At 60.2% G+C, this 53,626-nt stretch carries 76 protein-coding genes (1 of these 76 cut by a window edge); 74 read left to right on the top strand and 2 right to left on the bottom strand.

What is annotated here, in order from left to right:
* From WC683_05155 to WC683_04935, 45 genes are all read left to right on the top strand, one after another.
* Positions 1-227, top strand: partial view of a radical SAM protein gene (locus tag WC683_05155; protein MFA4971980.1) — the final stretch only. 514 nt of this gene lie to the left of the window's left edge; only the last 227 of its 741 coding nucleotides appear in the window; its start codon lies beyond the left edge, outside the window; its stop codon occupies positions 225-227.
* Complete coding sequence (locus WC683_05150) at positions 224-355, top strand: hypothetical protein (GenBank protein MFA4971979.1); 132 nt, start codon at positions 224-226, stop codon at positions 353-355. The genes WC683_05155 and WC683_05150 overlap by 4 nt, the downstream gene beginning before the upstream one ends.
* Positions 352-693 (top strand): hypothetical protein, encoded by a 342-nt coding sequence (locus WC683_05145; protein MFA4971978.1) that lies wholly within the window; start codon positions 352-354, stop codon positions 691-693. Before WC683_05150 ends, WC683_05145 begins: the two co-directional genes overlap by 4 nt.
* Positions 690-2,198: a DEAD/DEAH box helicase family protein gene (locus tag WC683_05140; GenBank protein MFA4971977.1), complete on the top strand. Its 1,509-nt coding sequence runs from the start codon at positions 690-692 to the stop codon at positions 2,196-2,198. Before WC683_05145 ends, WC683_05140 begins: the two co-directional genes overlap by 4 nt.
* Positions 2,195-2,524, top strand: a complete 330-nt coding sequence (locus WC683_05135; protein ID MFA4971976.1) for a hypothetical protein — start codon at positions 2,195-2,197, stop codon at positions 2,522-2,524. Before WC683_05140 ends, WC683_05135 begins: the two co-directional genes overlap by 4 nt.
* Positions 2,525-2,749: 225 nt before the next feature.
* On the top strand, positions 2,750-3,448 hold the full coding sequence (locus tag WC683_05130; GenBank protein MFA4971975.1) for a hypothetical protein: 699 nt from the start codon (positions 2,750-2,752) through the stop codon (positions 3,446-3,448).
* A complete protein-coding gene (locus WC683_05125) occupies positions 3,445-3,684 on the top strand; it encodes a hypothetical protein (GenBank protein MFA4971974.1) in 240 nt (79 codons plus the stop codon). Before WC683_05130 ends, WC683_05125 begins: the two co-directional genes overlap by 4 nt.
* A 16-nt stretch (positions 3,685-3,700) precedes the next feature.
* Complete coding sequence (locus WC683_05120; GenBank protein MFA4971973.1) at positions 3,701-4,354, top strand: DNA methyltransferase; 654 nt, start codon at positions 3,701-3,703, stop codon at positions 4,352-4,354.
* Entirely contained in the window at positions 4,351-4,662 is a 312-nt protein-coding gene (locus WC683_05115) for a hypothetical protein (protein MFA4971972.1), read from the top strand. Before WC683_05120 ends, WC683_05115 begins: the two co-directional genes overlap by 4 nt.
* A gap of 126 nt (positions 4,663-4,788) precedes the next feature.
* Positions 4,789-5,484, top strand: a complete 696-nt coding sequence (locus WC683_05110; protein MFA4971971.1) for a hypothetical protein — start codon at positions 4,789-4,791, stop codon at positions 5,482-5,484.
* 1 nt (position 5,485) lies between these two features.
* Positions 5,486-5,869, top strand: a complete 384-nt coding sequence (locus WC683_05105) for a hypothetical protein (protein ID MFA4971970.1) — start codon at positions 5,486-5,488, stop codon at positions 5,867-5,869.
* 97 nt (positions 5,870-5,966) lie between these two features.
* A complete protein-coding gene (locus WC683_05100; GenBank protein MFA4971969.1) occupies positions 5,967-6,299 on the top strand; it encodes a hypothetical protein in 333 nt (110 codons plus the stop codon).
* Complete coding sequence (locus tag WC683_05095; GenBank protein MFA4971968.1) at positions 6,299-6,862, top strand: hypothetical protein; 564 nt, start codon at positions 6,299-6,301, stop codon at positions 6,860-6,862. The genes WC683_05100 and WC683_05095 overlap by 1 nt, the downstream gene beginning before the upstream one ends.
* On the top strand, positions 6,859-7,473 hold the full coding sequence (locus tag WC683_05090; protein MFA4971967.1) for a DNA methyltransferase: 615 nt from the start codon (positions 6,859-6,861) through the stop codon (positions 7,471-7,473). Before WC683_05095 ends, WC683_05090 begins: the two co-directional genes overlap by 4 nt.
* A complete protein-coding gene (locus tag WC683_05085; GenBank protein ID MFA4971966.1) occupies positions 7,466-7,927 on the top strand; it encodes a hypothetical protein in 462 nt (153 codons plus the stop codon). Before WC683_05090 ends, WC683_05085 begins: the two co-directional genes overlap by 8 nt.
* A complete protein-coding gene (gene terL, locus WC683_05080; protein ID MFA4971965.1) occupies positions 7,902-9,341 on the top strand; it encodes a phage terminase large subunit in 1,440 nt (479 codons plus the stop codon). The genes WC683_05085 and terL overlap by 26 nt, the downstream gene beginning before the upstream one ends.
* Before the next feature lie 2 nt (positions 9,342-9,343).
* Entirely contained in the window at positions 9,344-10,792 is a 1,449-nt protein-coding gene (locus WC683_05075; GenBank protein ID MFA4971964.1) for a hypothetical protein, read from the top strand.
* Positions 10,789-10,914: a hypothetical protein gene (locus tag WC683_05070; protein ID MFA4971963.1), complete on the top strand. Its 126-nt coding sequence runs from the start codon at positions 10,789-10,791 to the stop codon at positions 10,912-10,914. The genes WC683_05075 and WC683_05070 overlap by 4 nt, the downstream gene beginning before the upstream one ends.
* Positions 10,911-12,506, top strand: coding sequence for a hypothetical protein (locus tag WC683_05065; protein ID MFA4971962.1), 1,596 nt, complete (start codon positions 10,911-10,913; stop codon positions 12,504-12,506). The genes WC683_05070 and WC683_05065 overlap by 4 nt, the downstream gene beginning before the upstream one ends.
* Positions 12,507-12,508: 2 nt before the next feature.
* Positions 12,509-12,862 carry a hypothetical protein gene (locus WC683_05060; protein MFA4971961.1) on the top strand — a complete coding sequence of 118 codons (354 nt, stop codon included), beginning with the start codon at positions 12,509-12,511 and terminating at the stop codon, positions 12,860-12,862.
* Positions 12,859-13,350 (top strand): hypothetical protein, encoded by a 492-nt coding sequence (locus WC683_05055; protein ID MFA4971960.1) that lies wholly within the window; start codon positions 12,859-12,861, stop codon positions 13,348-13,350. Before WC683_05060 ends, WC683_05055 begins: the two co-directional genes overlap by 4 nt.
* A 2-nt stretch (positions 13,351-13,352) precedes the next feature.
* Positions 13,353-13,565 (top strand): hypothetical protein, encoded by a 213-nt coding sequence (locus WC683_05050; protein MFA4971959.1) that lies wholly within the window; start codon positions 13,353-13,355, stop codon positions 13,563-13,565.
* On the top strand, positions 13,562-13,951 hold the full coding sequence (locus tag WC683_05045) for a hypothetical protein (GenBank protein MFA4971958.1): 390 nt from the start codon (positions 13,562-13,564) through the stop codon (positions 13,949-13,951). Before WC683_05050 ends, WC683_05045 begins: the two co-directional genes overlap by 4 nt.
* A gap of 47 nt (positions 13,952-13,998) precedes the next feature.
* Positions 13,999-15,375 (top strand): hypothetical protein, encoded by a 1,377-nt coding sequence (locus WC683_05040; GenBank protein MFA4971957.1) that lies wholly within the window; start codon positions 13,999-14,001, stop codon positions 15,373-15,375.
* A gap of 1 nt (position 15,376) precedes the next feature.
* Positions 15,377-15,994 carry a hypothetical protein gene (locus WC683_05035; protein ID MFA4971956.1) on the top strand — a complete coding sequence of 206 codons (618 nt, stop codon included), beginning with the start codon at positions 15,377-15,379 and terminating at the stop codon, positions 15,992-15,994.
* 12 nt (positions 15,995-16,006) lie between these two features.
* Positions 16,007-16,963: a hypothetical protein gene (locus tag WC683_05030; protein MFA4971955.1), complete on the top strand. Its 957-nt coding sequence runs from the start codon at positions 16,007-16,009 to the stop codon at positions 16,961-16,963.
* Between the two features lie 64 nt (positions 16,964-17,027).
* The gene (locus WC683_05025) at positions 17,028-18,371 is read left to right on the top strand and encodes a hypothetical protein (GenBank protein MFA4971954.1); all 1,344 of its coding nucleotides are present in this window, start codon (positions 17,028-17,030) and stop codon (positions 18,369-18,371) included.
* A 15-nt stretch (positions 18,372-18,386) separates the two neighbouring features.
* The gene (locus WC683_05020; protein MFA4971953.1) at positions 18,387-19,073 is read left to right on the top strand and encodes a hypothetical protein; all 687 of its coding nucleotides are present in this window, start codon (positions 18,387-18,389) and stop codon (positions 19,071-19,073) included.
* Between the two features lies 1 nt (position 19,074).
* Positions 19,075-20,820 carry a LamG-like jellyroll fold domain-containing protein gene (locus WC683_05015; GenBank protein MFA4971952.1) on the top strand — a complete coding sequence of 582 codons (1,746 nt, stop codon included), beginning with the start codon at positions 19,075-19,077 and terminating at the stop codon, positions 20,818-20,820.
* Complete coding sequence (locus WC683_05010; GenBank protein MFA4971951.1) at positions 20,817-21,026, top strand: hypothetical protein; 210 nt, start codon at positions 20,817-20,819, stop codon at positions 21,024-21,026. Before WC683_05015 ends, WC683_05010 begins: the two co-directional genes overlap by 4 nt.
* A complete protein-coding gene (locus WC683_05005) occupies positions 21,026-21,274 on the top strand; it encodes a hypothetical protein (protein MFA4971950.1) in 249 nt (82 codons plus the stop codon). Before WC683_05010 ends, WC683_05005 begins: the two co-directional genes overlap by 1 nt.
* Before the next feature lies 1 nt (position 21,275).
* A complete protein-coding gene (locus WC683_05000; protein MFA4971949.1) occupies positions 21,276-21,713 on the top strand; it encodes a hypothetical protein in 438 nt (145 codons plus the stop codon).
* Complete coding sequence (locus tag WC683_04995; protein ID MFA4971948.1) at positions 21,710-22,027, top strand: hypothetical protein; 318 nt, start codon at positions 21,710-21,712, stop codon at positions 22,025-22,027. The genes WC683_05000 and WC683_04995 overlap by 4 nt, the downstream gene beginning before the upstream one ends.
* A gap of 1 nt (position 22,028) precedes the next feature.
* Positions 22,029-22,379 carry a hypothetical protein gene (locus tag WC683_04990; protein MFA4971947.1) on the top strand — a complete coding sequence of 117 codons (351 nt, stop codon included), beginning with the start codon at positions 22,029-22,031 and terminating at the stop codon, positions 22,377-22,379.
* Positions 22,380-22,781: a hypothetical protein gene (locus tag WC683_04985; GenBank protein ID MFA4971946.1), complete on the top strand. Its 402-nt coding sequence runs from the start codon at positions 22,380-22,382 to the stop codon at positions 22,779-22,781.
* Positions 22,781-23,170, top strand: coding sequence for a hypothetical protein (locus tag WC683_04980; protein MFA4971945.1), 390 nt, complete (start codon positions 22,781-22,783; stop codon positions 23,168-23,170). Before WC683_04985 ends, WC683_04980 begins: the two co-directional genes overlap by 1 nt.
* 4 nt (positions 23,171-23,174) lie before the next feature.
* Positions 23,175-24,116 (top strand): phage tail tube protein, encoded by a 942-nt coding sequence (locus WC683_04975; GenBank protein MFA4971944.1) that lies wholly within the window; start codon positions 23,175-23,177, stop codon positions 24,114-24,116.
* A 14-nt stretch (positions 24,117-24,130) separates the two neighbouring features.
* On the top strand, positions 24,131-24,550 hold the full coding sequence (locus WC683_04970; protein ID MFA4971943.1) for a hypothetical protein: 420 nt from the start codon (positions 24,131-24,133) through the stop codon (positions 24,548-24,550).
* The gene (locus WC683_04965; GenBank protein MFA4971942.1) at positions 24,547-24,840 is read left to right on the top strand and encodes a hypothetical protein; all 294 of its coding nucleotides are present in this window, start codon (positions 24,547-24,549) and stop codon (positions 24,838-24,840) included. The genes WC683_04970 and WC683_04965 overlap by 4 nt, the downstream gene beginning before the upstream one ends.
* Positions 24,827-26,923 (top strand): phage tail tape measure protein, encoded by a 2,097-nt coding sequence (locus tag WC683_04960; protein ID MFA4971941.1) that lies wholly within the window; start codon positions 24,827-24,829, stop codon positions 26,921-26,923. The genes WC683_04965 and WC683_04960 overlap by 14 nt, the downstream gene beginning before the upstream one ends.
* A gap of 1 nt (position 26,924) precedes the next feature.
* Positions 26,925-28,868: a hypothetical protein gene (locus WC683_04955; GenBank protein ID MFA4971940.1), complete on the top strand. Its 1,944-nt coding sequence runs from the start codon at positions 26,925-26,927 to the stop codon at positions 28,866-28,868.
* A 3-nt stretch (positions 28,869-28,871) separates the two neighbouring features.
* Positions 28,872-29,084 carry a hypothetical protein gene (locus tag WC683_04950; protein ID MFA4971939.1) on the top strand — a complete coding sequence of 71 codons (213 nt, stop codon included), beginning with the start codon at positions 28,872-28,874 and terminating at the stop codon, positions 29,082-29,084.
* The gene (locus WC683_04945) at positions 29,081-33,034 is read left to right on the top strand and encodes a hypothetical protein (protein MFA4971938.1); all 3,954 of its coding nucleotides are present in this window, start codon (positions 29,081-29,083) and stop codon (positions 33,032-33,034) included. Before WC683_04950 ends, WC683_04945 begins: the two co-directional genes overlap by 4 nt.
* On the top strand, positions 33,035-35,212 hold the full coding sequence (locus WC683_04940; protein MFA4971937.1) for a PKD domain-containing protein: 2,178 nt from the start codon (positions 33,035-33,037) through the stop codon (positions 35,210-35,212).
* A 28-nt stretch (positions 35,213-35,240) separates the two neighbouring features.
* Complete coding sequence (locus WC683_04935; protein MFA4971936.1) at positions 35,241-35,495, top strand: hypothetical protein; 255 nt, start codon at positions 35,241-35,243, stop codon at positions 35,493-35,495.
* Between the two features lie 257 nt (positions 35,496-35,752).
* Here the strand turns inward: WC683_04935 and WC683_04930 are convergent, their stop codons facing one another.
* The gene (locus tag WC683_04930) at positions 35,753-36,376 is read right to left on the bottom strand and encodes a hypothetical protein (protein MFA4971935.1); all 624 of its coding nucleotides are present in this window, start codon (positions 36,374-36,376) and stop codon (positions 35,753-35,755) included.
* A 49-nt stretch (positions 36,377-36,425) separates the two neighbouring features.
* Between WC683_04930 and WC683_04925 the strand changes: the two genes are divergently transcribed.
* The 17 genes from WC683_04925 (at position 36,426) to WC683_04845 (ending at position 43,281) form a co-directional block, all read left to right on the top strand.
* Positions 36,426-37,529 (top strand): ComEC/Rec2 family competence protein, encoded by a 1,104-nt coding sequence (locus WC683_04925; GenBank protein MFA4971934.1) that lies wholly within the window; start codon positions 36,426-36,428, stop codon positions 37,527-37,529.
* Positions 37,526-37,741 (top strand): DUF3006 domain-containing protein, encoded by a 216-nt coding sequence (locus WC683_04920; protein ID MFA4971933.1) that lies wholly within the window; start codon positions 37,526-37,528, stop codon positions 37,739-37,741. The genes WC683_04925 and WC683_04920 overlap by 4 nt, the downstream gene beginning before the upstream one ends.
* 772 nt (positions 37,742-38,513) lie before the next feature.
* The gene (locus WC683_04915; GenBank protein ID MFA4971932.1) at positions 38,514-38,930 is read left to right on the top strand and encodes a hypothetical protein; all 417 of its coding nucleotides are present in this window, start codon (positions 38,514-38,516) and stop codon (positions 38,928-38,930) included.
* Positions 38,927-39,097 (top strand): hypothetical protein, encoded by a 171-nt coding sequence (locus WC683_04910; GenBank protein ID MFA4971931.1) that lies wholly within the window; start codon positions 38,927-38,929, stop codon positions 39,095-39,097. The genes WC683_04915 and WC683_04910 overlap by 4 nt, the downstream gene beginning before the upstream one ends.
* Positions 39,094-39,237, top strand: a complete 144-nt coding sequence (locus WC683_04905; protein MFA4971930.1) for a hypothetical protein — start codon at positions 39,094-39,096, stop codon at positions 39,235-39,237. The genes WC683_04910 and WC683_04905 overlap by 4 nt, the downstream gene beginning before the upstream one ends.
* Before the next feature lie 59 nt (positions 39,238-39,296).
* Positions 39,297-39,641 carry a hypothetical protein gene (locus WC683_04900; GenBank protein ID MFA4971929.1) on the top strand — a complete coding sequence of 115 codons (345 nt, stop codon included), beginning with the start codon at positions 39,297-39,299 and terminating at the stop codon, positions 39,639-39,641.
* On the top strand, positions 39,641-39,802 hold the full coding sequence (locus tag WC683_04895; protein ID MFA4971928.1) for a hypothetical protein: 162 nt from the start codon (positions 39,641-39,643) through the stop codon (positions 39,800-39,802). Before WC683_04900 ends, WC683_04895 begins: the two co-directional genes overlap by 1 nt.
* Positions 39,803-39,928 carry a hypothetical protein gene (locus WC683_04890; protein ID MFA4971927.1) on the top strand — a complete coding sequence of 42 codons (126 nt, stop codon included), beginning with the start codon at positions 39,803-39,805 and terminating at the stop codon, positions 39,926-39,928.
* 112 nt (positions 39,929-40,040) lie between these two features.
* Positions 40,041-40,187 (top strand): hypothetical protein, encoded by a 147-nt coding sequence (locus tag WC683_04885; protein MFA4971926.1) that lies wholly within the window; start codon positions 40,041-40,043, stop codon positions 40,185-40,187.
* Complete coding sequence (locus WC683_04880) at positions 40,187-41,038, top strand: ParB N-terminal domain-containing protein (GenBank protein MFA4971925.1); 852 nt, start codon at positions 40,187-40,189, stop codon at positions 41,036-41,038. Before WC683_04885 ends, WC683_04880 begins: the two co-directional genes overlap by 1 nt.
* Positions 41,035-41,268, top strand: coding sequence for a hypothetical protein (locus WC683_04875; GenBank protein ID MFA4971924.1), 234 nt, complete (start codon positions 41,035-41,037; stop codon positions 41,266-41,268). The genes WC683_04880 and WC683_04875 overlap by 4 nt, the downstream gene beginning before the upstream one ends.
* Positions 41,268-41,516 (top strand): hypothetical protein, encoded by a 249-nt coding sequence (locus tag WC683_04870; protein MFA4971923.1) that lies wholly within the window; start codon positions 41,268-41,270, stop codon positions 41,514-41,516. Before WC683_04875 ends, WC683_04870 begins: the two co-directional genes overlap by 1 nt.
* A gap of 3 nt (positions 41,517-41,519) precedes the next feature.
* A complete protein-coding gene (locus WC683_04865; protein ID MFA4971922.1) occupies positions 41,520-42,242 on the top strand; it encodes a hypothetical protein in 723 nt (240 codons plus the stop codon).
* A gap of 6 nt (positions 42,243-42,248) precedes the next feature.
* Entirely contained in the window at positions 42,249-42,482 is a 234-nt protein-coding gene (locus WC683_04860) for a hypothetical protein (protein MFA4971921.1), read from the top strand.
* Complete coding sequence (locus WC683_04855; protein MFA4971920.1) at positions 42,483-42,794, top strand: hypothetical protein; 312 nt, start codon at positions 42,483-42,485, stop codon at positions 42,792-42,794. It abuts the gene before it with no gap.
* Positions 42,794-42,994, top strand: a complete 201-nt coding sequence (locus tag WC683_04850; protein ID MFA4971919.1) for a hypothetical protein — start codon at positions 42,794-42,796, stop codon at positions 42,992-42,994. Before WC683_04855 ends, WC683_04850 begins: the two co-directional genes overlap by 1 nt.
* Complete coding sequence (locus WC683_04845; GenBank protein ID MFA4971918.1) at positions 42,994-43,281, top strand: hypothetical protein; 288 nt, start codon at positions 42,994-42,996, stop codon at positions 43,279-43,281. The genes WC683_04850 and WC683_04845 overlap by 1 nt, the downstream gene beginning before the upstream one ends.
* Before the next feature lie 81 nt (positions 43,282-43,362).
* On the opposite strand, the gene WC683_04840 is transcribed toward WC683_04845, so the two are convergent.
* The gene (locus WC683_04840; protein MFA4971917.1) at positions 43,363-43,518 is read right to left on the bottom strand and encodes a hypothetical protein; all 156 of its coding nucleotides are present in this window, start codon (positions 43,516-43,518) and stop codon (positions 43,363-43,365) included.
* A gap of 3 nt (positions 43,519-43,521) precedes the next feature.
* Between WC683_04840 and WC683_04835 the strand changes: the two genes are divergently transcribed.
* The 12 genes from WC683_04835 to WC683_04780 all read left to right on the top strand — a co-directional run bounded on the left by WC683_04835 (position 43,522) and on the right by WC683_04780 (position 53,464).
* Complete coding sequence (locus WC683_04835; protein ID MFA4971916.1) at positions 43,522-44,982, top strand: hypothetical protein; 1,461 nt, start codon at positions 43,522-43,524, stop codon at positions 44,980-44,982.
* 242 nt (positions 44,983-45,224) lie between these two features.
* A complete protein-coding gene (locus tag WC683_04830; protein ID MFA4971915.1) occupies positions 45,225-45,542 on the top strand; it encodes an HNH endonuclease in 318 nt (105 codons plus the stop codon).
* A gap of 252 nt (positions 45,543-45,794) precedes the next feature.
* On the top strand, positions 45,795-46,181 hold the full coding sequence (locus tag WC683_04825) for a hypothetical protein (GenBank protein MFA4971914.1): 387 nt from the start codon (positions 45,795-45,797) through the stop codon (positions 46,179-46,181).
* Positions 46,182-46,601: 420 nt separating this feature from the next.
* Positions 46,602-48,275 (top strand): hypothetical protein, encoded by a 1,674-nt coding sequence (locus WC683_04820; GenBank protein ID MFA4971913.1) that lies wholly within the window; start codon positions 46,602-46,604, stop codon positions 48,273-48,275.
* A complete protein-coding gene (locus WC683_04815; GenBank protein MFA4971912.1) occupies positions 48,275-49,201 on the top strand; it encodes a hypothetical protein in 927 nt (308 codons plus the stop codon). Before WC683_04820 ends, WC683_04815 begins: the two co-directional genes overlap by 1 nt.
* A gap of 47 nt (positions 49,202-49,248) precedes the next feature.
* Positions 49,249-49,926: a hypothetical protein gene (locus tag WC683_04810; protein MFA4971911.1), complete on the top strand. Its 678-nt coding sequence runs from the start codon at positions 49,249-49,251 to the stop codon at positions 49,924-49,926.
* Positions 49,926-50,321 carry a hypothetical protein gene (locus WC683_04805; protein ID MFA4971910.1) on the top strand — a complete coding sequence of 132 codons (396 nt, stop codon included), beginning with the start codon at positions 49,926-49,928 and terminating at the stop codon, positions 50,319-50,321. The genes WC683_04810 and WC683_04805 overlap by 1 nt, the downstream gene beginning before the upstream one ends.
* Positions 50,318-50,530: a hypothetical protein gene (locus WC683_04800; protein ID MFA4971909.1), complete on the top strand. Its 213-nt coding sequence runs from the start codon at positions 50,318-50,320 to the stop codon at positions 50,528-50,530. The genes WC683_04805 and WC683_04800 overlap by 4 nt, the downstream gene beginning before the upstream one ends.
* On the top strand, positions 50,530-50,943 hold the full coding sequence (locus WC683_04795; protein ID MFA4971908.1) for a hypothetical protein: 414 nt from the start codon (positions 50,530-50,532) through the stop codon (positions 50,941-50,943). Before WC683_04800 ends, WC683_04795 begins: the two co-directional genes overlap by 1 nt.
* Complete coding sequence (locus WC683_04790) at positions 50,940-51,890, top strand: hypothetical protein (GenBank protein MFA4971907.1); 951 nt, start codon at positions 50,940-50,942, stop codon at positions 51,888-51,890. Before WC683_04795 ends, WC683_04790 begins: the two co-directional genes overlap by 4 nt.
* A 507-nt stretch (positions 51,891-52,397) precedes the next feature.
* Positions 52,398-52,586: a hypothetical protein gene (locus tag WC683_04785; protein MFA4971906.1), complete on the top strand. Its 189-nt coding sequence runs from the start codon at positions 52,398-52,400 to the stop codon at positions 52,584-52,586.
* Positions 52,587-53,134: 548 nt separating this feature from the next.
* A complete protein-coding gene (locus tag WC683_04780; GenBank protein MFA4971905.1) occupies positions 53,135-53,464 on the top strand; it encodes a hypothetical protein in 330 nt (109 codons plus the stop codon).
* Positions 53,465-53,626 lie beyond the last annotated feature (162 nt).

Below are 53,626 nucleotides of genomic sequence, written 5' to 3'. Positions count from 1 at the left end.
CGACGTGGGTCTCGCTGGAGCCCGTCTTCTCGGCAAAGCAGACGCTCGACCTCATCGACGCCACGCATCTGTTCGTGGACGAATACAAGGTGGGGATGCTCAACCACGAGCGTCCTCCGGTGGCGATCGACTGGCGGGCGTTCGGGGAATCCGTCACGTGCCATCTCCTGAACCTGGGCAAGCGGTTTTACATCAAGGACGACCTGCGGAGGGCGATGCAGGGATGAAGATACGATTCTTTTTCGCATGGTTTGACCTCTGGGTCGGGGCGTACTGGGATTCGAAGAAGCGGATCCTCTACCTCTGCCCCCTGCCGTGCTGCGTCGTCGCTCTTGAGCAGGAGGGAGGGACGTGACCAAGACCTTCGTGCCCTGCGGGACCGCGGCCAAGATGGGCGCCCAAATCAGTCTCAAGCTCGAGCACTGCCGCTACTTCATCGATACGGAGATGCTGCTTGAAGTCATGCACGGCCGACGGGTCGAGACGCATCTCGCGGTCAGGGTGGCGGCCCAGACGGCGCTCTTCGCGGAGGAGACTCCGCAGAGCGTGGGCTCGGTCAGAATGAGCCGATCCGGCAAAGCGATCGTGATCCGCATTCCCCGCCAGCCCGACCGGGTGATCTCGACGAACGAGATGGTTCGGCTCCTCAAGGGCGAGAGCGTCACGGCCTGCATCTCGGAGGTCTCCCGATGAAGCCCTCCGCGGCCCTCTTCGCTGGCGCCGAGATCGAGGGGATCCTCGAGGCAGCCGCCGCCCTCAAGCGCCGTCTCGAGGAGGTCGAGCGCCAGGTCCGGGAGCGCGAGGAGGAGGTCGACCGAACCGTCGCGACGATCGAATCGGTCGGTGGCGTCGACGGCGACGCCCTCCGCCACTTCTTCAAGAAACCGTATGCCATCCTCCCGTTCAAGAAGAACGAGGTCCTCGTCGTCGTCCCGAAGTTCATCGATTTCCAGGTCGGCTGGCTCCACCAGGAGACCGAGACGTACAACGTCTTCCGGTTCAGCCAGTACGCCGGCTGGCTCGGCGAGGCCCCTCAGGACCTCATCGATGCGGTGAACGCGAAACGAGACTTGCATGGCGAGGTCGTGGGCGACCGGCTCGACTTCCCCGTCGAGGAGGAAGAGAAGGTCCGGGAGATTCTCGGACCTCTGCTGAAGGACATCTCCGCCGGGACCGCGACGATCAAGAAGGGCAAAGAGTTTGACGTCATCGCCGAGATGGTCGCGCACGGCTGCCTCCCCTATCGGTCGCGGCCCGTCGCGGAGGAGGATCTCCGCGAACCATCGGGCACGATCCAGCTCCGGCCCTACCAGGTCAGGGCCCGCGAGACGTTCATGCAGACGGGAGCGACGGGGATCTTCTACCCGACCGGCGCCGGCAAGACATACCTCGCGCTCGATATCGCGGATCACCTGAAGGGGAAGATCCTCGTCGTAGTCCCGACGACGACCTTGAAAGAGCAATGGCTTCTCCGGATCAAGCAGCTCCTCGGTTCGCAGTGGGATAGGTTCACCGTCCTCAATTACGCGAGCCGTGCAATCCTCGGGCAGCGGTTCACCCTCGCGATCTTCGATGAGTGCCATAAACTTCCCGCGAACACGTTCTCGCGGCTCGCGCTCGTTTCGACGAAGTATCGGATCGGTCTTTCTGCGAGTCCCTTCAGGGAGGACGGCCGCGAGAACTACATCTTCGCCCTGACTGGGATTCCCGTCGGCATCAACTGGAAAGAGTACATGGTCGAGACGGGACGGACGTATCACCGGGTTTTCGTCTATGTCGTGAAGAATGCCGATGCGAAGATGCGGGAGGTCAAGAACCTCCTCGAGCCCGGGAGAAAGACACTGATCTTTTGCGACTCACTCGAGCTCGGGGAGAAGATCGCGAAGCGACTGAAGGTCCCGTTCATCTACGGCGATACCACGAACCGCCTCAAGGTCATCGCCGAGAACGAGGTCATCGTAGCCTCGAGAGTTGCCGACCTCGGCGTCTCGATCGCGGATCTCGACCGCATCATCGAGGTCGACTTCCTCTACGGATCGCGGCAGCAGGAACTCCAGCGCACGGGCCGCCTCATGCACGCCGATGGCGAGGACCTCCGTCATGATATCGTGATGACGAAAGAAGAGCTCGGCAAATACGGCAAACGGCTCTGGGGTCTCAGGGAAAAGGGATTCGAGATCGAGGTGATCGAGCGATGACTCCACCTCTCTCGACGTACATCGCGCTGCGGCTCGCGGAATCCCCACATATCATCAACGCGATCCCCGTCTGGGGAAAGAAAGACTTCTATGGGATCCTCCGCTGGGCGAAGGTCTGGGAGGAGGAGAACCGGACGAAGATCACGTGGCTCTGGATTTCGAACGAGGGCCAGTGGAAGATGCTCGATCAGCTTGAGTATCAGGAGGACCGGAAGGCGGTCGAGAGCAGGGATCCGACAGCGACACCCTCTCGGGGACTCTGTACGTTCGTGGGAGAAGAAGAACAGACAATTCTTGATTCGCTGAAAGGGGGCGTATCGCCATGATTTTTCTCTGTAGCTACAAAGTTGTAGCTACAAATCTGCCGGTACATTTCCGTTGTACACCGAAAAACCGTGCGACGAACCATAGCGTTCCAGTGGAAATATACCTAGTACCTAGTACTCGAGAACGAGAGCTAGAGAGAGAGAGACAGTACAACGGAAATGTAGCTACACAAATGCAGCTACACTCGTGTAGCTACACGGCCGGTGGATCGGAGGTGGTCGCCCATGTATGACGGAAACCTCCTGCAAGTTCGTTTCCCAAAACGTCTCCATAAAGCCCTTCAGGGGATGCAGGTCAACGCCTCGAAGGTCTGCCGCGATGCCCTCCTCGACCTCCTCTGCCAGTCGATACTTTCGGCAACAAAGCCCGTCGACGATCGAGTTCTCGAGCTAGTTCGAGAGGAAATCAAGGTCGGTGCACCCTATGCGATACGCCTCTATGAAGCACTTTTAGTGCACGATCAGCGGTTCGGGCAGAAGGTCGTATATAAAGGAGACCTCGGATCGCCGGGAAAAATACCGGTTGTGAAGTCGAAAACGGCGATCGCCAAGCCTGAGGAGTATATAAAACCAGCTGCTCGGGGCGAGGGGAAATACGCAGAAAACGATCTGAAAATCCCCCTTTCACCTGAAATAGCAGGTGGTATACTCAAAAAAGCACATATCGAGAATGCAAAAACGCTCTGCCGGACCTACCTCACCACGAAGGAGCTGCAGGACCTGTATGCTCGTCTGAACGCCGGAGGGTCCGATGAGGTCGAGGAGATCGTGAAGGTGGAGGTGCTGGGGCAGATGGAGCAGCGAGCCACCCTCGACCATATCCGGATGATCGTCGATCTCCGCGAGGACGGGAACGGTGTCATCTGCGGGGCCATCATGCACCTTGGTAAGTTCGGCACCACGCGAGGAGGTGCGACGTCATGATTTGCGGATCCTGCGGATTTCCCATCGAGGGCGAGGAGCACTACGAGCCAGCGTATGAACGGTCTTTCTGCGACCGCTGCTGGAAGATGCCCTTCCTCTTCTTCCCCTCGAGGAAGCTCGGTCAGCAGAATCTCGACGGGGCATTCGTGGGGCTTGTCCGGAAGCATCCCCGTATCGGGATGCAGCATCATGCATTCGCGCTGGGCAAGAGGGTCAGGAAGGAGGCGCGATCGTGACGGTCGCGGAGAAGGTATGAAGATCCTCTGCCAGGACTGCGATAGCGGCATGGCCGATCTCCCCGCGAACTCCATCGACCTCATCTTCACCGACCCCCCCTACGTCAAGGACCTCTACCGCGAGGCCTATGCGCTCCTCGGCACGCACGCGCCACGCCTGCTCAAACCGAGCGGCTTCCTCATCACGTATGCCCCGCAGTACCACCTCCACGAGATCATGCAGATCCTCGGCAAGAGGCTCGAATGGTACTGGATCTGCATGCAGATCAACCGGCGGGAGAGCATCCTCGTGCACCAGAAGAACGCGATCGCCAAGCACAAGCCCATCGTCATCTACCAGAAAGCCCCGAAGAAACCGAACAAGCGCATCTTCGTCGACGTCATCGCGGGCATGAAGCAGAAGCGCTACCACCCCTGGGAGCAGTCCATCCACGACGCCCTGCACCTGCTCTCGCGGTTCGCCGCTCCGGGCGACGTGGTCCTCGATCCCTTCATGGGATCGGGCACCACCATTCTCGCGGGCAACCTCCTCGGCCTCGAGTGCATCGCACCCATCCTCGCGGAGGAGGCGAATCCCCGCCTCGATGAGGCCGCGAAGCATGCCGATCTGGCCGTGAAAGAGTACGATATCGCGCTCGCCCGGCTCCTTGAGGCGATGGAGCGGGCATGAGCCGGCCCCTCGCACCCCCCATCCCTCGCCGCACCATCGAGAAGATCACGAAGGAAGCCCTCACGTTGCATGACCGCATCACCACCCTCTACGAGTACGGTTACGAGTTCAACCAGATCTGCCGTGCCCTGAACGCTGCTCCTCGGACGGTCAACCGGGCCATCCGTGCCCACAAGATCGCCCGTATCCGGGTGATGCTCGAACAGGGCGAGACCGTGCTCGATATCCAGAGCGAGGTGAACATTGATACGCCACAACTCCTCGATATCATCCAGCGAATCCGTAATGGCGAAGATATAGCAGTCTGATTGTATCGTTTTAACTCATATCCCCCTCCCTCGCCCTCCTTTTCTCCATAGCATGCCCTGATCGGACGCCTTTTCCTGACTGCACGGACCCTCGCGCCCGGCCAAGGCATGCTTGGAGCTCCAGGTATGTCAGTAACGCCATTTGATCCGGTATCGTTCTTCAGCCCTGGCGGGATCCTCGCGGTCGCGATCACGGTCTTCATCGCCTGGCTCAAGAACCGGGACAAGAACAACGAGCTAAAGGAAAAGGAAAAGACTGCAGAGGATGCGAAGGCCGAGGCCACGAAATCCACCCTCGAGAAGAAGGAGATGGCCGCCACCTTCGATCCCACCAAGACCAAGACGCTGCCCATCTCGGTCGTGGACGTGGTCTCGGAAGCCTCCTGGCAGATGGGCGAGGATACCCTGCTCAAGCTGAAGCAGCGCGCCTACCCCTACGGGGAGATGGTCGCGCAGCAGGTCGCGAACGCCCAGGCGCAGCGCAAGATCCTCTACCGCATCGAGACGCCCGTCATGTGGGCCGATATCAACGCGGGCCTCGTGGCGAACTGGGGCCACCTCATGCTGCAGAGCCACCTCGACGCCATGACGACCAACCTCACCGCGGTCCAGAAGGATGAGGTGCGGAGACAGATCGTCGACGCGCAAAAGAACGACCTCGACGAGTACCACGTGACGTGGCCCGACGGGACCGTGAAGATTGTTATCAATGGACACTTCATCGGCGACCTCGGCAAGTACGCCCCAGCGGACGCGAGCATCGGCAACAGAGGCGAGAAGGTCATCCCCACGATCGGGGATCTCCCTCAGGCGGTGAAGTAGGATGGTTCTCGAGCTGCTGGGCGCTCTCTACGCCCAGATCCTGATCTTCCTCGCGCCGTATGCATTCCTGGCCCCCGTGGTGGCAGGCATCGTCTACGCCTACGGCGGCTACTACAAGCAGCAGGAGAAGTCCTTCGAGTGGGACATCGCCATCCTCTCGGTCCTCATAGGCACAGTGATCGGGATCCTCCTATGGCTCGCGGATCTCCAGCCTTCGGATCCTAACTTCGCCTTCATCATGGCGTCGTATATCGGGGGCCTCTCGACCTTCGAGGACTACGTGAAGGGATACATCCGGCGCCACGGCTGGAGCGCCTGGCTCGACGAGCACTTCGGCTGGTTCAAGGACGCCATCAACAGCATCATGGGAAAGGGATCCTCATGATCCCCCCGCATCTTTCTCGCGCCTCCGCCTTCAGGGACTCCACGAGTGCGACGGGTCCGCTGCACCATGCGCGTTCACCCGCGCCGGAGGCATCTCGATGACCCGCGACGAGCTCCTCCAGCAGGTCGCGGCCATCATCGTTGCCGTCAATCCCTGCTGTCATGAAGAGGTCGAGGAGGCAGCCCGCACCATCCTCCAGACGTGCATGCCCGTACATTCCTTCCTCACGCGGATGGACCTCGAGCGCATCATCGCGGTCGCGGCCGAGGAGAACTACCGCCTCCGCACGGGCATCACCCGCGAGCAGGTCCACGAGATCTTCTCTCACCCGCACGGCACCGGCGGGAAGGCCATGTTCCTTGCCGAGCAGGGTCGCATGGTGCCTTTCATCCTCGAGAAGGCGGGCTACGCGATCGCGGGGGGACCCTGATGCCCGATATCCAGGTGGGCGATCAGGTCTCCTTCCATTACTGGGGAAAACGGCGGGAAGGGGTCGTCGTGGACCTGAACCGCTTCCTCTTCATCGAATACCGAAACGACGCGGGAAAAAAGAAGCACATCAAGGCATCCGCGGTCGGCGAGCGTATTACGGTGATCGCAAAGGCTACAACGTCAGAACCGACGAGCGAGGCGACGACCGACGCGCAGACGCTGATCCGGGAACAGAGCGTCCCGCCCGGTATGTCGGGAACCCTCGAGGCTGCAACAGTGCACAACGATGCATCGACCCGGACGGGTCCCGTGCAGCCAACGGAAAATGCGCCCGAAGGGATTAAAGTCGACGCAAAGATTGAAGTCCCGAAGCCATCGCCCGAACTCGTAGCCGCCCTCGAGACGTCGCTCGCCCAGCTCGGCGCCACCTCGGCACAGACACTCCCCCCTCTCGCGCTCGATATGGACGGCATGGTCGCGGACTCCCTGCGGCCCGCGCTGGAGATCTTCTGCACGAAGGTGACGGCTGCAATCACCCGCAGTCCTGGGAACGCCGCATGAGCGGCAGGAATGGTAACAAGGACTGGTCGGCCTCGTATGGCGATGTCAACTGGGACGAGTCGGGGCAGTCCGATACCCTCTATCGGGGCTTCATCACGCAGGCCGTCGAGCTCGCGCTCGAATCGAACGCCGCCTGGTACTGCTGGCATGCCTCGCGCCGGCAGGCTCTCCTCGAGGCGATCTGGAACGAGCACGGCGCCTTCGTGCATGAGCAGATCATCTGGGCCAAGGATCGGCCCGTGCTAACGAGGTCTTGGTACATGTGGCAGCACGAGCCCTGTTTCTTCGGCTGGATCAAGGGCAACAAACCTCCTCGCGTAGCCACGGACTATCCCGCGACCGTCTGGACCATCCCGACGATAAAACCCGGCACCAAGACCCGCCACCCCACATCGAAACCCGTCGAGGTCTTCGCGATTCCCATGCAGCAGCATACGAGAGAGGGAGAGATCTGTTACGAACCCTTCTGCGGATCGGGAAGCCAGATCGTCGCGGGCGAGCAGCTGGGTCGCCGGGTGTTCGCGATCGAGATCGAGCCCCGTTACTGCGAGGTCATCTGCCAGCGCTGGGAAGCCCTGACGGGACGGGTCCGCGAGGTGCAGCATGGCTAAGCACCCCGGCGGGAGGCCGACAAAACTCACGCCGGCGATCCAGAAGTCCATCACGGACATGATCTCGCTGGGCAATTACATCGAAACCGCGTCCGCACTGGCGGGGATCAGCAAGAACACCCTCTATGACTGGTTGCGGCGCGGAGCACGCGAGAAACAGCGATTGCACGATAATCCACGGGCAAGGATGAAGAAGAAAGAGGCCCCTTTCGTAGAGTTTTCGGACTCAGTAGAAAGAGCCCTCGCGGAATCCGAGAGCGTCGACATCGGCTACATCGCCACCGCGGCCAAGACGCAGTGGCAGGCTGCGGCCTGGCGGCTGGAGCGACGGTTCCCCGATCGCTGGGGACGGAAGGATCACTCGAAGATCGAGATGACCGGGAAAGACGGACAGCCACTCGAACGCATCGTCATCTACCTCCCCGACAATGGCCGCGACACTCCGAGAAATTAAACCGCAGAAGGGGCCGCAAGAAGCGTTTCTCTCATGTCCAGCGGATATTATCATTTTTGGAGGCAGTGCAGGAGGAGGAAAGACGTTCGGACTCCTCCTCGACGCGCTTCGCCACGTTCACACGTGCAAAGGCTACGGCGCGGTGATCTTTCGGAGAGAAACCCCGCAAATCACGAACGAAGGCGGACTTCTCGATGAATCCCGCGAACTCTATGCCTCCCAGGGAGGCATCCTTCGGGAGTCGCCGAAGATCGACTGGACCTTCCCGCCCTTCGGGAACCAGATCCATTTCGACCACCTGCAATACGAGAAAACGTGCATCGGCTTCGATGGAGCGCAGATCTGCTATATCGGCTTCGATCAACTGGAGCATTTCACGGAATACCAGTTCTTCTACATGATTTCTCGTAACCGCTCGACGTGCGGCATCCGTCCCTGCATCCGGGCCACCGCCAACCCCGACGCGGACTCTTGGCTTGCGAAATTCATCGGTTGGTGGATCGATCAGGAGACCGGCTACCCTCTCGAGGACCGGGCGGGGACGATCCGCTGGTTCGTCCGGGACGGCAACCAGATCGTCTGGGCCGACACGAGGGACGAGCTCGAGGAGCGCTACCAGCGGGCCCCGAAGAGCGTTACCTTCATCCCCTCGCTGCTTTCGGATAACCCGATTCTCGAACGCATCAATCCCGAATACCGAGCCAACCTCCAGGCGCTCTCCTTCGTCGAGCAGGAACGGCTCCTCAAGGGGAATTGGAAGATCCGCGCCATCGCGGGCAACGTCTTTCGAAGGGACTGGTTCGAGGTCGTTGATTGCGCTCCAGAGGCTCGAAACATCGTCCGATTCTGGGACATGGCCGCGACCAAGAAGAAGAAGAATGGCAAGGATCCCGACTGGACCGCGGGCGTCAAGATGGCCGAGGCGGGGGGTCTCTACTACGTGCTGGACCTCGTGCGCCTGCAGGGCAATCCCGGCGAGGTAGAGAAGAAGCGGAAAACCGTCACCGCCCAGGACGGTCCGACGGTCCGGGTCCGGGAGGAGCAGGAGGGCGGGGCGAGCGGCAAGACCGTCATCTACCTCGCGGCCCGCGATCAGTTCAAGGGCGCGGACTACATGGGCGTGCCCGCAAGCGGCTCCAAGGAGGCACGGGCTACGCCTGCCGCCCGGGCCGCCTTCAACTTTCTCATCTACCTCGTGCGGGCGCCCTGGAACGACGTCTTCCTCGCAGAGGTCGAGGCCTTCCCGGACGGTCCGCACGACGACGTCGTGGATGCCTTCGCGGGGGCCTTCAACGAACTCGCGGGGAATCGACGGACACCGCTGCCCGACAACTTCCGCCAGGACGATGCGCCTGAATTACCGACCATCGGCGGGGGATTCGCCGACACCGACGATATCGAGGAGTACCTGTAACCATGCCCAAAAAGATGACAGCCAAACCGACCAAACCCGTTGGCGACTACTGGATCAGTTCGCTGGACGGCCAGATCTACAAAGACCAGAAGGTCGACGCGACCGTCATCCAGAACGCCCGCGAGAATCCTTACCTCGCGAGCGTGCTCTGGCAGCAGCAGACGATGATTTTCCAGAAGAATCCCCGTATCGAGGTCTACGATGTCGAGGGCGATACCGGCGATACCTCGATCGGGCGTGCGCTGGAGCGTCACAACAAGACGATCAAGCGCATGGCGGAGAAGGTCGACTACAAGAACGCCATGGTGCTCGGGTGGCAGGATCAGGCCACCTGGGGCCCGCACATCGTCAATGATTACTGGGATTATAATGGGTCGAGCGAGATCGTGCTCAAAGCTCTCACGCGCCTCGACCCCTACAGCTTCCGCGGTCGCGGCGCAACGTTCTCCACCGTCTACAATCCCATCCTTCCCGGCATCCTCGTCAACAAGGATAAGGAGCTCGAGTTCTGGCAGACGCAGAGCGATCACATGGTCCGCGAGCTTGATGCCGAGAGCATCACGATGCTCACGAACCCGCTCACCCCCGAGCTCGGAGGGCGGCCCCTCATCAAGCCCCTCATCCCGATTACCCGGATGATCTCAACGGCATGGTCAGCGCAGATGCAGCAGAACAGCATCCTGGGTGCGGGCGGCGTCTTCTTCGCGCACGTCGAAGATGGGTCGGAGGCCGACTACGATCTCGCCAAGAAAGCCCTCAAGAACGCGAACCGCGGGGTAAAATACGTGCTCCCAAAGAATATCACGATCGAAAACCTCGGCATCTCCACCACGGCTACGGCCCTCGAGACCATCAACGCCCTCGACCGGTTCCTCACGCAGTTCTGGAGCCCCTCGAAGTTCATCTCCAAGGACGGTACGCTGATCGGCGGCTCATCAGGTCCGGAGTTCGACCTCTACGTCTCCTACATCAGCGCCATGCAGGCCCCGATCGAGACCGGCTACGCGGCGATCTTCCAGAAGTACGGCGACAAGAACGGCTGGGACGACCGGTACCGCGTCCGCATCGTTATCCCCGAACCCGAGCCGAACAAGAGCGACCTCTTCCTCAAGGCAGCCGAGCTCGGGAGCAAGGAACGCCGCATCGGCACGAACGAGTTCCGCGCCATCCTCGTGCGGGCAGGTGTGCCCCAGGATCTCCTCCCGGCGCTGGACGAGAAGGGGATGGTGGCGCTCGCCGAGGAGAACGCGCGGCTTCCGCAGCCAGCCTCTCCCTTCTCCGCCGCCGCCCCTCTGCAGGCGCAGGCCTTGACGGCGGCCGCCCGGCCTCGCGTGCAGTCCATCGACGATATCACGGAGGCCACGACGGCGGAGCTCGAGAAGAACTCCGAGAAGGCCATGAAGGGCATCATCAAGGCGCTCCGGAACGAGCGCGGGGAGGACGAGGAATGATCGAGGTCCTCATGGTGGGGGCGGCGATCGCGGTCGCGTTCATCGTCGGTGCAATCGTGGGCTTCCTCGTCGGTTGCTGGGGCTCACGGCTCTACTATGAGGGGAACGGAGGGGGCCCGTGAAGGCCGCGACGAAGAAAGCGATCGACGCCGTCCTCGAGGAGCTCGAGGAGGATGATATCCAGACCCTCACGAAGCACGCCTCCGCCGCCCACCTCGCGGGAGACCTCGATGCCACGCAGGCGCTCCGCCTCGAGATCGATATCGATCAGGCGAGCAAGGAGGCCCTCGCGTATGCCCGCGAGTATCGAGTCGAACTCACGAAGCAGGGCGGCACAACAATCAACGGGACCTTCACGCCCTGGCTCTCCGACCGGAACGAGGAGACCCGGAACCAGATCGCCGCTCTCATCGAGAAGGGTCTCCGGGACGGCACGCCGACCGGCGTCAAGGAATCGGGGAAGAGCACCTACCCGAAGGACTCGATCGCCCAGCAGCTCCATGACTTCTTCGGAGCACGGAAATCCCATGCCACCACGGTCGCGAGGAGCGAGATCGCCCGCATCCAGAACCAGGGATCCCTGAACCGCTACGAGGAGTCCGAGGTCGAGGAGGTGGACGTGCTCGACGGCGACGGCTGCGAGGCTTGCGTCAAGGCGAACGGGCAGCGGTGGACCGTGGCCTACGCGAGGGAGCACGAGATCGAGCATCCGAACTGCGTCCTCCCGGAGACCCGATGCGAAACGGCGGAGGATCTTGTCTCAGGATTCAGAGCCCTGTATGACGGCCCGACCGTGGAGCTTGTCTGCGCCAATGCGGGACGGGTGACCGTTTCCCCGAATCATATGATCCTCACACCGCACGGCTTCGCCGCGGCGAATCTGCTCCGCAAGGGCGACCACGTATTCTATTGCCCCGACCTCAAGCGGGTAGTCCCGGACGACCCAGATCACGACGAGATGCCACCCACTATCGAGGAGATATTCGGTACGCTTCTGGTAGCGTGCGGCGGCTCGGCCCGACGTGTGCCACTGGCCCCCGAAGATCTCCACGGCGATGCGATCTTCACACAGGGCGACATCGACATTATACGGGCCGATCGCCTTCTGTGGGACCCCTTCATACCCTCGATCGGCCAGCATCTTAGCACAGATCCTCTCGATCCTTGTGATACCGATCCCCTGAACCTCCCTCGTTTGAGCTCGCTGGCACAACTCTTCCATCGGGCGGCGCGTGCCCTTGACAGCCGCGTGGGCGGCCTCCGCACGTCGAGCCCGTTCTTCAGGAGCCGTATGGGCGTTGATGAGCAGGGCAATTTTTCGCCGATCCCGCAGAACGACCCCAGATCCCGTAAGACACCTCTTGATGGCACGGCGGTTGGCACCGAACCGGTTTTGCAGATCGAGGATAGTCTGCCCCGCCTCATAGAGGGGGACGAGGACGGCAGGATCGAGGACATGGCGCTTATATCGAATCTCGACGCCCGCGGAGGTGAGAAGGTCGCGGATAGAGGTGGTTCGACACCCGTACTGCCGCGCCAGATCCAAGAGGGTCTTTCCACCGTTGTACAGGTTGACGAGATTTTGGAGGTCAATGTCAGCACGTACCATGGATATGTGTATGATCTTCAAACTTTAAGTACATTGACCGTATGCAATTCGTATCTGTGCAGCAACTGCGAACGGGCATTCATCCCGGTCGTCAAGGAGGCCTGACCGTGGCCGGCATCCGCTACTCCACAGAGGAGATCGCGTATATGAAGCAGCACGAACCGACCTTCGAGAACCACGAGAAAGGCGAGGACCTCTCGTATGCCCAGATCGCGCTCGACCTCAATGCGAAGTATCATATGCACAATCTCGGCACGCGAACGCGGGACGGCGTGATCACCTACCTCCAGGAACGCCGCCAGGAGTTCGTGCGCCGGCAGGTTCTCATCTCCCAGACGCTGCTGACCGGGGCCGAGACGATCGGGCTCGAGCTCTCGCAGGAGACGCTCTCCCGGGCCTGTGCGCTGGGACTGGAATCGATGATGAAACCCCTCATCACTACCACGGGAAAACCACTATGAGACGATCCGTCCTCCTCTGCATCACCCTCTGTATCGCGATCCTGACCGCCCCTGCAGCGGCCTGCTGGTGTCCCTGCCCTCTCCCGATCGCGAGTGGCGGGTCCTCGGGCAGTATCGGCACGTGGCTCTGCGGCGAGTGGGCCCGGAACGGCTGGCAGGTCCACGGCGAGCACGCCACGATCGACGCGGCCGCCGGTTCGACCCCGCTCTGGCTCGTCGTCACGTACCCGAACGGCGGCCGGCTCGCATCGGTCCAGACCGCCTATGCCGCCGGGACGATCGAACCATCGGGATTCATTATCCGAAGGGCGCTCGCGGGCTCGTGGCCGCTCCAGAATCCCACGGGCAGGATCTATCTGCGGATCGAGAAACGCGAGCCCTCCCCGACCCCCTGCAGGGTGCAGCTGATCCGCGGGGATGGCGTGGTCCTCTTCGACCGCGAGACTGCCGAGACGGTCGCCGAGTATACGGTCGATCTGGTGAGGTAGTCATGGCCTATCGCCATTACAACCGATGCCCGGTTTACCAATGCGGCGCACGACTGCACGAGGTTGTGCGAGATCCCCCAACGGGCACCGCTGATGATTGGCCGGATGGATATCCAGGCGACGAGCAGAGACCCGATCTCGTCTGCAATGACTGCCGTGCGGTCTATCGGATGATCGGCTGGGATCGGGGCAATGGGAAGATCATGCCACGATGACGCCCGATATCGAGAACCTCGTCTCGATACGCATCACGGCCCTCGCACAGTGGCGGTGCCCGAAGGGCGGGCAGTATAGCATCGTCCTCAATCCCGCGGGGTCGTGGACCGAAGCAGCGGAGATCGTCGAGCGGTATCGGGGCTATCCCTCGCCCGATCCCTCAGAAGGGTGGTGGCCCTGCCACGACCTCATCATCGACTGCTTCGCGGAATCCCTCGCGATGTCCTACCTCATCGAACGGATCTGCGTCGAACGCCGGCTCAACCGGATCCGATTCCGCCGCGACCATTGTAAACCCTGCTGCGTGATGCCCGTCGCGATCGCGATGTGGAACCATATCAGCGAAGGGGTCCGGTTCACCACCTCCAACGAGAGCGAATCCTGACCTTTTTCTCTACCCCCATATAAGCCAGAGCCGCGCTAATATATTCAATGCCTTCACCGAGTCCCTCTTCTTCGAGTCTCACGGGTAGGCAGCCCGGCGCAGAGGCCGCGTGCGCTCTCCTCTCCGAGCCGGGAACTTTCACCGGCCACGCGCACGAAGCCATCATCCATCTTCTCGACCGGTACGTGAACGGCAAGTTCTACGCCAAGGAGCCCTTCCAGGCCACGGTAGAGAGCTGGAACACCGGCGAGGTCCCCGTGATCTTCGCGGTCGAGCACCCTGACTTCGAGGCCTTCAACACCGACCCCGAGACGGAGCTCGCGAGGATCGCGACCAAGACGGGTAAGCCCGCGAGGGTCGTGGGCACGACCGCGAACGTCCGCGTTGAGATCGCCGGCCACCCCAAGCTGATCGGCGATCTCCTCTGGGAGGACGCCGATGTGGACGCGCTCCACGCCCAGGGCAAGCTCTCGCCTTCGGCTGGCGTCTGGTGCCCGAAGGACAGCCAGAACCGCCTCTACGGCGAAGTCACCCCCCATCACGTCCTCATTTTCGAAGAGACCCCGACCAGCCAGCCCGGCGACCGCGGGGCCGTCATCCTCTCCCAGAAAGAGCCGGAGGCAGCAATGCCCGACGAGAAACCGAACCGACTGAAGAAACTCATCCAGGACATCAAGACGGTCATCGCGGGCGCCGAGGATCCCCCTCAGGGCGGGACCCCCGTCACCGCCCAGGCTCCGCCCGCCGAGTCGCTCGAGGGCCGGATCGAGATCGTGAGAAAGGCGCTCGGTGCGTCCCTCGGGCTCCTCTGGCCCGATGGAACCCCGCGCATGCCCTGGACCATCATCACCCTGCCCGATGCCGTGATCTGGGAACACCCGGATTCCGGCAAACTCTTCTCGACCCCCTATACGCTGGCGGATAACGTCGCCACGCTGGGGGAGACCGCGGAGGTCGAGCAGGTCTACGTGGAGAAGAAAACCAGCGCCGCAGGTCTCGCGCCCGAGGCCCTCGCGGCCCTCCTGAAGAGAAAGGAGCATCCCATGCCAGAACCCCCGAAGACCGAACCCAAGCCCGCAGCGGCGCTCACTGCACAGGATCAGGAGATCGCAGAGCTTCGGGCCCAGAACGAACAGCTGAAAACCGAGCGAGCCGCGGCCGAGAAGGCGAAGAAGGATCAGGCCTGGACCGCGCTCAAGACCAAGGAGGGCGGCATCCCGCCGGGCCTCATCGACACGCCCGAGAAGGAGGCCAGCCTCCGCCAGCTCGCGGAGACGGATCCCCTTGCCTTCACGGCGCAGCTCCTCGACGCGAGGAAGAGCGGCCCCAGCAAGAAGGAAGGAGAACCGCATCAGAACCAGGAGGCGGCCGACGCCCTCTCGATCAGCCGCGAACTCCGTCAGAGCACCGGGAGGATGAGATAACATGGTAGTTTCGACCATTGCAGGAGGCCTTCAGGGCGGATCTGAATACACCTGTATCCTCTACGAAGGCGCCCCGACCGTGACCGCGAAAACCCTCGGTCCCGACGGGTATTACGACACGGGCATCGTCCCGGCATCGCCGCTCCAGAAGGACGATATTGTCGTTCTGGACATCCAGAGCGAGAACACGTACGAGGCCACTGGGGGGTTGCCCGTCGTCAAGGCCGTCACGAACGGCACGCTCATTCTCGGGAAGATCCTCACCGAGCCCAAGACGATTGGGACTGCTCCGACGACCGCAGCCGGCGATACGTGGGCGAAGATCCTCGCGGGCAAGTACTACCGCATCGCGAAGGTGAAGTTCTTCGGCGTTACGGATATTGAAAAAGCCATCCTCGTCGGTGCGAGTACCGCGAATATCGTCCCGGGCGTGCCCGACACGCTCAAGGTCGATGTCTCGGGTACGGTCGCCGTCTCGGGCGGCGTCGTCACGCTCTCCTGCGCGGATGCCGCGAACGGTGGGTCGGGCATCTTCTCGTTCCACTACGTCGCGAACGGCGCCGTCACGGTGAGCATCCTCGCTGGATTCACAGGCGGACCGGTGGTCATCCAGGGATGAGGTGAAGAAGACATGTCGATACAGATTTCCGGTACCAATGCACGGTTCCTCCAGACGCCCGTCGTGCTCTCCGAGATTCGGCGGGTCATGGAACCCTACCTGAAGTTCACCGAGATGGTGCCCTTCGTGGACTCGGGCGGCCTGCCCGTCGTGTACGGCATCAAGAACTCGAAGAGCGCCGATGCGATGAAGCAGAAGCCCCGCATGACCGCGCCCTCCTCGCACTTCCCCGAGGTGCAGATCACCCGGATGACGAAGGCCACCGCCATCACCACGGTCGAGGGGCTCTCGATACGCCTCGACGAGTCCGCGCTCCGCCTCCCCGCGGGCCGCGACATGATCATGGACGGCTTCAATTCCGCCGCCTACTGGATCGCGGAGAACCTCAATACCACGATCTACGCGACCCTCGATGCGGGCTCCACCGATGCCGGCATGACCCCGACCGGCCAGTGGAGCGCCGCCGGCGCCACGCCGATCAAGGACGCGCTCGCGTTCAAGAACGGCTTCATCCGCGAGGGCTACCCCTATAGGCTCACGGACGCCTTCATCGACTCGACGAACTTCGGCGAGCTCGAGGGCTTCCTCGTGGGGAGCGAGATCCCCTCGTACCGCGAGGCCGCGCTCAACACGCCCCTCCAGGACGCGATCGTGCTGCCCATCGAGGGCAAGCCCATCTTCCATCGCCTGCTCTCGGGCATCACGCACGGCGACATCATGGGCCTCGACCGCCGGAACCCCGGCTACGCCGTCTACTACCACAACGACCCCAACTTCGGCACCCCGCAGAGCATCTCCTACGAGACCGTCGAGAAGGGCGTCACCACGGTCAAGACCGTGCCGAACTTCGGTCTCTCGACGCACCAGTACGTCGAGGACGACACCCACGATACCATCGTGCAGATCTGGGTGGACGTGGTCGCGAAGGTCAAGGACGCGTACAGCGTGATCACCGACAACGGGCTCTAAGGCCCGTGATTCCTCTTTTTTGAAAGGGGACTGCTCCAGTACCTGACATCAGGAGACACACATCATGGTCTATACAGCTAAATCGGCACAGCAGCTCCGCGAAGAAGGCGGAACGCAGACAGAGAAGATCGCAGGAGAAAACACCCTCATCGCGACCGATATCGCAGCCGTGCGGGCAGAACTCGCAGCCGCCGTGCTCGGGCAGGTCCCGGTCGCGGACGGGCATATCCTCGTCGGGGACGCCGGCGGCGCAGCGGCGGATGTCGCGATGAGCGGCGACACCACCATCGACAACACGGGCGCCGTCACGATCGGTGCGAAGAAGGTCACCGCGGCGAAGATCGCCGTCGCGCAGGGCAAGGTGCTCATCGGCCAGGTGGGCGGCGCTGCGGGCGAAAAGACGCTCTCGGGCGCCCTCACCGTCGACGTGGACGGGGTCGTGACGCTCGAGGCGGGCGCGATTCCCGTGAACAAGCTCGAGCTCGCGGACGGCAGCATCATCGTGGGGGACGCCGGGGGCGGGGCCGCGGCGGTCGCGCTCTCCGGGGACGCGACCATCCTCAATACCGGCGCCATGACGATCGGCGCGAAGAAGGTCGGGGCCGCGAAGATCGCCCTCACGGAGGGCACGGTCCTCATCGGTGCCGCGGGCGGTGCAGCGGCGGAACAGACGCTCTCCGGGGACGTCACCGTGAGCGCCGGCGGCGTGACCGCGATCGGGGCCAAGAAAGTCACGGCGGCCCAGATCGCGCTCGCCGAGGGGAAGGTCCTCGTCGGGGCGGTCGGCGATGCGGCCGCGGCCCAGACCGTGGGCGGCGACGCGACGCTTGGCGTCGACGGAACCCTCACGATCGGTGCGAAGAAGGTGACGGCGGCCAAGACCGCGCTCGCCGACGGCAAGATCCTGATCGGCGGCGCCGACGGCGCAGCGGCCGAGCAGACCCTGACCGGCGACGTGACCACCACGAACGGCGGCGTCACCGCGATCGGCGCGAACAAGGTCCTCGAAGGCATGCTCGCTACGAGCGCGGTGTGCGGGTCCTCGGCGAAAAACGTCGCGGATGCCAACGTCTACGGCGGCATGGCCCAGATCTTCCGCATCGACGTCGCCGATGCCTCAGCGAACACCGACGTCGAGATGAGCCGGAAAGTCCGGGTCATCGACTTCTGGTTCGTCAATACCGGCGACGCCGCCCACGCGGCGAACGACACGATCCAGCTCCTCAACGGCGTCAACGCGATCACGGACGTCATTGCCAAGACGGCGGCGGTGAACGCGATCAAGCGGGCCTCGACGATCAACCCCGCCAACGCGGAGATCGCCCAGGGCGGCACCCTGCGGATCGCGGCCGTCAAGGACACGAACGCGGCGGTCACGGCCTACGTGCTGGCGCTATCGGTCGCCTGAGGGGGGTGAGCAAGCATGGTCAAGTATGCCGCTGACGCCTACCTCACGGGGGCCGCGCTCGAGGCGGCGCTCGAGGCCATCGACAACACCACGGGCGTCGAGATCATCCCGTACAGGGAGGACGGCCACCTCAAGTTCCTGCTCGTGAACCGGGGCGCTGCGGGCACGCAGGCCCTCGAGGCGGGCAACCTCCTCTCCATCAAGACGGCGGTCGAGAAGATCGACGACCTCCAGGACGCCACGGTCGCGGAGGCCGGCACACCCACGAAGGGCGTGCAGGTCCTCCTCGATAACGGATCGAGCGGGATCTTCGCGCAGGGCAACGCCACGGGCGCGCTCAAGGTGACGGGCGATCCTGCCGAACTCACCGCGACCATCGCCCAGGACGCGAGCCTCTCCGGGGCGATTGCCGTCATGGGCCGGGCCCTTAAGGGCATGGTCACGCCGGCCGCGCTCGAGGCCGGCGCGACGGTCTGCACGTTCCAGACGAGCACCGATAACTCGACCTTCCAGGAGCTCGTGGACGATGCCGGGAACGCAGTCTCGGTCACGCTGCCCGCGACCTATACGAGCATCAATATCAGCTTCGATACCATCTTCGGCAAGCTCTTCGGCTGGCCCTATGTGAAGGTGCGGTTCGATACGGTAGCCTCCCCGAAGGTGCAGACCGCAGCGAGGACGCTGAAATTCGCGGTGGTGTAGGATGAGCTGCCTCGTCGCGGGGCATCCCTCCCTCCTCTTCGACCAGCAGGGCCTCGTCCCCGGAGCCAGTGCGATCTACCTCTTCGATGACCAGGCCCGCAACCTGCTCAAGTATAGCCAGCAATTCGACAATGCAGCGTGGGTAAAAGACGATTCCGTCGTCACCCCTAATGCGACGACGGCCCAGGACGGCACGACGACGATGGATCTCCTGAAGGAGGGATCGAGCGTCGATACCTATCATAGGGTTCTTCAAAACGTCAATTTGGCAGCATTCGCAGCGAATCAAGTGGTTACATTCTCAGTTTTTGTGAAGGCGAAAGAGCGAACCAAGTTAGAAATGTGGGCCTATGATAAATCGAAGTCTGTACAGCGGTCTAACTTCGACCTCGTGACGGGGGCCGCAGCGCTCGAGGTGGGCGGAGTAACCGCTACCATGCAGGAGACCCATACGGGGTCAGGTATTTATCGGTGCATTTTCACGTATAGCGTCGGAACGGGGGCCAATACAACCGGATTGGTTTATATTCTTCTGCACAATGGCGATTCTGAGTACTACACGGGCGATGGCGCAAGCGGCCTCTACCTCTGGGGAGCCCAGCTCGAACCCGGCACCGTTGCCACGACGTACTACCCGACCACCGATAAGCAGATGTTGATGGACACCAGCAAACCGCGAAAGAACCTGCTGCTGCCGAATCAGGCAAATGGGAGTGAGGATGGGTCGGTGGGGGTCTGGCAGAGTGATGGAGCCACCATCACCTCCTCCACGGAACAGGCCCGGAGCGGATTGCGGTCGCTCAAGTTTGTCACTGATAATGCTGCCAACTATGAAGGGGCGTATCTTGCCCGGCCCATTGGGTCGTTAGAGCCCTCAAAATCCTACACGGTCTCAGGGTATATCCTCGGCGTGGCTGGCACGGTTCGATTGAGAATCGAAGAACAAACCGATGCCGGGGAGTATGTCAGTGCCGCCAACTCTGCAACCCTGACATTAGATGGGACGTTTCAGCGGATATCCGTATCCAGAGCCTTTGGAGCCACCGGGAGAATGGCCCAGATCTACATTCAGACGGTAGGCCGGCAGGGCATCATCTTCTATGTCGATGACCTGCAGTTCGAAGAAGGATCAGCAGCTACCGCCTGGGAAGCCCCGCCGAACATCGGCATCCTCGGTTCGGGCACCGGCGCCGACACCAACGACCCGACCCCGACGGGGAAGGGGCTCTCGTTCACGGCGGACGATTATGTTATGCTGGGCAAACCGACCCTGTATAGCCCGAATGGATTCACAATGGAGTATGTTTTTTACCTCGGGGCGGCTGGAGCAGATGATTCTTACGCGGCTTTGGGTTCGAGATATATCGCGAACGGATATGCACTTTTAATATATTTCAATGGTGGCGGCGTGCGCGATTTGGAATTTTATATACATTCCGTGGGAGATATCACCTTCAATGCGGCAACAGTGCCCCTTCAAGAATGGCATTTGGTGACTGTCACCTATGACGGTTCGACGGTTAGAATGTACTGGGACGGAGGTCTATTGCCAAAAACCCTCTCATTGGATCACGCCGATATCAACGTTGCTACGGGAGATACTATTGGAGGTGCATGGGGTGGAGAAAACGGCTTGCAGATTGCCTATAGTGGGAAATATGCGCGAGGTCTCACGCAGGCCGAGATCACCCGCAATTACAATTTCCTGAAATCCTACCTCGCCCCGCGGGGGGTGGCGCTCTCATGATCCCCGACCCCGCCGCCGCCCACCTCAGCAAAGAGCAGAAGAAAGCCGTCCGTCTCGTCGAGTGGAACCGCCCGAAGGCGAAGAAGGACGTCGAGGCCCTGCTGGACGCACGGATCGCGGACTACGAAGCCGCAGGAGGGCGCGTCCCGGACGAGAAGAAGGCGAAGGCAAAGGACCAGATCGCGAAGCAGAAGGAGGTGCGCTGATGGTCGTCGTCATCGCGGCGAACCGGGCCGTCTTCGACGAGATATGCTGTCTCCCGAGCATCGAGGGCGGCGTCGGCGCAGTCCTGATCGGCGATCTCCTGGAGGCCGAGGACGGGCGGGTCGCGTTCGCCCACCCGCTCGCGGAGGTAGACCGGGACTGGCTCGCCGCCTACACGAGCGGGGAGAATCCCCCGCTCCGGATCGTCGATGCCCTCCCCGCGGACTTCATCCCGAAGGGGGCGATCTGAGGTGGCCGTCACGGAAGCCATGATCGCCCAGGTCTCGGAGTTCACGGTCGGCGCATCGGGCTCCTTCAGCTCCGCGGACTTCACCTTCTATAAGACCGTCGCGGGGAAGATGCTTGACGATCTGGATCCCGGTCTCGACGACGACCGCTACGACCTCGCGCATGCCTATATGATCTGCCATATCTTCGCGACGAAAGGCACCGATACCTCGCTCAGTGGCGAGAAGATCGGGAACTCCTCCCTGCAGCGGAGCGCGATCGGCAAGACCCGCTACCTCCTCATGGTGGAGCAGCTCGTCGCGGACGTCACGGCGAAGAAAGCGAAGGACGCCAAGCCCACGCAGGGCGTGCAGCGCCTCGATGCGGATATCAAGGAGTTCCGCCTCGACGGCAACACCCCCCCGAGCACCTTCGACGCCGACGACGTGGAGGCGCTGTGAACGGCGATTCCTGCGTCACGGTCGACCAGTGCGACCGCCGGATGAAGGACCTCTCTGATAAGAGCCGCGAGGACGATCAGATCATCTTTGGCCGGCTCGATACCCTCGAGGGGAAGGTCGAGGCCTACCGAAAAGAGATCCCCAAGGAGGCCGCAGCGGCCGTCGCGGCCTTCTGCGCGAAGGCCACCCAGACGACCACGGCAAAGACGCCGGTCGAGCTGATCAAGGATTACCGCGACACCCTCCTCCTGCTGGCGGTCATCCTCCTGCTCGGCGGCGAAAAAGCGGTCGTGCTCCTGCAGGCGGTGACGTGAGATGATCGACCGCCACCTCATCCACACCTGCACGATCCAGACGAGGACCGCCGGCTCGGATGCCTACAACTCCGCCACGCCCTCGTGGGCGACGGAGGTCGGATCTGTCCCCTGCCTCTTCGTGCCCGTGACGAAACGCTCCTACTCGACCGAACAGGGCGAGGTCGTGACGTGCGAACTGCTCTGCTTCTTCAGGGGCACGCAAATCCTCACGGAGCACTCGCGACGCATCACGACCACGCAGGCGGGATTCTCTGGTACCTACGATATCCTCGCGGTCGTGCCGGCCTCGGCGGTCGGATCGAAGGTCATCCACCACTACGAGGTGGCCCTGCAGAAGGTGGTGGTGTAGATGGCGAAATCCGTCGAGGTCCGGGTCGAGGGGCTCGAGGAGGTGCAGCAGCAGCTCACCGTCGACAACGTCGCGAAAGGGATAAAGAAGAACTTCAAGGGCGAGTTCCTCAAGCTCTTCCGCGAGATCATGGAATCTTCCCCCGTCAGGACGGGGCAGTACCGGCGCGGGTGGGCCTACGACATCTCGAAGATCGAGGCCTACGGGGTCACGCACTGGGAGGGCACGATCACCAACAACGTCGCCTACGCCCGGAACCTCATCTTCGGCATCGGCCGTCCGCTGCGCTACCCAGGGAGGTACATCTACCCGGATGAGGAACGCGGTATCGCGCACGACGTCCGGCGCATCCTGCACGAGTGGCAGCAGAACCTCGGGGGACGCCTGCGGGGTGAGGACTGATGGGCATCGAGACAGCGCTCGCGGAGCTCATCGCCTTCATTCCCGCGCAGGTGCCGGCCCTCGTGGGCAAGGTCTCCGCGACCTTCCCCGAGAAGCCCGTCGCGGTTCCCCTCGTCGTGCTGGACGTGGTCTCGCCCACCTACGCGAGGATGCTCTCCGGGCAGGTGGGCCGCCACCTCGTCCGGCTCAGCGTCCTCGAGGACGATCCCGTCTCGGCGGATCTGAGGGTGGACGCGATCCTCGCGGCGCTGGATGCCGCCACCACCCTCACGACCTGCCACTATGCAGGCGTCCGGGGCGGGAGCGGTCTCCGGCGCTACGAGAAAGTACCGAACGCCATCGGGCGAGACATCGACATCGAGATCGTGACCATCACGGTCAGGAGTTGAATCTATGGCATTTCACGGAAAATATGTCGCGAACATCGATTATATCGAGGAAGGCACGTACGGCAGCACGCCCTCGAACCCGGCCCTGGTCTGGCCCGGGCGCGTGTACAGCGTACGGCCTCTGAACAAGGTGAAGAACGTCGTCAAGCGGTATCTCCCTCCGGCGAGCGTCACCGATAACAAGGCGCTCTCCCTGACAGCGTTCAAGGTCGGCGAAGAGATCGGCCTCGATATCGGCATGGTGCCGCAGACGGGCTCGCTCCTCGCGTGGCTCATCTACTGGCTCGGCGGCACCACGGCGGCGCCGGTCTCGGATACCCAGAAGTCCGTCTCGATGGTGCTCACGGACCCCGCCGCCGCGACGAACAAGTACCACACCTACGCGGGCATGACGGGATCCGAACTCACGCTCGACGCCCAGGAGGACCGCGAGATCGACATCAAGTGCAAGATGCTCGGGGCGGAGCTCACCGTGGGCAACACGGACCCGAAGGGCAGCGGCTCGCATCCGTCCGCGTCCGCGGGAGCCGAGCTGACGTTCGAGGACATCTCCGCGGCGCAGCTCAAGTATACGGCCTCGGGATCCTACGCGAACCTCACCGATGCCCTGCACGGGCTCACGTTCTCGATCAAGAACAAGCTCGTGCTCGTCAAGGACATCAACAACACGAAGTCCACGAAGATCCAGGCGATCGTGGTCGCGGCCCGCGAGCTCGGGCTCACGCTGGATATCGACTATACCGATATCGGCACGGGCTCCGCGACGAACTTCGGCATCACGGATATCCGCAGCCTCACGGACTTCTCGTTCAAGTTCACGCTCGATTCGAAGACCTACACCTTCACGGGCGTGAAGTTCCCCGAGCTCCCCTACGAGTTCGGTCCGGACGACATCTTCGGCGACAAGCTGACGAGCCTCCCCATCACCTCCCTCAGTATCGCATAACACGAGGAAACACCATGAAAATCGATATTGCTGGCACAGAGTTCGAGCTGGTGACGGAACCGACCCATGGATCCGTCAGAGCACTCCGACTCGCGCAGAAACGAATCCTGATGGACGTCCTTGAGAAGTACAAGGATAAACTCCTGATGACCGATCTCACCCAGTCCGTCCAGGCGGCGTTCGGGGAGATCTTCAAGTTCGATCCGATGGGCCTCCTCCGCGAGGTCTCGGAGGCGCAGGCGAAGCAGGAGGACTTCAACATCGTCGCGACCTTCACCCTCGCGACGAACCACGCCTTCTCGCTCGAGGACCTCGACGCGATCCCGGAAGCGAAGATCTGGGAGATCATGGCCGCCTGCACGAAGGCCATCGGGGGCGATGCGAACGATTTTTTCAGGCGATACGCACCGAGTTCTCCTTCCCCGACGAAGTGAGGCAGCAGGAAAAGATCGGTGCGTACCTGCATGAACCCGATGCGAAGACCCACGTCCGGGCCTGGAAGAAGGTCATGGAACGGGGCGGCGCGGACGAGTACTACTCCGAGTACGCGATCTGCCGGACCCTGGGGTGGACGTGGCCCGATCTCATGCAGACGCCCGAACGCACGTACCAGGCATTCCAGCGCATTACCATGTTAGAGACGAAGCGACAGCTCCGCCTGAAGTCCGAGGCGGAGGCTGCAGTGAAGGCACGGCAGGAGGGAACGGGCAATGGGACTGCTTGACGGTTTCTCGGATATCGTCATACGGATCCTCGGCGACACCTCGGGCCTCGAGGCCGCGCTCGAGGAGGCGAAGGGCCAGCTCGCGGACCTCGATGTCACGGCGAAGGACCTCGTCAAGATCGGGGCCGTCTTCACGACGATCGGGGTCGCGGTCACGGCGCTCACCGATGACGCGAAGAAGATGAACGCCGAGCTCGGCATGACGGCCGCGAACCTCGGCATCACGACGGACGAGATGCGAGGGCTTGCGATCGAGACGGCCGATGCCGGGTTCTCCCTCTCGGAGGTCCAGAAGACCTTCGACCTCCTCGCGAGATCGGGCGTGAAGTCCACCGACGACCTCACCGCTATCGCGAAATCGATGGATCAGCTCGGCGGCGCGACCGGGAACGCCGCGGAGGCCACGACGGCCATCATGATCCCCGCGCTCCGGGCCTTCGATATCCCGCTCCAGGACGTGGGCAAGCACAGCGATGCTCTCACGTACATGGTGAGAAACTCCACCGTGGGCCTCGATGATTTCTCGGCGACGATGAACAAGCTCGCGCCCGACCTGCAGGAAGCGGGGCTCTCCATGGAGGACGTGATCGCGATCCTCATGGGCATGAACGAGCAGGGCATCCAGGGCAAGACCGCGCTCTCGCTCTTCGCGCAGGGCCTCAAGGAGGGCGGCGCGGACCTCGAGCAGTACAAGGTCCCGCTCGGCGAGGTCACGGGCCTCACGGAGAAGTACGATACCATCTCGGATTCCGCACTCGGCACGATGGATCAGCTTACATCCATGTGGTCGGAGTTCTCGTTCTCCGTGGGATCCGCGCTCGAACCGCTCTCCGGCGTGGGTGCCGCCATGGCCGTGATCGGTCCCGTCATCGGCGGGATCGGTGGGCTCTCTGAACTTTCCTCTCTCCTTGGCGGCCTTGGGGGAGCGGCAGGAGGTGCGGGCGGGATCCTCGGGGCGGGCGGCATCGCGGGTCTCGCGGGCACGCTGCTCCCGCTGCTGCCCATCATCGCGGCCGTCGCGGCGGGTGCGGCGCTCCTCTACGTGGCCTGGACGCAGGACTGGGGCGGCATCCAGGAGAAGGCCGGTGCCGCGTTCGAATGGCTGCAAGGTGCATTCCAGGTCCTCCAGGAGGCGCTCCTCGCGGCTTGGGAAGCGATGCAGCCCGTCCTCGCGGACCTCAAGGCGATCCTCGAGGATATCGCCGGCGCCATCGCGTACTTCGTCGACTGGGTCGGGCAGTTCTGGGACGCGCTCTCGACCGGAGATACCGCGAAGGTGAAGGCGCTCCTCGTGGATCTCGTCAAGGCCTTCGCGGCCGGCTTCCTCGATATTTCGAAGGATATGGCGCAGTTCGCCATCGACCTCACGAACGCCTTCAACCAGCTCGCGCTCGACGCGCTCAAGTGGGGCGCGGAGGTCGTGATCCAGCTCATTTTCGGTATCGGGAACATGACGCTCGACCTCATGAAGACCCTGACGAACATCAACAACGTCTTCTTTGAGATCCTTGCCGGGCTGCCCGGCGATGCGCTCGCGTGGGGCAAGGACATCATCCTCAAGCTCATCGACGGCATCGGGGCGTCGCTCGGCCTCGATATCAAGCTCTCCGATCTCGTCAGGCAGTTCGAGGACTGGATCGGCGGGCTCCCGGCGATGGCCTTCGACTGGGGCATCAATATCATCCAGAGCCTCCTCGACGGGATCGCCTCGAAGGCCCGCGAGCTCGAAGACTCCCTCATCAACGGGCCCGCGAAGGTGGTCTCGGATATCCTCGGCGTCCACTCGCCGACCGAGAAGGGGCCGCTCCGGGATATCGATACCTGGGGAGGGAACATCGTCTCGACGATCGCGCAGGGTATCCAGACGAACGCCGGCCTCCTCACCGGGATCGGCTGGACCGCGATCTCCCAGGCCTCGATCTCCCCGCAGCCCGCGGCGCCCTCGATGGGGGGCGGCATCTTCCAGCCCATTCTCAATTTCACGGGAGATATGATTGTCCGGACGGAGTCCGATATCGACGCGATCGCGGATGCCATCGCGGAGAAGCTGAACAAATCGCTCGTCTCGGGGTTCATGTGGTAACATGACGGATGCACGACTCGTCGGGATCCTCACCTACTACCTGACGGCGGACGACTGGCAGTATACGGAGGAGCGGGGGGGCCTCCCCCTCTTCACGGCAAAGCTGGACCGCGACCTGCTCGATGCGCTCGAGCACGAGGACGTGCTGGATCTCCAGGTCGAGGGGAGGAGCCTCCACTCGTTCATCGTCGACGAGATCGGGATCGAGGACGATTCCCTGAAGGTCTCGTTCCGCTCCTACCTCTATAAGCTCTTCACGGACTACGACAACTTCTCCCTCGCGGGCGACTTCCGCGTCGAGTACGACGCAGAGACCCCGAACACCATCCTCACGGCGGTCCTCGCGGGCACGGCCTTCTCGGTGGGATTCGCGCCCTCGAACCAGACCATCGACGCGCAGCGGGGCGAGTACGAGAGCCTGCTCGCGTGGGCGATGGCGACCGCGAACGCATCCGTCGTGGCGAGGGACTCTTCGGAGGTCCTCACGACCGCCCAGGCCGATTTCGATCACGACTACGAGGAGTGCGATCTCTGGGTGGATGCCGCGTACAACGTCTTCATCGGCGTCAAGGGGGCGAAACGGGTCGGCGACGTCTGGACCTTCACGCCCTTCAACCTCACCGAGGAGGAGGCGATCGGCGAAGGGGAACTCTCGGAGATCAAGCGCCAGTATATCCGCTACGGGAAGATCGTCGTGCTCGGCTACGGGGACGGTATCAACCAGGTCGTCGGCACCTACGGGAGCGGGACCCCGGTCGGGGTGTTCACGGACCGCCGCATCCTCCTCCAGGAGACCGCCGATACGAAGGCGAAGCAGCTCTATACGGTGCAGAACTCTCATATCAGCCTCGAGATCAAGACCGATCCCGATCTCTTCTGGCGGGGCGTCATCGAGGTCGGGGGCCAGGTCTCGCTCGGCGCCCCCCCGGAGGCGGCGGGCACGTACCGGATCGAGAAGATCACCGCCACCCCGTCGCTGCTCCGGATCCGCATCGCGACCGGCTCGACCACGCTCTCGAGCGTCGTGGACTCCATCAAGGAGCTCACGGATATCAGCGGCATCTACATGCAGGGCTCCACGGTCGCCTTCCCCCTGCCGGGGGTGGCGCAGAACATCGAGAAGACCGCGGGCTCGAGCTTCTACGCGTACTCGCAGGTCAAGCTCCCGCACAACCTCGTGGATATCAACCACTGCACGCTCTTCTGGTACCTCGATCAGTTCAGGAGCCCGATCAGCGTCTCGGCCTCCGAGAACCTCGGCACCAAGACCTCCGCGAACTCGATGAGCTATCTCGGGCAGATCGGCTTCATGCTCGCGCAGTGCGGGCAGGACTGGAGCGAGCCCGTCTACATGACGACCACGATCCCGAACGTCGCGGGCACCTTCCACTCGCACATCTATTACTGGGGCATCTACAACCAGAGCGGCGGCAGCCGTTCCTATACGTGGGCGCTCACGGACGAGACGAGTTCGGCGACCCTCGACGACGATACGACGTCCATCGGGGACGGGGAGTTCTATGCGTGGTTCATGGCCGAGACCACCGACCGCCGCGGCCACACGCTCAAGCTCGAGCATGACCAGACCTGGAACGCAAGCGGCTACGACGAGATCGAGCTCTTCGCGGTCACGGCGATCCAGCACACGCACGACGTCGCGATCGGCAGCCACTCGCACACGCTCTCCTACGGCACCATGGAGGACGCCGCGTATGGGGGATCCGTCGCGGTCGAGATCAAGGTCGGGTCCTCCGCCTGGACGGCCGTCACGGGCTCGCCCTTCACGGGAGACCAGACGAGCGTCGATATCCGCCCGCAGATCGTGACGCTCGGCGCGGGAACGCTCTCGGACCAGATCGTGCAGGTCCGCTTCCTACCGAACGCGAACGGGCGGGCGTGGATCCGGGGCGGCGGCGACTTTCAGGGATTCGTGAAATCGAGGTAGATCATGGACATTGCAGACATTCTCGCGAAGGCAGACGGGCCGGAGGTGGACACGGTCATCGTGAAGTTCTCGGATGGAACGACGCAGAAGGGCCGGAACCTCCGCGAGGTCGAGGCGAAGCTCGGGAAGAGCGTCGCCTCGCAGTTCGGGAAGGAGATCACCCAGATACGGGTCGGGGTCCGGCACCGCGGCCCCGTCATCAGGAGAAAGGAGTGAGTATGTACATCGGCGATATCTTGGTACAGGCCGTGGGGGAACTCTCCCCGGACAAGGCCTCGAAGATCGGGCGGCAGATCAAGGGGCTGGCGACGCGACGCCCCGCGGCCCGCGACGGCTCGATCAATCTGGACGGCGTGACGATCAAGGGCTTCACCTACAACGCGAGCCCGAAGGGAGCGGGCGACTTCATCCAGGACCTCAAGGCCCTCGTCGGACGAGAGTACGCCTTCAATCACCTGAACTACGCGGGGCATGACGGCTTCCTCCAGGCGCTCGACATCGATTCGCCCGATCAGGCCGAGGTCGCGAACCTCCGCGAGTATACGATATCGGGGAAGTTCATGCCCCGCTCGCTCTACGAGCGGGCCATCATCCTGGATACCGAGACCGTGGTAAACGACTTCGGCCTCGGCTTTCCGCCGACGGTCCCGCTGCCCGTCGCGGCCTATAACGTGAAGGTGCGGTCGGCGTGGCAGAGCGTCCCGCTCTCGGCCTGGGTGAACCTCACGGGCTGGGACGGGAGTACGCCTGCGGCCGTCACGGTCCCGCTCTACCGGGCCTTCCCGGTCTTCTCCTTCCCCGACGGCGCCGTCTCGGGCGCGACGGAGGTCGTCGACGAGGAATGTTATCGGCTCAGCAAGACCCGCCTCAACGCCCAGAACGAGTACATCGCGTTCCCGACCACGGTCGGGGTGACGATCCCGCGGGGCAAGTACAAGGTCCGGGCCCGCATCAAGAAGCAGACCGCCGGGGAATCCATCGCCATCAAGGTCGGAACGTCCGCGGACGGCTCGACGATCCTCAACGATACCGACGCAACGAGCTCGACGGCCTGGCAGCTCATCGAGTCCGACGAGTGGGAGTCATTCACCGACCAGACGGTCTGGATCACGATCAAGAAGACCGCTGCGGGCACGGATACTGTCGATATCGATTATGTCTTCATCGTCCCGACGACGACCTGCTGGCTCACGTACGATGTGGATTCCGAACGGGATGCGGGGGAAGTGAAGGTCTATGATGCGCCGAGCCATACAACAACCGTCACGAACTGGCTTCGCGTTCATACACCGGAGCATGCCCTTATTGAAACCTCGGATTACCTGTACCAGAATTCCTTAATGAGGCGGAAAATCCGGATGGGGAACTCGGATGTCTATGCTACAATATGCCCCCTCTTCGATATTTCAAAGGCGGCCGTTATCGGGGCCTACGTATCTTACACCGATTCCATGTCGCGGGCGAAATTAATTATCGAAGAAATTTCCCCGAACAAGTTCTCTCTGATGAAGACCTACTCAAGCGGAACGTCCAGTGGATCGTCTGTCGGGGATCTCTTGAGAATTCGGGAAACCCTCTATCCGCACTTCTTGGGATTCGACGTCGATAAAATCGGAGCCCAGAAGTACCCCATTTACTTGACTCACTTCACGTCCCACATCCTTACCGTGACCGATAACACGGTGAGGAGCTTGAAGGAGATATCATCGTCGAACACTCCTGCGAACGGGCTTCTCACCAGGATGTCGACCGCCGGAATATTGGACGGTACCATCGTCACTAAGAGCCTCGCACATTACTTATTTGGGAATTCCAGCGATGCGGGAGACTACTATCCGACGAATACAGAAGATACGATAGATTTCAGGGCGAATCATTTTCTCATTCCTTATGCAACCACCTTCCTCTACAAGGGGGCCGCTGACCTCACGAGGACGACGTGTGAGCCCGTTAACCTCAGCTTCGCGAGCGGGGCCGTGGCGGACTCCTTCGATACCTCGCTCCTCGGATCCACGGTGACGTGGGCCATCAGTGGAGGGATGCTCGTCGCGACGGTTGGGGCCTCCTCGGTGAATCGCCCGCTTCGGCTCAAGGGGAAATCCTTCGAGAGCGCGGATTACGAGTTCGACGTCAAGTTCTCTGCTGTAGATGCGAACAAACGGTTCGCTGACCTGATCTTCGATGCCGCCTATCCCATTTATTTAACTACGTATTTCCCCAAGAATTGCTATTTCGTCGAGGTCGGGGCGGCAACGGGCGGGAATACACTGAAACTCTACAAGAACGTGAACGGCTCCTCGTCGCAGCTCGGGTCTACGTTCACTATCCCGGCCTTCGTCGCCGACACCCTCTATCACGTCAAGGTGACGCACAACGCGAAGACTGGGGCGATCGCGGTCCAGTGGAACAACAGCGGCACGGATGACGTCTCTGCAACGGATGCCACCTATACGTCCGGATTCTGCCACCTCTCGACGTATTATTATGTCGCCGCCTCAACGGGCACGACCTCCTTCGACAATCTCGTCATCACCCCGAAGGTCGCTTTCGTCGACGCTTTTGGCTCTGACTCCTCCGCGAGGTACTTCCTCGAGTCGGGCTTCTCGATCGCTGGCGGCGTGCTCACCTGCAGCACGGCGAATAAATGCGCCCTGCTCCGTTCCTACCGCTACCGCGAAGGGACGTATGTCGTGAAGTTCAAGACCATCACGTCGGACTCGAAGCCGCGGATCTACTTCCAGCGGAGCGAGCCGGGGTTCCAGATCGGAACGGGCTACTTCATCGAGTTCGATACCGACGCGGATACGATGACCTTCTACAAGTTCGCCGGCGCCGTCGAGACCGCCCTCGCGACCGCGAACAGCGCCCTAACCCTCGATCCTGATACTCAGTATACCGCGACCCTGACGATCGACGCATCCGGCAACATGATCTGCACGGTTGGGGCCGTCACGGCGACCGCGACCGATACCACCTACACGAACTTCGGGTATATCGGCGTCGGGACCGGGAATGCCGCCGTGGAGAACCAGTTCGATGACTTCTCCTTCATCGGCATCGAGCACCCCTGCGCGAATACCGCGGCTTATCGGGGGGCGCAGCTCACCGTCTTCCTCGACGACTTCACCTTCGACACGAACGCCGAATGGACCGAAGCATCGGGGACGTGGGCCGAGGATACCGCGAATGCCCAGGTCACCGCGACGAGCACCCTCTCGTATGCCGTCCGGCAGCTGAAGGCCCTCTCCTTCTCGTATGGAACGTACGAGGTGAAGGTGCGATGCGACGACGCGACGGCCGAGGCGAAGCGGCAGGGAATGGCTATCGGATGGGACGGAACCGCAGGGGTAAGCGGCAACCCGAACAACTGTTATGGGGTCTGGATAGATCCGCATAATAACCTCGTCCGAGTCTTCGTCATCGTCGCCGGGAGCATCACGTATCTCGATGGCGGAGGATATGCCGCGACCATCAACGACGATACCCTCTATACCCTGAAGGCGGTCTGGAACTCGAACGGCACGATCTCCGTCTACCTCGACGGCACGCTCCTCGGAACCTCCTCTGTGAACACTACTTATACATACGGGTATTTCGGGCTCCTGGCGAACCAGACAACGCCGGCGAACATGGATGCGGATTTCAAGGACATCTCTATCTCTGCCCTCGAGTATCAGAGCAATAATACGAATACCGTCATCCTCATCGGGGGCGTTCCCCACGGGGCCCGGTTCGATTTCACAGAATCGGCGAACCACCACTTCCGCGAGGACGACGTTCCGCAGGGGGAGTATACCGCCCTCGTCCGGAGCAAGACGACGAACATCGCCGGCGATGCCACCGATCTCCACCACGACAACCTCACGGATGCCGCGACGCTGATGATCGGCGGGACGGACCTCTATACCGCGATGGCGAACGCCGCGACGTATGGGTATACCAGGGTACCGGTCCGCATCAACAGCGACGACGATGCCGACTACCTCGAGGCCGCGGTGAAGCGCAACACCCCGACCACGGATAACCAGCCCGCCGTGGCGGTGGACCTGCTCGCACTCATGCCCGCCTCGGGAGCGGCCTCCGCAACCTGCTTCCCGCAGGATATCGCGTTTGCCTCGATGTGCGAGTTCAGCGACAAACGGCGGGTCGTCGTGCGGGGGGTCTAGATGACGATCTTCTACGTCAGGGCCGTCGACGGTCCCGCGGCCTGGCACGCCGGGGACCCGAACCTCCGCACCTGCGACGGGACCGCGGACCAGACCGAGATCAACGCCGCCATCGATGCCGCGAAGGCCGCGGGCGGCGGGAGCTCCGTCGAGTGCTCCGAGGGGACCTTCTGGTGCAGCGGAGCCGTCGTGCATAAGGGCGTCGCGCTCCTCAAGGGGCAGGGCAAGAGCGGTGCCGGAGGTACGTTCTTCCGCTTCTCGAGCCCGAGCGGCCAGAACTCCATCGCGATGAACGTCGCTGGCGGCAACCTCGAGGACATCTGCCTCACCACGTACGGCCGCGTCTACATCCTCACGAGCAACCACACCTTCACGAACGTCCGCTGCTTCGAGACCGGACCGACGTCGGGCGAGATGGCGTGCTTCGTCGTCTATGCGGAGAACGAGACCATCCAGGACCTCACCTTCGATAGCTGCGACTGCATCGATCCGCAGCGCTACGGCTTCTGGATGGGCGGCGTCGAGCCCTGCAAGGTCAAGGACATCCACTACCTCGACTGTCTCGCGCAGAACTGCGGTAGGTACGGCCGTGCCCTCTCGCCGGACTGGCAGAACGGGTTCGACATCATGGAGAATCCCGCGGGCATCGCGGAGAACGTCACCTATGAGAACTGCACCTGCACGGGATCCTGGGAGAGCGGCTGGTACTCCGAGGGGGGCGCGACCCTCATCAACGTCCAGCTCATCAACTGCGCCGCCCGGGACTGCGGACAGGTCGAGTGGAGCGGCGCCGGCTCGGCCGCGCAGGGTGCGGGCTACCTCATCCAGGGGTCCGCGACCTTGACGAACTGCCTCGCGAGCGGCAACATCCGGGACGTTCTCCTCTATTATGCCGGTGCCGTGACGGGCGTCGCGACGAACTTCCAGAGCGAGGGCGGGAGCAAGGTCGGGATCGCGACCTACCGGCGGAGCACCTACACGGGAGGCTGGACCTTCAACGGCGGCACCTTCCTGGACTGCACCGATCCCGTGATCCCCGTGAACACGACCTGCACGCTCGCCCTCAACGACGTCGCCTTCACGAGCTCCTCGCCGACCGCGCACGACGCCATCACGACGAGCGCGGGCGCGACGACCCTCATATGTACCCGCTGCGCCTTCACGAACTACCGGTACGGCGTGCGGAACCCGGCCTCGCCCTGCTCGTCGTCGAAACCGACGCTCGTCGACTGCGCCTTCTATGGCACCTACACCGCCCCCGGCTACATCTGCTGCACCGTCTCGGGCTCCTACCCCTCGAACCCCGATCTCGTCGTCACGGATATCTCGCTCTCCCCCTCAAGCCCCACGGTCGGGCAGGCCGTGACGTTCTCGGCCGTCGTGAAGAACAACGGGAACGCCGCCACCCCGGCGGGCGTCGTCCATGGCGTCCGCTTCACCGTGGACGATGATGCGGGGATCGTCCGGACCGCGACCGCCCATACGGCCTCGATCGCGGCCGGCGCCTCGGTGGTGATCGCGGCATCCTCGACCTGGGCCGCTACCACGGGGGCGCATCACGTCGACGCCGAGGTCGACTATGCCGAGCTCATCGACGAGCAGAACGAGGACAACAACGCCTTCGCCAAGTCCTTCTCCGTGGGGAGTGCTCCTCCCGTGACGCCCCCCGTGGCGAACTTCACGTACTCCGTCGCCGGGAAGACCGTCACCTTCCACGATACCTCCACCAACACCCCGACCTCCTGGGACTACGACTGCGACGACGGGACCGCGCACGAGACGACGCAGAACCCCGTCCACGTCTACGCCGCCTATGGCACGTACGACGTCCACCTGCACGCGACGAACGCCGGCGGCACCGGGCAGGTCACGAAGACCATTATCCTGACGGCTCCGCCGCTCGCGCCCGCCGCGGCCTTCTCGCACAGCATCCTCGAGCATACGACGGTCGGCTTCGAGGACACCTCGACCGAGACCCCGAGCAGCTGGTTCTGGAACTTCGGCGACGGCCACTCCAGCAACCAGCAGGACCCGACGCACGTCTACGCGAGCTCCGGCACCTATACCGTGACCTTGACCGCGACGAACGCGAACGGCTCGGACACGCATTCGATGGAGATCTCCATCCCCACCGAGGTCGTGCCGAAACGCCTCAGGCGGTCCGCGACCGTGCAGTGAGGCGAAAACCCTATAGCCTGAGAGCGCCATGGGATCCACCATGCATCCCCTCCTTCCGCGGGTCCTGCTCTGGGCGGGCCTCGGGACGATGTTCGCGGAAGCGGTGCTGCTCGCGATCACCTTCTTCCGGGCCTACCTCCGGCCCGAGAAGGCCATCACGATCTACGTCGACGCGATGGGCGAGGGGGACTTCGAAGTTGTGCTCATCACGGCGATGCTCTTCCTCTGGGCCTATACGCTCATCCGACTGTACCGGCGGTTTCCCCTGAAATTAAAGACATGAAAAAAGAGCCTGGGGATACTATCAAATCCCTCTATTTTTGCGAGGAAAAGAAAACGAGGACGCAAAGAATGAGTAATACAATCCATATCACGTATGCAAGACTACCCATGAAGATCGGTAAGAGCAGAAGACATATCAGTGAGATTATGACGATTGCCGAGAGAAATGCCAGGAACTCTTTCATATGAAAAAAGATAGCGATTTCAAATGATTATTTTATGGGTAGTCCATCCTTCGTTTGAGGGGATTATCGAACTTTACCGCTTCTTCTCTTCCAGTACCGGAAGGAGCCCGTTGATCTGCCGATTGATCCCATTGAGCACCTCGGCCAGCTGGTCGAGATCCGCCTTGCGTTCGTCGTGATAATCCTTCTGCATCTTCGCGAGATCGCTGATATCTTGGTAGAGCGCCATCAAAGGCTGAGCGATCGCGGCAGGGAAGGTCACGATATCGCGCAAGAACTCCTGGTAGACTCCGCTCGTGGTGAAATCGAGGCTCCTTTCAATGAGGATATCGAACGCACGTTCATCGCTGTACGGGGTATCGGATCGAATGATGTCGCGGATGCGCGCCAGATCGTAAAACAGTCCAGCCGAGACGTTTCGGATTCGCTCTTCCCGATCGGCCAGCGCCGTCATCGCTGAACTGTACAGCCCAAAGAGGGCTGCTACGAATGCACCGAAGAGGATTGCAAGGACTTCTTTGAATCCCTCGATCGACATCATCACTGCGGGAATGACGGGGAGGTTCATCCATAAGCCAATACCAATAGCCGCGAGGACGATACCAATGACGATTGTAATTGATGCAAGAAGGATTTCTGGAAACCGTTCGAATACGGGGTATAGTCGCATGGATAGATTTTCGTCGTAGGATCCCATAAGCAGATGTCAGGATAACATTTTTTTCCTCTATTCGCTCAGGATCGCTATGGATACTCGAGCTGTTGCCCTTCTTCTGATCCTCCTCTGCATCCTCGCGGCAGGCTGCACGTCGACGAAGCCTGGAGGGGTGAACGCCTCGACCACGACGGTCGTCGCGACCCCCTCGACCACCGTTCCCGCTGTATCGGGATCGCTCGTCGTCCGGATCCTCAACGTCGGGCAGGGCGACGCGATCCTGCTGCAATCGAATGGGAAGACGATGCTCGTCGACGCGGGCCCGACCTCCGCGGGGTCCTCGGTCGTCTCGACCCTGCGAGGCCTCGGCATCAGCTCGCTCGATATCGTGGTCGCGACGCATCCCCACGAGGACCATATCGGCGGCATGCAGGCCGTCCTTGCCGCCTTCCCCGTGAAGGCCTTCGTGGATCCGGGCTACCCGCACACGACGTCGACGTATGAGAAGATGCTCGAGACGATCGACGCGAAGAATATCCCCTTCCGGACCGTGACGGCTGGCGACACGATCGCCTGGGATCCGTCCGTCGCGATCGCCGTCTATAACCCGCAGGCATCGTTCGTCGACGACATCAACGAGAACTCGATCGTGCTCAAGGTCGTGCACGGCTCGACGGTCCTCCTCCTCGAGGGCGATGCCGGGACAGTCGCCGAGTCCGTGATGGCGAGGCAGGACCTCGATGCGGATATCCTGAAAGTGGGACACCATGGGAGCAGCTCTGCCTCTAGTGCCGCCTTCCTCGCGAAGGTCTCGCCGGAGACGAGCGTGATCTCGGTCGGGGCCGGCAACTCCTACGGCCACCCGACCGCGGTCACGCTGCAGCGGCTCGTGCAGGCGGGATCGACGGTCTACCGGACCGACCAGGACGGCACGGTCACCATCACGTCGACGGGCTCGGGCTACACGGTGACGACCGCGAAGACCCCGGCCGCCTCTGCCACGGTGTCCGCGACGATGACGGTCCCCTCGAGTGCCGTCTGTTCGTGCACCGGCAACCTCTACAACTGCGGGGACTTCGCGACGAAGGCGGCAGCCCAGGCCTGTTATGACTACTGTATCACCCGGGGGAAAGGAGACGTGCACCGGCTTGATGGGACGGATGGCGACGGCCAGGTCTGCGAGGCGCTACCATGAAGTTCACAGTCGATAGAATCGAAGACGGGATTATCGTCCTGCTCCTAAGGGTAGACGAGAGCGTGAAGGTGGAGCTACCGAAAGTGGTCGCGCCAACCCTCCGCGAGGGCGATGTCGTCGACCTCACGATCACGAAGGATGAGCTGGAGACGAATGCCGCGAAGCAGCGGGTTTCATCGCTCATCGAGAAGCTGAAGAATAAGCAGAAGTGACACTTTCACCCCGCTCGCCCCTGGTTGTTATCTGCCGTTCCGGCGAGGATGTAGCTGTGCGGCGGACGGTGCGACGGCAGCCCTTCCGCGAGCCGCGCAATCGTGCGGAACAATGGCTCCGAGAGGATGCTTTAACAGATCGGGATTCCCGAGATGCCCCCGGGAGGCGTCTCGCGATACCAACCGGCGCCCCGCGGGCTGCCGGGACGCACTACACTTCTGATTCTATCGTACATGGGAGAGTACATTCGATACTATCAACCGTGAGGCAATCGGGGATGTATATTGATATAAACAGTTATAGACCCCATAGCGAATTATGGAGCATATTCTTGACGTTGTCCACGGATGGTTTATTGGATATACCTTTGTTATACGAATTCCCCCAGAATACAGGGAGAGAATGAAGATTACTGGTAATTCAAAATTCCTCGCGAAGCAGGATGACACCGGGCGGCTCATCTACGAGCCGATGTAAACCTGTTATGATCTTCTGAGAATGATTGTCGCAGAAGTCGATGTCGTTATACTGCATGTCCCCTCTTTCTTTATATCTGCCCGCCTCTGGCCCCGATAGGGTCGTCGCCTTCTGTGCGGCTACCACGAGATGGTCCCGCCCAACATGGGAACGACCATCTTTTTCAGATCTGCCGATCCAGGGTGCCCGAGGAGGAAATTGTGAGAGGAGAATATTGTCGAGGAGAATATTGTGGGGGGAGGAAATTGTGAGAGGAGAATATTGTCGAGGAGAATATTGTGGGGGGAGGAAATTGTGAAAGACATCCTGCAGGTGATCGCGGACTATCTGCCGACCTCGGATCTCTCGGCAGCAGAAGGGGAACTGGTGACAGGGTATTTTCTCGTACTCAAGGCCACCAAATCCCCTTCGCAGACGTACATGAAGACCCGGTTCTATGCCCTGATCGTGGCGATGGGCTTCCTGCACCGCGTAGGGGGGAGGCTCGATACCGTCACGACGATGCAGGCCCTTCTTGCCCTGGACGCCATCCGGGAGTCCAAAGCCACATACAGCCAGAACTATCGCCGGGTCGTGATGCATATCTTCAAGCAGGTCCTCGACGGGATCGATTCGCTCATTCTTGACAAGGCCAAGATCCAGAAAATAAAACAGAAAAGTATATCACATGGCATGATATTGTTATACATATGGGATACGAAGCCCAAGTGAATAGCAGACTGACGACTCGCCAGATCGAGACTCTGCAGAAGATGGTCGATCTTGGGTATGCCTCCGATGTCAGCGGCGCGATCCGCTACCTCATCGATCGCCAGGCCGATGCGCTGGGGACCACGGTGCCGACGCATGCCAATGCCAAAGGGGGCGAGACGTCATGAAAGAGATCACGCGCCAGGAGCTCGCGAGGATGGAATCCGTGGATATCCTTGCGTATGCCGTCTGGATGCGCCGTATCGACGCAGGAACAGCGAGAATCATCGAGGAGGAATCGAATTGTCAGCAAAAAGCACCAGCATAGGGGTAGCCGCCTCTCACGGCCTAGGAAACTGCGAGGGCACCGCTACACCCCGTCAATCATTGGTACTGAAAGATAATACCTTCGCCGCTCTGGCGGCGGATGCGGCTCCGCATACCGAGACCGAGCGAGGCCTCTGGAGCCGTCCGGATGCCGTGCCCACGAAGGGTATCGTCCGGCGCATCGTCGAGGTTCAGGACATATACGCGAAGACAGGCAAGCCGTTCGAGCCGCACTGCGATACCTGCGGGATCTGCCTGTTCCTCGAGAGGGTGAAGGCCCGGAGGAAGCACGCGGTCAATTTCTGCGGGGAGAGTGGGAAAGCGTGCTATGCCGTCCACGAGTGCAAGTTCGGCGGACCCGTGCTGGCGATCGTCCAGGAGCTCGCGCCCATGGAGGGATGCTGATGGTCCGGTGCGAATGCTGCGGGCAGATCGTCCCTGATGGATGCATCGAAGTCAAGGTCGAGTGCGAGGAAGAGGATGTCCGGCCGCTCTTCATCGTTACGGGGTATTCCTGTCCGGGATGCGGTCATGAGGTTCATTATCCGGCTGAGGAGGTGGCCTAGATGGCGGACCGCTTCGAGGGCCGCAATGATTGCCGGTGCGCGAACTGCACCTGCACCGACGACGATACCTGCGATCGCTGCGAGTCCGAGGCGAAGGCCGTCGAGGAACTCCGGGGGTATGACTGATGCCGGACCTCATTGACGGCTGCCCGGAGTGCGAGGAGATCGCCCTCTGCCTCGAGTGCGAGGAGACGGACGAGCTCGCGTGCGCCCGGTGCTCTGTCGGGAGGGATGCCTGATGGCGATATTCTTTTGCCAAGGCGAAGAGTGCAACCGCCCGTGTCTTCTGTCGACCGACGACGATATCCAAGATGTTCGAACGCCAGATACCTGCCCGTGGGGAGAGGTCAAACCGGCGTGGAAGTCGCTCGACGAGGTGATCTGATGGTCGCCATCCCCTTAGGCAAGATCATCCAGCACAAGGAGACGCAGCCCCGCGTCACCATCGATGAAGCGATCGTGGACGAGTACAGCGAGGATATGAAGCAGGGCGCGGTCTTCCCCGCTATTGACGTCTTCCAGATCGACGGCCATTACGTCATCGTCGATGGCTACCACCGCTATCATGCAGCCTTGAAGGCGGGCCTGACCGGGCTCGACTGCACGGTCTTCCAGGGCACGATCCGCGATGCCATTCTCTATGCGCTGGGGGCGAATGCGAATCACGGGTTCCGCCGGACGAACGAGGACAAGCGGATCGCGGTCGAGAAGATGTTGAAAGACCCGGAATGGAGTACCTGGTCTGATGGCATGATCGCGACGAAGTGTCACGTCTCTGACGTACTTGTGAGGAAGCTCCGCAGTGAAAGCTTGCCAAAATTACCTAGCTTTTCACCCTCCGGTGAACGGAAGTATGTCACCAAGAACGGGCATGTCGCCACCATGAAAACCGCCAATATTGGCAAAGAACAGAAGAAGAGCCCGTTCCAAACAGGAAAACAGATCTTCGATCACAAGTTCGACGACCATGCGATCGCTGAAGAGAAGGCCGCCGAGATTCCAGCAGTGAAGCGGGAGGAACCCCCTACCCCGGTACCAGCTCCGGTACGGAGGGATCCGCCGAAACCCATGCCGGTCATCACCCGTGCCGGGACGACCTGCCGAATCGTGGCCGATAGCATGGATCAGAAGATCCTTCAGGCAATCATCCGGGAAGGGCTCGCCGACACGCTCGACGAAGCCGCGCAGTTCGTCTTCGATTCTGGTATTGAATCGGTGCAGGAGCGGTTCTCATGAACAACGCACCGATCATCTCACTCAGTGCCGATGCGACGGTCTGGTGGCGGGACCCAAAGGGCAGGCGGATCGCGGCCTGGGTGACGAGCGTGAACCGCAAGACCGGCACGGCCATCATCGAGTACATGGACGCGACCCGTCAGACCTTCCGGCAGCTCGTCAACGCTGCGGATCTCGATCCCCGGCCCCTGCCGGTGTCGGCGACGCCATCGCGCCGCCGAGGGCGGTGATGGCGATGCATGAAGGATGGCAGAAGCCACCAACGGATCTCATGCAGGCACTCCACTACTTCCCCCGGGGCCGTTCAACGAGCCTCTGCGGGCTCCACAAACGGGCACCCGGCGAGGTCATCGATGCCGATGGCGATCTCCTGTGCGACGAGTGCGAGCGCCTGTTCGCGTGGACGCGGCCGAACGCGACCCACGGCCGGTATCGCGCCGATCCCAGCTCGGGCCTCATCGTGCCGCAGGGGGCCTAGAGGATGGCAAAGATTGCCCTGGAGGCGCCGATGTTCAAGAAGATGGTCGCGGCGCTCAAGGACACGATCGGCGAAGGCCGCCTCCACTACGAGGATAATCGCCTCTGGCTGCGGAGCGTCGATGCCAGCAACTCCGCCATGATCGCCGTCACGTGCGAGAAGGAGGCGTTCCTCTCCGCGGACGGCAAGCCCGCGACGTGGTGCATGAACCTCAAGCAGCTCCACGAAGCTCTCTCGAAATGCAGCATCGCCGAGAACGACGACGCTGTGATCGAGGTCACGAAGGCCCGGACACAGATCACGATCGGCCAGGTCGAGATGACGTTCGCGAACCTCGACGAGAAGACCGTGCGCCAGGATCCGAACGAGCCGAGAGCCGATCTCGCCACGAAGGCCCTGATCGGTGCAGCTGCACTCCAGGAGTCGCTCAAGGTGGCGCAGGCCTTCAACGACAAGGTGAAGGTGATGATCCACGGCGATGTCGTCTGTTTCGAGAGCGGAGACGAGGATATCGGAACACGGGTCTTCGTCAAGCTCACCGCGGATGGTGTGCAGGGTGATGCCTTCGGCCTCTACTCGCTTGAGTACCTGAAGGCCATCATCAAGCATCTCGACGGTGAGGTCGGGATCGCGATGGCAGACAAGCAGCCGATCCTGCTCACGTGGAGCATCGGTGGCGGGATAGGGTTCACGTACCTCCTCGCGCCCAGAATCGAGCAGGAGTGAGGGGTCATGCTACCAGTTGTCGAAGGCCATTACGTGAGTCACCGTCCCGATCCGGCGGTGCGAGCCCGCATCCACGCGGAGATACGCGATCAGTGGATGCCGACGCATGCCCGTTACAACGAGCAGGGGTGGAGGAGCCCGAATGTCCGCGATCTTCGGGGCCTGCATAAGCAGCCCTTGAGGGCGTTCATGGTGCGTCTGCGCTACGTCGTGCGGAGCCTCTTCAGGGGGTCGAGGTAGATGGGGCGGGGTACGTGTAGGGACTGCGGCTCCGATGTCCGTTACTTCGCGGGGAAGGGCACGTCGATCAAGAATGTGCGATGTTCGAAGTGCGGCGGTGAGGTGGTGGGGAAGACCGTCGGGAAGACGGGCGCGAACAAGGGAAAAAAAGCCGAGCGATGCGTCCTCTGTGGTCGGAGGATCTTCAAGGCCGAGCACCCTCCCCACCCATTCCGTGGCCGCTGGATCAGCGATGAGAACACCGTCCATCCGGCGGGTAGTGCGGTCTGCTGTTTCCATGATATCGTGGATGTCTCCATGGAGGTGCAGTGATGTCCTGCCCGATGTCAGGGGCCGATAACGGAACCCACTATGAAAAGGGTGAGGAGTGCGATCCCGTCGAAGGGAAACCGATCCTTCAGGCGATCTACGATATGAGCTCCGAGATCAAGCACGGCATCCAGGAGTACGGGAATATCTGCGGCTATGTCCGGACCGAAGCCAAGCAGGTCATCGCAGGAAAGGGATGCTGATGCCGCCGATTCTCGCGCGGCTCGTCTGTCAGGCGTGCGGAGCCTGCGGACTCCCCATCGAAGGGGAAGCGCACTATGAGCCGTCCTACGATCGGCACTTCTGCCATCGATGCTACATGATGGATTGCCTCTTCATGCCGTCCCGAAAGAGCGGACAACAGAACCTCGACGGCATACAGATCGGGCTCGTGAGGAAGCATCCATCCCATCGGCATCAGGCACGCGGCTTCTCGCATGGAAAGCCCGGCAAAACCACTGCACGAACCTCACCAGCCGAGACCATCTGATCTCTGCGAGGGTATCGGATGGTCTCTCTCCTCTCGACGGAGGGGGAGACCGCATCTCCCCCATCGGCCTCGCGTCTAGCCTCAGCGCATCCCCACTATCTCGCGGACCTTCTGACCTTCCATCACGACGGGAAAGATCACGATCTGAAGAGGCTCCTGATCCCCGATGGTGCAAAGCTTTCTATCATGGTCAGTCAGATCGCGCCCGCGAGTAAGACCGGCGATCGGACCTATCACCGGGTGCGGAGAAGGATTCTTCGGCTGAAATCTCTCGGATTAGTGTCTCTATTCTTCGGAGTGTCCGGCATCCAGTATGATGAGAAACCGGGATACTACTGCGCCCCGACCGTACAGTTACTAGACTTGATTAGGCAAGTGCAAAATTCAAACCTAGTGCAAACAGCCCCGGATAAGGAAAATATCGATCCGCTGTACAGAATCCCGCAACGATGCCGGCCCGAGAGAATCGAGGCGGCGAAACGCCTGATGCGGATCTCCGATCATGATCTCTTTGTCCGTAAACCAAAGCCCGGCATCGAGAAGCCGGATAAGAAAAACCCAGATCACTGGCAGATCGATCCCTCATTGCGATCAAAGCTCTGGGATGTGAACACCTGGTATGATGATTACACGGCCGATGTCAAGGACCGGAAGATCCTCTTCCGGACACGCGACCCGGCAAAAAACGACGTACTGACATTACCCTATCGCACGCGCTTTACGGACGACCATCGCAAGATCGACGCCCTCACGGAATTTGAAACCGCGTTCACCATAGCAAGCAAGGCGTATCAGTCCGGCGTCTTCCTCACCCTCACGACCGCACCGCCTCAAGGCGGCTGGCATCCGTCACTCTGGCACGCGAACCGGCACTTCGGGAAAGCATGGAACCGCTACACGTCCCTGCTCGCGAGGCGTAAGTATCGAAACGAACTGAAGATCCTAAAAGATGCCGATTACTCTCCCGAAGAACTCGAAGCGCTCCTCACAGAAGACGAATCAAAACTCCCTCCCTCGAAGCCCCGAAAGAAGAAGACGCCCGGCCCGGATATCGACCTCTCGAAACCCGGTGCCTCGCGATGGAAGAGGCGTCTAGAAGAAATCTCCTCGGGAGAAACTTCCGCGGGAGAAAATTCCTCGGGAGAAAATTCCTCCGAGACAATTTCCTCATCGAAGCGAAAAAAATCATCGGCAGGGATGCGGCCGATCTATCTCGCCGTCTATGAATTTCAGGAAAACGGGCTCCTGCATTCCCACATTATCATATTCGGGATCCGGTATCTTGAACAGCAAAACAAAATCTCGAAGGACTGGGAGCGGTGCGGACAGGGCTCTATTGTAAAACCGATTTCAATCAAGAACGATAACGGCGTGTGGAATTGGAGACGTGAACAGCCGGCCGACTGCAAAGGACAGAAGCCGGAAGCTTATCTGAAAAAATATCTCAAGAAAGCCCTTTTCGGGGAATCAGGTTTCTCTCTCTATTGGTCCGTGAATAAACGCTTCTCCTCGATGAGCCGCCGGCTCCAGGTCAAGAAAAACAAGCCGGCCCCTACGGGATTTTGGAAATGCCTCGGCTCCTGGAAAGAGAACGAAATACCGCTCTGGGTGTACGAAGCGAACCGGGGCGCGCCGGTCCTCGCGAATTGGGGAGGATGGGAGATCATGAAACGACACTCGCCGGGGGAACCGGCCTTCTAGTCCGCTCCCTCGACGAGCGGCGCGGAATCTGTAAAGCCATCAGAACTCATAACGGAGGGTAAAGAAATGTTAGCCTCGACAGTATCAACGAATCTAGAAAATCACCTTGAGATCCGGACCCGGGATGGGAAGAGGTACTTCCGGTCGAAGACAACCTCCCAGGAGATCGGGATCTCTCCGAAGGAATTCGGACAGCATATGAAACTTCTGGCGGAAACATCAGATCGCTTCGATATCCGGATATGGTCCCGGAGATCGCACACCTGGTATGTCTGTCCGAAGGGCCGATCATGAGCTCCCGGAGATCCCGACCTCCCCGGCAGGTATGGCTAGCGCTCCGGACCATGATCCTAGAGCGGGACGGCTTCACCTGTCAGGAGTGCGGCACATGGCGCGACCTCACCATCCATCATATACGTACTCGAGAAGCCGGCGGACCCGACAGCCCGGAGAACCTGATCACTCTCTGCCGGGACTGCCATACAAGACTGCATCAGCCTCGCGGCGTCCGGGTGGCGACCGTCGATACAGGGGACTCTCCCGCGCGGTCGGCCCCCTGACCCCCCGGCCTCCCCCTCTGGCGGCGCGTGCCGGCGGCGCGGCGCGGCGTGCGTTAGATACTTATGTACCAGATACTTCTCCCCCCTACATTTCGCACAGATACGAACATTCGAGATCATACTAACAGTCCGCAACCACGCGAACAGTATGAAAATATCTCGATGCTGCTTTCTCATTACAGTATTTTAAACCCTCTGGTGATTCCGTTCCCATAACAAGAGGTTTATATGAGGAATTGAAACGCTGTATCTATGGCTATAATGCCTCTCGCCCACGAGAACACCGCGCACCCCGAAGCGGTCGCGGTCGTCGAACGCATCGAATCAGTCGAACACCAGATCGAGAAGGCCATCACGCCGGACAACCGCGCGACCCTCACGCCGATCCTGCAGAAGCTCCAGGAGATGAAGTACAAGATCACAGCCGCCGGCGTCGCAGGTCTTGCACTCGCGCAGGGTGCGGCAGCTGAGATGTGCTGGACCTCGATCACGGACATCCTCGACGGCATCACAAGCTACATGCTTCCGAGCTTCCTCGGGCTGGTAACGGGCGCGGTCCCGCTGCTCATCGTGCTCGCGGTCGTCGGCTTCGTGATGAAGTTCCTGGATCGCATCCTCGAAATGCTGTCCCTCCGGTAAGAGAAGGATTCAATATCGGGACCACGTACACATCTCCATGCAGAGGAAAGGGCACACTACCACGGCCCCCCTCTCTCTATTCGTTCTCGTTTTCGGACTCATCTTCCTGCTCCTCGTCGTTTCGCCGGCGTCAGCGCATACCGTGACGATATCCGATCTGGGACTCGTCGATGCACAGGAAATTTATATCTATAACTCATCGAGCGGATTCAACAGCGTGGAAGCCGTGGTCAATTCGTCGGGGGGGACAGTCAGCCTCGACGCGAATTATTCTTATATGTTCGTAATTCGGCCGACAGCCGTTAAATCGTGGATGTCTCCCCAAGGACTCCTCGATAACACGATCAACTTCATCAACGCCTATGGGTTTCAGGTAATCGTAATCTGCTTCCTGGGCGCTCTGATTCTCCGGGGGCGCAAATGATCATGAAACGGATCTATGTGGTTTCCATCCTCGCGATCCTTCTGCTGCTCGCTCTGGCAGGCCCGGCAGCGGCCAATGGCGACGATTACGGCATCGCACTCAAAAACGGGACCGTGGAATATTCCGGGACCGTCACGGAAGATCACACCTATTACGTTGCGATGAATCAGTACTGGAGTGGCGATCCGTATCCTCTCGGACTCAAATACAACGCCACGACCGATAAAACGCCGTACCAAATCAATTATCCAAATTCACCCCTTAAAAATGCGAGTTATAAAATATTTTCTCAAATACCTCTAACAATCGTTGATACACTATACTTCCGCGATCCAACCTCGCAAGTACCTGTAGTCAATGTCACGCTGACGATATACAAACAGTCGGTAAAGGATAACGATGAGCATTATGTGAATATATACGGTCTATTCAGCAATTTTAACACGACCTATGCAGCAAGCAAGACGGGCGAAGTATCTCTCCAATCCGTCCCCCTATCCATCCATAGCGCGGCATATTACAATTTTTCGACCGGCAGCGGCTCGACAGGCTCGTTCATGGCTCTGAATCACTCATTTTATTTTTATCGATATAGTGACGGAAAAACGATGCCCGCACAGGATCAGGCATTATCGACAGTAATAGGCGGATTTAAAAACACATATGAAATCGAAAATACAGCCGACCACGCAAAAACGATAACCATTAATCGATACCACCCTGGCTATGATACAGCCTCGACGCTCCGAATCTACGATAACAATTCGATCTTACAGTTCGAACAGGCAGGGACTACGAACGAGACCTTTAATTTTGATTCGGTCAATGCCTTATTCGTTCTGTATTCGAGCATCATAGGCGAGGAAACGATCTTCGATGATCGAATCATTGCCGAAGCCGGTCCCGAGGGAACCGATACCTTTCATATCGCAGTAAAAGATGCCTCGACCGGGGCACTCATCCCCTCCCCGGATATCTCCATAGAGGAGCTATCGACCGGGGCGACGTGGACGTATTCCCCTCCTGATGGCGTACAAACCTCAGACGTCCTGATGCCCGGCCTGCTTTACAACATATCAGCGACGAAAACGGGATACTGGGGATTCTGGCAGAACATGCAACTGATCGGGGGCTGCTATTATCCCGCCTGTTATGGAAACCTCGTGCATTTGAACCTCATCCCGATTTCCACGCCGACCGATCCAAATAAAACAACGGCAGCGTTCCGGGTATATTTCCAAGATACGGCATATCAGGGCGATCAGCCGGTTTCAGGGGCGACCATCATCCTATCCCATACGGGATATACTGACATGTACGGCAGCACGAATGCGAACGGAATCGAAGCTTTTTTCGTGAACAAATCGGTCGAATATACCTATCAAATCACGAAAACGGGTTATTATGCGGCATCAGGCTCGTTCAATATCAGCGATCCGACGCCGATCCTCGTGCGGATGTATCTCGCACCGCAAGGCACGCCGGCCGTGACCACGCTCCCGACCCCGGTCCTCTCCCTGACCTCGACGCCGAATTACATGGAAGATAACGCGGCACGCCGTGCGAAAGAAAACGAACTCGGAAACATGGTGTACGGCGCATCGACCGGCATCGCCGGCCTTTTCATATGTTGGATCGTCATCGGAATCTTGAAAGGGATGGGCAAATAATGATCGGCCGGCGCATCCCCTCGCTGCTCATCGCCCTGATCCTCATCATGGCGCCGGCATCAGCCGCGACCTATCAGGTAAACGAGGGGACATACTATCAACTGTATCATGATCTCCCGTGGCTCGCCGCACAGGGGGACCGCACCGATTTCGATGCAGCCGCCGGAGAGATCAACGTCCAAGGATCAGAGGATGGTTTATGGGAGTATTATCTTGGATTAAATCCCGATTCTGACGTTACTATCAATTTTACAACCTACGGGGGACTGACAGGATCGGCGGAAATCACAAGCACCGAAATCGATATGTTCTCCCGCGAATTCACCATCACGGTAGACGGCATATCGCAATCGAAGGTATATACATCATATTTCGGTTTTCTCTTCTCTCCGATCTATTTCCGGATGTATCCCGCTCGCAACCTCTCCGACGAATTCGACCGGGGAATCATTTACGCACTCGGATCGATGGCATTCTATGAAGAATTCCCGATCAATTCCCAACCCATTCAACGAATTAATTATGCCTCGTCTGACGTGATCGACGGCTATGCAGTCACCGGGGACGCCCTCGCTACGGATGGCCTGCTCGGATACGTCACCACGCGGGAAGGTATGCTCGGCTGGTTTGCGACCTTTCAGGATCTCCTCTCGTGGGTAACGAAATTCGCATCAGCGACGTTCCCGGTAATCGAAACCCTCGTATTCTGGTTTAATCTGATCTTCATTCAGAATATCGTTATTACAGCCGTGCTTTACGTCCTCGGCACGCTCGCGCTCTCCGTCGATAGGGCGAGAGGCGATCCATTCAAAGCGCTCGCTAACTGGTGGAAATACCAGATGAAACTATGGGATTTCATTCAGAGAATGGTTTATTTCGTTCTCGGACTCGCGGAAAAAGTCAAAAATATATTCTGGCCCGTATAGCGTCAGAATAGAGAAATCGGAGCATGTGTATGTCATTAAGTGGTATCATGAGCCGGATTCGGGGAAACGGGCAGGTAAACCCGTTATCCACCGAAGAATACAAAGTATGGCAGGAATTAGAGACAAAGCGTAAAGAGGGGAAGGATCTCGATATCCGGGAAACGCTGCTCCTCGCGCAGCTCGAAGAAGATGCGAAAAAACTCGAAGCTCAAAAAAGAAAAGAAATCCTCGAAGCGAGGAGACATAACCTTGCCGGGAAATCGACCTCGCGCCCGTGGTCGCGAATGTTCGAAAAGAAGGTTCGCATCCTTTCCATCGAACAAAACTGCTCTCACTTCCGGGTAACAGACGTACCGTGGAAGTACGACGGCATCATCATAGATAAATTTTGGGGGAAAGCGGCCGAAATCGGCCCCGATATCATCCCGGCAGAAATCACCATCGGGAACGATACCCGGACAGGCTTTGTTATCGATGGCGATAAAGGGTGCGGCGTCACCGTCAGGCGCTCTGCCGAACCAACTATACAGGTAACCGGCGCCGATGGCAACGTAACGAAAACCTCCCTGATGGATCTTACGGGGACCGCCGGCCTCATGTTCTCGATAGTCGATTCGAAGAAGCTCGGGGACGCCTACGGAACCGATGCAACCACGCGAACAAAAATGATGTATTTCGTTGTCGGCGGGCTCGTCTTCCTGCTCCTCTTCGGAGGGATGATCTAATGTCAGTCCCGGCCCCCGTCAAAGAGGAAAAACAACCGAGCACCCCGCGCGGCCGGCACATCTATTCGGCGGAAATACTCCGGCTCGAAATCATCAGCCGACTCATGGAAGGTCGCGCCGACCTTCAGCGCATCAGCCGCGAACAAAAAGACGTTGAAGCGGCACACGATGCCTTTGCAGAAAAAGGCATCCATCTCCCAGGATGCAAACGATACATTGTCTCGAATCGTGAACTTTCGCCGGCCATCGACGGCATGAGGGAAGATTTCCTCGCTCGCGTCCTCCCGCTGCAACCGGCATTTGGTACGATCGCGTCCCCGGCGGGAGAACCGAAACCGGGCATACTCGACGCGATTATCGGATTAGTGACAGGGAATAAAGGAGAATCAAAATGATAGGAGCGGATATTATCAACATTCCCGATCCGGCCGTATGTGGGACAGCCCTCCGGCACTTTGACACATACCGCGCGGCGTGGGATCTCGCAATGGATTTTGGGACGTTCATGCTTGCGTGCGGCCTCATCGCCGGGATTGTAATCGGCTACTATGCCCGTGAGCACAAGGACCGGATAAAGGAATTCTTCAGGCGTGGGAACTCCTGATGCAGTACAAGGTTGATAACATCCCCGCCGGCGCGGCAGGGATGGCATGGATCGCGGATCAAGTCCGCATCACCCGGCCCGAGCTCGAAACCCTCCCCCGCGTCACCGCATCCTTTCACGTCTATTCAAAGATCCGTGCGTGCATCCGGTACGACAAAGAAAAGTGCGATCAAAATGACCTCGTGAACCTCATCACACAGATCGATGCGAAGCTCCGGGAACTCAGGAACGAATGGGAACCTTCCGAGCATCACGAGGGAGGTTTCGAAGTCACAAACACATATCTTCAACTCGTGGACGATTTCGATTTCCTTCTCGACGATCTGATCACCGCATCCAAGTATTACGAGCGGGCGAAGATCGACTCGTTCAAAGTCCCCGAACGGATCAAGAAAAAACAGGCGGAACCATGACCGAAGCAATCGCGGAATCAATCGAAGAAACACTCGAAAAGTCGGCGGATATCGACGACGAACTCCCCGCAGTCTTCGAAACCTTCATCAAATACTTTCTCGAAATCTCCGGAATCCATCTTCTCGGAATCGGACAGACATACAGCGGGAAAACGCAGAAAGCCTATCAATTTGCAGCGTGGTTAATGGAATTCGATGAAACGATCTGTTGGATCGACTCCGGGAAATCCATCGAAATCAATCCTCTGATAGACATTGCAGCAGACTTCAATCTCCCGGTAAAAGTCATCATCCCCGCCGGATGCAAATTGAGCATCGAGCATGAAACCGTCCCCGTCACGGTCGAAGAGGTGAAGAATCCAAAAAAGATCCCTCTCATGATCGAGCGCGACCATGTAAACATCCTCTCGATCCACCAATTCTTTTTTCAAGATCGGACCTATGCACGGTATATGTCCGAATTTACCACGAGTCTCCTCTATCATGCACGATTGCAAAACCTCGACACGGACCGGCTTGCCATCCTCGCGGACGAATTCGGCATCCTCTGTCCGGGAAACGAGATGCAGAAACAATCGAAGAGCTTAGGGAGGACGGCTTCTCTCGTGGCGGGAAACATGAAGCAGATCAGATCGTGCGGCGTCCGGTATGTGTGTTTTGATCAGGCGTGGACCGGCGTATATCCGCCGGCACGAAGTCAATTCCCATTCTATCTGATCTGCCGGTCCCCCGGCATCCCCCGAAACGCCGGCACGATGGGACGGTATAATTTTGAAAACCTCATGGTGGACGAAGGATATCTCGTCTTCCCACAAAGGCGATGGGATCTGAAATGGGAATTTCCATTCTTCAAAATGAACCCAAAAACAAAAATCAAGGCGTCAGGGCTTGCATCTTATAAGAACAATCGGAAAGAATTTGAAATCGACGACGACGACGAACTATGAGTTTTAAGGACGATTTACGATATGTGGTCCGTGAAAATCCCTGGCAGATCAGAATACTGGTGATCTGCATCGTGCTGCTTGCACTAGGTAGTATCGAAGGGGTGATCACATCCAGATAACGATGCCGGAGCGGTCTACAGTGGCCCTCCTGAGAGGTTTTATCCCCTGGGTGATACCTCGAACCGTCCGGCACCGGAGAACGCGCAAGAAACGCACCACAGAGGCACCGGCATGATCTCATTGCTCGCCCGCATCCTGTACTATCTCGGATATCCGATCTATCCTAGGTGCGGCTCAGCTGTCCGACAGACCGGCATCGAGTGGGATGTTACTTTGAAATGGCAATGCAGGAATCCACGATGCAATGCAACGATGCCGGCGAGGTGGCAACTTTAAAAGGGTGATCTGTATGGCGGACTGTATCGCTCTGAAAAAAAGTACGCTAAAATAAAATGTCAGAAGATAATTTAGAAAGTATTATAATCTTCTGTCACCCTCCAAAATATTATGAAAACCACGTTCAATTATGAAGAACGCCAGCGCGAGATCATGAATCGTGCTATCGCGTCCGGTTTCTTCAGAGATATGACGTCCGTTATCATTTACGGGCTCGAACTCGTGAACCGTGAAAAGAAGCTCGGTGTGAATGGCACTTTCGCACCGCACGCACAGACCCTTGAAGCAATTTCACCTTGAGGTATCGACCATGCAAAAAACCATCACCGATCATGAACTCGCGGAAGTCTCTCGAATCTGTTCAAGAGCGGGCGAAATCTGGCGAGAATGGATAGCAAGCGGAGAAGCGACACTCATCAGGGGCGATCAGGCATGTGTAAGAAACGTGTGATTGATGCCGGCCCCCATCTGTCTCGCCAAAGTCAGGAAGGTAGGCACGGCATCTCTATAGGAAGCGCGTCTGAACAAATATCTTCTCCTCTGAGAGATAGCACTTTCGGCCCGCTGGCAGAGCGCGCGGGACCGGGGATGCAGCGGCGGAAGCTCTGGCCGGCTAGGTCGCTCCGCGATCCGCATCCACATTACCGCATGCGCATCGTCTCCCCGCTGATCCTTGATGCCGTCTGCGATTGCCCGGAATGTGAAGAGGATGCGCGGCTAACGGCGATGGCCGAATCGTGCGTTCTGCTTTGCGAAGACTGCCGCCTGAGTCCAACAGGCGTACAGTATCCGTGCTCTATCCCCGAAGAGGTAAGGGAAGAGATACGGGCAGAACTCCGGGGGTATGAATGATGCCGGCCGTACAATGGCAGGTCATAACCTCCGAGAAGGGGCGGGAGTATCGTGATATCTTCCCCGATTATCGCGCCGCATCCAAGTTCATGACCGATATCGGGGATAAATTCCCCGCGAAGCTCCTAAAGGTCAAGACGATCGGCTCATTCACGACGCGAGAGATCGTCCTGCGAAATCGGAGATCGGAGATCTACCAGTTGGATGAGCTGATCGCCATGCACGAGCGGGATATCGCCCGCGCACAGAAAGCCCTCGCAAACTGCGAAGCCCGGCGCGCAGAGCTGAAAACGGCCTTAAAACTCTCAAAAGGGGTGAGCGCCTGATGCCTCCCCTCCCCGGCTCCGACCTGGCCCGGCGCGCCCGCATCCACGCGGAGATACGCGATCAGTGGATGCCGACGCATGCCCGTTACAACGAGCAGGGGTGGAGGAGCCCGAATGTCCGCGATCTTCGGGGCCTGCATAAGCAGCCCTTGAGGGCGTTCA

Source organism: bacterium, from assembly GCA_041648665.1.
Taxonomy (GTDB): domain Bacteria; phylum UBA10199; class UBA10199; order 2-02-FULL-44-16; family JAAZCA01; genus JAFGMW01.
This window is presented reverse-complemented; position numbering and strand designations above follow the sequence as displayed.

Excerpts from the sequence above, each read along its gene's own strand:
- WC683_05150 (MFA4971979.1), top strand. The coding sequence starts at position 224 with ATGAAGATACGATTCTTTTTCGCATGGTTTGACCTCTGGGTCGGGGCG.
- WC683_05140 (MFA4971977.1), top strand. The coding sequence starts at position 690 with ATGAAGCCCTCCGCGGCCCTCTTCGCTGGCGCCGAGATCGAGGGGATC.
- WC683_05135 (MFA4971976.1), top strand. The coding sequence starts at position 2,195 with ATGACTCCACCTCTCTCGACGTACATCGCGCTGCGGCTCGCGGAATCC.
- WC683_05130 (MFA4971975.1), top strand. The coding sequence starts at position 2,750 with ATGTATGACGGAAACCTCCTGCAAGTTCGTTTCCCAAAACGTCTCCAT.
- WC683_05125 (MFA4971974.1), top strand. The coding sequence starts at position 3,445 with ATGATTTGCGGATCCTGCGGATTTCCCATCGAGGGCGAGGAGCACTAC.
- WC683_05120 (MFA4971973.1), top strand. The coding sequence starts at position 3,701 with ATGAAGATCCTCTGCCAGGACTGCGATAGCGGCATGGCCGATCTCCCC.
- WC683_05115 (MFA4971972.1), top strand. The coding sequence starts at position 4,351 with ATGAGCCGGCCCCTCGCACCCCCCATCCCTCGCCGCACCATCGAGAAG.
- WC683_05110 (MFA4971971.1), top strand. The coding sequence starts at position 4,789 with ATGTCAGTAACGCCATTTGATCCGGTATCGTTCTTCAGCCCTGGCGGG.
- WC683_05105 (MFA4971970.1), top strand. The coding sequence starts at position 5,486 with ATGGTTCTCGAGCTGCTGGGCGCTCTCTACGCCCAGATCCTGATCTTC.
- WC683_05100 (MFA4971969.1), top strand. The coding sequence starts at position 5,967 with ATGACCCGCGACGAGCTCCTCCAGCAGGTCGCGGCCATCATCGTTGCC.
- WC683_05095 (MFA4971968.1), top strand. The coding sequence starts at position 6,299 with ATGCCCGATATCCAGGTGGGCGATCAGGTCTCCTTCCATTACTGGGGA.
- WC683_05090 (MFA4971967.1), top strand. The coding sequence starts at position 6,859 with ATGAGCGGCAGGAATGGTAACAAGGACTGGTCGGCCTCGTATGGCGAT.
- WC683_05085 (MFA4971966.1), top strand. The coding sequence starts at position 7,466 with ATGGCTAAGCACCCCGGCGGGAGGCCGACAAAACTCACGCCGGCGATC.
- terL (MFA4971965.1), top strand. The coding sequence starts at position 7,902 with ATGGCCGCGACACTCCGAGAAATTAAACCGCAGAAGGGGCCGCAAGAA.
- WC683_05075 (MFA4971964.1), top strand. The coding sequence starts at position 9,344 with ATGCCCAAAAAGATGACAGCCAAACCGACCAAACCCGTTGGCGACTAC.
- WC683_05070 (MFA4971963.1), top strand. The coding sequence starts at position 10,789 with ATGATCGAGGTCCTCATGGTGGGGGCGGCGATCGCGGTCGCGTTCATC.
- WC683_05055 (MFA4971960.1), top strand. The coding sequence starts at position 12,859 with ATGAGACGATCCGTCCTCCTCTGCATCACCCTCTGTATCGCGATCCTG.
- WC683_05050 (MFA4971959.1), top strand. The coding sequence starts at position 13,353 with ATGGCCTATCGCCATTACAACCGATGCCCGGTTTACCAATGCGGCGCA.
- WC683_05045 (MFA4971958.1), top strand. The coding sequence starts at position 13,562 with ATGACGCCCGATATCGAGAACCTCGTCTCGATACGCATCACGGCCCTC.
- WC683_05040 (MFA4971957.1), top strand. The coding sequence starts at position 13,999 with ATGCCTTCACCGAGTCCCTCTTCTTCGAGTCTCACGGGTAGGCAGCCC.
- WC683_05035 (MFA4971956.1), top strand. The coding sequence starts at position 15,377 with ATGGTAGTTTCGACCATTGCAGGAGGCCTTCAGGGCGGATCTGAATAC.
- WC683_05030 (MFA4971955.1), top strand. The coding sequence starts at position 16,007 with ATGTCGATACAGATTTCCGGTACCAATGCACGGTTCCTCCAGACGCCC.
- WC683_05025 (MFA4971954.1), top strand. The coding sequence starts at position 17,028 with ATGGTCTATACAGCTAAATCGGCACAGCAGCTCCGCGAAGAAGGCGGA.
- WC683_05020 (MFA4971953.1), top strand. The coding sequence starts at position 18,387 with ATGGTCAAGTATGCCGCTGACGCCTACCTCACGGGGGCCGCGCTCGAG.
- WC683_05015 (MFA4971952.1), top strand. The coding sequence starts at position 19,075 with ATGAGCTGCCTCGTCGCGGGGCATCCCTCCCTCCTCTTCGACCAGCAG.
- WC683_05010 (MFA4971951.1), top strand. The coding sequence starts at position 20,817 with ATGATCCCCGACCCCGCCGCCGCCCACCTCAGCAAAGAGCAGAAGAAA.
- WC683_05005 (MFA4971950.1), top strand. The coding sequence starts at position 21,026 with ATGGTCGTCGTCATCGCGGCGAACCGGGCCGTCTTCGACGAGATATGC.
- WC683_04990 (MFA4971947.1), top strand. The coding sequence starts at position 22,029 with ATGATCGACCGCCACCTCATCCACACCTGCACGATCCAGACGAGGACC.
- WC683_04985 (MFA4971946.1), top strand. The coding sequence starts at position 22,380 with ATGGCGAAATCCGTCGAGGTCCGGGTCGAGGGGCTCGAGGAGGTGCAG.
- WC683_04980 (MFA4971945.1), top strand. The coding sequence starts at position 22,781 with ATGGGCATCGAGACAGCGCTCGCGGAGCTCATCGCCTTCATTCCCGCG.
- WC683_04975 (MFA4971944.1), top strand. The coding sequence starts at position 23,175 with ATGGCATTTCACGGAAAATATGTCGCGAACATCGATTATATCGAGGAA.
- WC683_04970 (MFA4971943.1), top strand. The coding sequence starts at position 24,131 with ATGAAAATCGATATTGCTGGCACAGAGTTCGAGCTGGTGACGGAACCG.
- WC683_04960 (MFA4971941.1), top strand. The coding sequence starts at position 24,827 with ATGGGACTGCTTGACGGTTTCTCGGATATCGTCATACGGATCCTCGGC.
- WC683_04955 (MFA4971940.1), top strand. The coding sequence starts at position 26,925 with ATGACGGATGCACGACTCGTCGGGATCCTCACCTACTACCTGACGGCG.
- WC683_04950 (MFA4971939.1), top strand. The coding sequence starts at position 28,872 with ATGGACATTGCAGACATTCTCGCGAAGGCAGACGGGCCGGAGGTGGAC.
- WC683_04940 (MFA4971937.1), top strand. The coding sequence starts at position 33,035 with ATGACGATCTTCTACGTCAGGGCCGTCGACGGTCCCGCGGCCTGGCAC.
- WC683_04935 (MFA4971936.1), top strand. The coding sequence starts at position 35,241 with ATGGGATCCACCATGCATCCCCTCCTTCCGCGGGTCCTGCTCTGGGCG.
- WC683_04930 (MFA4971935.1), bottom strand. The coding sequence starts at position 36,376 with ATGGGATCCTACGACGAAAATCTATCCATGCGACTATACCCCGTATTC.
- WC683_04925 (MFA4971934.1), top strand. The coding sequence starts at position 36,426 with ATGGATACTCGAGCTGTTGCCCTTCTTCTGATCCTCCTCTGCATCCTC.
- WC683_04920 (MFA4971933.1), top strand. The coding sequence starts at position 37,526 with ATGAAGTTCACAGTCGATAGAATCGAAGACGGGATTATCGTCCTGCTC.
- WC683_04905 (MFA4971930.1), top strand. The coding sequence starts at position 39,094 with ATGAAAGAGATCACGCGCCAGGAGCTCGCGAGGATGGAATCCGTGGAT.
- WC683_04895 (MFA4971928.1), top strand. The coding sequence starts at position 39,641 with ATGGTCCGGTGCGAATGCTGCGGGCAGATCGTCCCTGATGGATGCATC.
- WC683_04890 (MFA4971927.1), top strand. The coding sequence starts at position 39,803 with ATGGCGGACCGCTTCGAGGGCCGCAATGATTGCCGGTGCGCGAACTGC.
- WC683_04885 (MFA4971926.1), top strand. The coding sequence starts at position 40,041 with ATGGCGATATTCTTTTGCCAAGGCGAAGAGTGCAACCGCCCGTGTCTT.
- WC683_04880 (MFA4971925.1), top strand. The coding sequence starts at position 40,187 with ATGGTCGCCATCCCCTTAGGCAAGATCATCCAGCACAAGGAGACGCAG.
- WC683_04875 (MFA4971924.1), top strand. The coding sequence starts at position 41,035 with ATGAACAACGCACCGATCATCTCACTCAGTGCCGATGCGACGGTCTGG.
- WC683_04870 (MFA4971923.1), top strand. The coding sequence starts at position 41,268 with ATGGCGATGCATGAAGGATGGCAGAAGCCACCAACGGATCTCATGCAG.
- WC683_04865 (MFA4971922.1), top strand. The coding sequence starts at position 41,520 with ATGGCAAAGATTGCCCTGGAGGCGCCGATGTTCAAGAAGATGGTCGCG.
- WC683_04860 (MFA4971921.1), top strand. The coding sequence starts at position 42,249 with ATGCTACCAGTTGTCGAAGGCCATTACGTGAGTCACCGTCCCGATCCG.
- WC683_04855 (MFA4971920.1), top strand. The coding sequence starts at position 42,483 with ATGGGGCGGGGTACGTGTAGGGACTGCGGCTCCGATGTCCGTTACTTC.
- WC683_04850 (MFA4971919.1), top strand. The coding sequence starts at position 42,794 with ATGTCCTGCCCGATGTCAGGGGCCGATAACGGAACCCACTATGAAAAG.
- WC683_04845 (MFA4971918.1), top strand. The coding sequence starts at position 42,994 with ATGCCGCCGATTCTCGCGCGGCTCGTCTGTCAGGCGTGCGGAGCCTGC.
- WC683_04830 (MFA4971915.1), top strand. The coding sequence starts at position 45,225 with ATGGTCCCGGAGATCGCACACCTGGTATGTCTGTCCGAAGGGCCGATC.
- WC683_04825 (MFA4971914.1), top strand. The coding sequence starts at position 45,795 with ATGGCTATAATGCCTCTCGCCCACGAGAACACCGCGCACCCCGAAGCG.
- WC683_04820 (MFA4971913.1), top strand. The coding sequence starts at position 46,602 with ATGATCATGAAACGGATCTATGTGGTTTCCATCCTCGCGATCCTTCTG.
- WC683_04815 (MFA4971912.1), top strand. The coding sequence starts at position 48,275 with ATGATCGGCCGGCGCATCCCCTCGCTGCTCATCGCCCTGATCCTCATC.
- WC683_04810 (MFA4971911.1), top strand. The coding sequence starts at position 49,249 with ATGAGCCGGATTCGGGGAAACGGGCAGGTAAACCCGTTATCCACCGAA.
- WC683_04805 (MFA4971910.1), top strand. The coding sequence starts at position 49,926 with ATGTCAGTCCCGGCCCCCGTCAAAGAGGAAAAACAACCGAGCACCCCG.
- WC683_04800 (MFA4971909.1), top strand. The coding sequence starts at position 50,318 with ATGATAGGAGCGGATATTATCAACATTCCCGATCCGGCCGTATGTGGG.
- WC683_04795 (MFA4971908.1), top strand. The coding sequence starts at position 50,530 with ATGCAGTACAAGGTTGATAACATCCCCGCCGGCGCGGCAGGGATGGCA.
- WC683_04790 (MFA4971907.1), top strand. The coding sequence starts at position 50,940 with ATGACCGAAGCAATCGCGGAATCAATCGAAGAAACACTCGAAAAGTCG.
- WC683_04785 (MFA4971906.1), top strand. The coding sequence starts at position 52,398 with ATGAAAACCACGTTCAATTATGAAGAACGCCAGCGCGAGATCATGAAT.
- WC683_04780 (MFA4971905.1), top strand. The coding sequence starts at position 53,135 with ATGATGCCGGCCGTACAATGGCAGGTCATAACCTCCGAGAAGGGGCGG.